Source organism: Variovorax sp. FW305-3-2-15-B-LB1 (assembly GCF_058787635.1).
On sequence record NZ_JBYSZY010000037.1, the window covers coordinates 1 to 53597 of the forward strand.

Genomic DNA, 53597 nt, shown 5'->3' on the forward strand with positions numbered 1-53597 from the left:
CGGATCAGGGCTCGCAGCTGTTTGAGCGAAGCGAGTTCTGCGAGACCCCGCGAAACGCGAGCACCGCAGGTTGCCCGCAGCGAAGCGGAGGGTCGCAGACAGTGGGGTCGCCTTTTCTTTGCTTACTTTCTTTTGGCGAAGCAAAAGAAAGTGAGTCCGCCGCCGGGCGGAACTCCCGGCCCCGGAAAGCAAACCCACGCGCCAAGTTCAACGAGCCAGCAAGGCAGGCAAAGCCGAAGCCAACATAGCAACCCCAGACAACGTCAACAAGCTCAACACGATCTTGCGAAACGCCGCTTCACTGATCCCGATGTAAAGCCGCGCCCCCAGCAATACCGGCACAGCAACAGCCGCCGCGACCAACACCAGCAACGGCAAAACCGACCGCCCGATGCTCCCGCTCGCCACATGCACCGCAAAGGCCACAGCCAGCATCGAGAGGTTGAAGTTCTGGATCACAGCACGTTGCGTGTCGCGCTGAAAGCCGCGCAGCGTGCACCACAACGTCGGCACGACGCCCGAGAAGCCGCCGATGCCCGCCATCACACCGCCGATGGCACCCGCCACGCCGTCCGCTGCGCGACCGCCAAAAGTGATCTTCGGCAAGTGCTGCGACATCAGCATCGCCGGGCACCACAGCACCAACAGCGTGCCCAGGCACACCTTGAACAGCACGATGTCCAGATGCGGCAGCAGCCAGACACCGAAGGGCACGCCGACCAGGCCGCCAAGCACGAAGGGCCAGAGGATGCGCTTGTCGAAAGACCGCCGCACCGTGAGCGCTGCGATCACCTGCCCCGTAAGCGCGCCGAACAGCGCGAGCACGGCGGCCAGTTGCGGCTCCAGCGTCCAGGCCCACACAGACATCGCGACCATGCCAAAGGCAAAGCCCGACAGGCCCTGCACGAACCCCGCCAGCACAGCGCCGACGATCACATAGACATACAAGGCTTGCATGCGGCCGATGATAGGGGGCCGCCCCCCGCGCCCAAGTGGCCTACGCCGACGCAGGCACCAGCGCCGTACGCCGCACGCGCCGCACATTGAAGGCGCTGGCGATCAGCACGCCCTGCACCAGCGCCAGCCCGACAATCACGCTCGTGTACTGGCCGTGGTCCATCAGCCGGCCGAACACCAGCGGCGCCACGGCCTGCCCGATGTCCAGGCCCGCGTACACCACGCCGTAGACGCGCCCGGTCGCGTTGGGCGGCGTCGACTTCTTCACCAGCAGGTCGCGCGACGGCCCGGCGATGCCCGAGACGAAACCCATCGCGCCGAACAGCACCGGCACCATCACCGGCGGAAACTGTGCAAAGGCCAGCACCAGCGCCAGCGCCGCCGCCACGCCGAAGCCCGCGCCCACGATGCGCTCGCAGCGCGACGGGTCGGAGGCCAGGAAGCCGCCCACCACCATGCCGGCCGCGCTCGCCACCATGTAGACCGTGAGGCACACCGCCACCAGCGCCACCGGCACCGCGTGCAGGTGGCCGGCCGCCACGGGCGCGAAGGTCTGCACCACGCTGATCACGGCGGCGTAGAAAAAGAAGAAGCCGAAGCACATCCACACGGCCGGGATGCGCAGGAAGTCGAACTCGCCGCCCACCGGCGCGGGCTCGCCCTGCCCCGTGGCCTTGTGCACGGCCGCAGCATCGAGCGCCAGCACGCTGCGGTAGAACCACAGGATCAGCAACACCACGATCGCCACCACACCGGCCGAGGCCAGCGCCACGCGCCACGAGAAGGCGATGGCGATCGGCACCACGAAGGCCGGCGCCAACGCCCAGCCCAGGCTGCCGGTGATGCCGTGCACGCTGTAGGCATGGCCCAGGCGCGTGGGCGCGACCTTGCGGTTGAACAGCGTGTAGTCGACCGGATGGAACACGCCGTTGCCGATGCCGCCGACCACGGCGCAGGCCAGCAGCATCCAGTAGCTCTGCGCCATGGCATAGCCGAAGGCCGCGAGCCCCAGCGCGCCCAGCCCGACGAACAACACCGGGCGCGGGCCCAGCTTGTCGACGATGAAGCCCGAGGCTGCCTGCACGATGCACGAGACCACGAAGAACACGGTGAGCACCGCCCCGAGCTCGACATAGCTCACCTGGAACGCGTCCTTCAGCCAGGGAAATAGCGGCGCCAGGATCAGCTGGCTGAAATGGCTCACCGCATGCGCCAGGCCGACCAGCCCGATCAGTTGGGCGTCGGTGCGCAAAGTGGTGGCGGGAACGGCTGTCGAGGAAGTGGATGACATGGATTGCTACAAAAAACCGGTGCGGGCACCGATGCTATGCGGCACCGACGCGGCAGAATGGCGATACAGCGACAACATTTGTCGAAACCATGCCAAGCGCCGTTCCCCCTCACGCTCCGCCCGCTCCCGAGCCAGCCACTCCCGCCAAGGCGCGCGGCACGCCCACCGCGCCGACCAACAGCGTGGGCCCGCTCACGCCGCACCTGTACGCCCCCGACGCGGTGCGCCCGCTGCGCGCCAAGGAACACTTCCTGAGCGCCGACACGCTGGTCGAGCTGCACGAGCACCCGTGGCCGCAGCTCACGTTCTCGACGCGCGGCGTGATCCGCCTGAGCACGCAGGACGGCAGCTACATCGTGCCGCCGTCGCGCGCGCTGTGGGTGCCAGCCAACATGCCGCACAGCATCACGTTGATCGAAGACGCCGAGCTGCGCACCGTCTATCTGCACGCCTGGATCGCGCCCACCTGGGAGAAGTGCGAGGTGCTCGAGATTAGCCCGCTGCTGCGCGCCCTCATGCTCGCGCTCGACACCACCCCCGACGGCCTGCCGCCGGCCGACCCGCATGCGCCGCAGCGCGAACGCATGATCGCGCCGCTGCTGGTCGACGAGGTCGAGCGCGCCACGCAGATCCGCATCGACGTGCCGCTGCCCTCCGACAAGCGCCTGCGCCAGCTGTGCGAGACGCTGCTGCGCAACCCGGCCGACCGCGCCACGCTGGCCGAGCGCGCCGCCGCCATCGGCGCCAGCGAGCGCACGGTGGCGCGGCTGTTCCGCGACCAGCTCGGCATGAGCTGGCAGCAATGGCGCCAGCAGGCCGTGATGGCGCACGCGCTGCCGCTGCTGGCGCGCGGCATGGCCGTGAGCCAGGTGGCGTCGGCCAGCGGCTACGCCACCGACAGCGCCTTCTGCGCCATGTTCAAGGCGGCCACCGGGCGCTCGCCCACCTCATTCCAGCACCGCAAGCGACCGGCCACCCTTTGATGCCACAGGGCATGGGCGGGGCACGCCATGGTGCTCTGGCAAGATCGGCGACCGACACCGACACCATGCACTCACCGATCCCCCTGCACATCGCGGCCGAGGCCAGGCCTGCAACGTGGACCGCCGACATCTGGCTGCGCATCCGCCGCCATTTCCTGCTGAAGGCGGTCGGCACCACGGCCTTCACCTGGCTGTTCTTCATCGGCTACTTCCACTTGCTGCGCAACCCGGCCTTCCCGGTCACGGTGATGCCGCTGACGGCGCTGGACCACCTGATTCCGTTCCAGCCCTACACGCTCGGCGCCTACCTGTCGCTGTGGGTGTACGTGGGCTTTGCGCCGGGGCTGCAGCTCACCTTTCGCGAGCTGGTGGTCTACGGGCTGTGGATCGGCGCGCTGTGCCTGAGCGGCCTGGGCCTCTTCTACTTCTGGCCGACGCAGATCCCGCCGCTGGACATCGACGTCTCGGGCTACCCCGGCTTCGCGATGCTGCAGGGCGTGGACGCGGCGGGCAACGCCTGCCCCTCGATGCACGTGGCGGTCGCCATCTTCACCGCCGTGCGCCTGGCCGACGTGCTGCGCGCGGCGCGCACGCCGTGGCTGTTGCAGGCGATCAACTGGGCCTGGTTTGCCGCCATTGCCTATTCCACGCTGGCGGTCAAGCAGCATGTGGTGCTCGACGCGGTGGCCGGCGCGCTGCTCGGGCTGGCCTTTGCGCTGCCCTCGTTGCGCTGGCGCCCCGGCCCCCGTTGATCCGGGGCCGCCCCGAGGATTTCCCTAAGGTCGAAGCGGATATCATCAATCACCATTGATCATCAACACAGGCCGAACGAGGAAGGGTCGACCCCGTGGCCCGCCACCCGCAAGGGACAGGCAGCCCATCGATCAACGGCGGCACAAGACGACAGGCATCGCAGATGAGTTCGCTGAAGGAATTGCAGGACCTGATCCACGAGAAGTACGGCATCGAACCGTCCAAGCTCGACCCCCACGCCTCGATGCGTGAAACCGGCGGACTCGATTCGCTGGCACTGGCCGAATTCCTGTTCGCCATCGAAGACCATTTCGGCATCACCATGCCCGACGAAGACGCGAGCATCGACACCCTGGCCGAGCTCGCGCAGCTGGTCGACAAGGTCCGGGCCGCCAAGACAGCGTGAGCACGCACGAAGTCGCCGTCACCGGACTGGGCGTCATGGCGCCGCATGGCGACGCGCCCGACGCACTGTTCGATGCGCTCTTGCAGGGCCGCTCGGCCATCGCCCCGGTCTTTCCCGAACTCCCCAAACCCGCCGCCGCCGCCACGGTCGCCTTCGACGAGACGCGCTGGTTCACCAAGCTGCAGCTCGCGGGCGTCGACCGCGTGAGCCAGCTGGCCGTGGCCGCCGCCGACCTCGCCCTGCGCGATGCCGGCCTGACCCTGGGCGATGCCGGCGTCGATGCCGAACGCGTCGGTGTCTACGCCGGCTGCGGCATGGGCGGCGCCGCCGCGCTCGAAGCCGCCTACCGCGGCAACGGGCGCGTCTCGCCGCTCACCATTCCCGCCTTCATGCCCAACGCGCCGGCCGCCCACGTGGCGATGCGCAACGGCGTGCTGGGCCCGGTGCTCACTTACTCGGTCGCCTGCGCCTCGTCGTCGGTGGCCATCGCCGAGGCCGCCAAGGCGGTGCAGCGCGGCGAGGTCGACATCGCCATCGCGGGCGGCAGCGAAGCGCTGATCGTCCCGGGCGTGGTGCTGGCCTGGCAGGCCATGCAGACGCTGGCCGGCTTCCAGCCCGGCGAAGCGGCCGGCGCGGTGCGCCCCTTTGCCACGGATCGCAGCGGCTTTGCGCTGGGCGAAGGTTCGGCCTTCCTCATCCTCGAATCGGCCGAGCGCGCCCGCGCGCGCGGCGCCCGCCGCTACGCCACGCTGGCCGGCTGGGGCCTGAGCAGCGATGCCACCCACCTCACCAAGCCCGACGCACCGGGCCAGGCCCGCGCCCTGCGCGCCGCGCTGCGCCAGGCCGGCCTGCAGCCGCGCGACGTGGGCTACTGCAACGCCCACGGCACGGCCACGCGCATCGGCGACGTGGTCGAGCGCAACGCGCTGGCCGAGGTCTGGGGCGCCGACTTCGACGCCCTGCGCGTCAGCTCGACCAAGGCGCTGCACGGCCACATGCTGGGCGCGGCCGGGGCCATCGAGGCGCTGATCACCGTGCTGGCGCTGCACCGGCGCGAGCTGCCACCCAACGCGAACTGCGCCGAGGTCGACCCCGACTGCCGGATGAACCTCGTCGCCCCCGGCGACAGCGCCGCCCCCGCGCTCGAGGCCGCCATCAGCAACTCCTTCGCCTTCGGCGGCACGAACTCCGTGCTGCTGTTCCGCCGAGGCTGAACTGCGTGCTCTTGCGGGCCGTGCGTCCCCTGCGGCGCTGTGCCCCGCGCGATAGAGACATTCCGGGCTCTCCGGTATGCTGGTGGGCGCTTCTCCCCCCATGTCCGTCCAAGGAGGCCACCATGCACGTTCGCTCCACATTCGTCGCCCTTGCCCTGCTCGCCGCAGGCGCTTCGGTGCAGGCCAACAACCTGCTCGACCAGCTGAAAGAACAGGCCGGCGCGGCGGTCAACTCGCAAGGCAGCAGCAACAGCAGCGGTGGCAGCTCGGCGCTCAGCGGCCTCAGCCTCGGCGGCTTCAAGATGCCCGCCATCGGCTCCAGCACCATCGGCAGCGCGGCCGGCGTGCTCGAGTACTGCGTCAAGAACAACTACCTCGGTGGCGATGCCGCCTCCGTCAAGGACAAGCTGCTGGCCAAGATCACCGGCCAGAAGAAACAGGAAAACGACTTCGCGAGCGGTGCCAAGGGCCTGCTCAAGGGCGGCGACGGCAAGTCGCTCAACCTCAAGGGGCTGTCGTCGAAGGTCAAGGAAAAGGCCTGCGACTACGTCCTGAAGAACGCGACCTCACTGATCTAGGCTCTTTCTCTCTCCCGCTCTCCGCGCGCGGCGTGTCCGCCGTGCGCGCGCCCCGCTTCATGAATCCGGCTTCTCCCTCCTCTTCCCCCGCACCGTCTCTTCGCCAGCGCCTCGCACGCCGGGTTCCCTGCCTCGGCTGGCCCCGACCGTCCGCCGCGCTGCTGCGCAACGAGGCCATGGCCGGCATCACCGTCGCGCTGATGGTGCTGCCGCAGGGCGTGGCCTATGCGGCGCTGGCCGGCATGCCGTTGGTCACGGGCGTGTACGCGGCGCTGTTCCCGGCGCTCATCGCCGTGATGTTCAGCTCGTCGCAGCGGCTGTCGGTGGGGCCGACCGCGCTCACCAGCCTGCTGGTGGGCGCGTCGCTCGCGCCGCTGGCGGTGGCGGGCAGCGACGAATGGGTGGCGATGGCGGTGTGGCTCACGCTGATGTCGGGCGCGATCCAGATCGTGCTCGGCGCGGGGCGCTTCGGCTGGCTGCTGCGGCTGGTCAATTCGCCGGTGCTGATCGGCTTCACACAGGGCGCGGCGGTGCTGATCGCGATCTCGCAGCTGCCCGCGCTGCTGGGCTTCACGGGCCGCACCATTCCGCAGGTGCTGCAGGGCGGGCCACTGCCCGACCTCACGGCCATCGCCTTCGGCCTGGGCAGTATCGCCGTGCTGTGGCTGGGCAAGCGCTGGGTGCCGCGCTTCCCGACCACGATGGCGCTGGTGGCCGGCGCAGCCGCCATCAGCTGGAGCATCAACTACGCGCTGCGCGGCGGCGCCGTGGTGGGCGCCCTGCCCTCGGGCCTGCCCTCGTTCTACTGGCCCGGCCTGTTGCCGGCGCACACCTTCAGCGCGCTGGTGCTGCCCGCGCTGATGATCACGCTGGTGAGCTTTCTGGAGACCGCCTCGAGCGCCAAGGTCGACAACGGCCGCGCCGGCACGCTGTGGAACGAAAACCAGGACCTGATCGGACAGGGCCTGGCCAAGCTGGCCTCGGGCTTCACGGGGTCGTTCCCCACCAGCTCGTCGTTCTCGCGCTCGGCCATCACGCTCTACGCGGGCGCACAGACCGGCTGGGCGACGCTGTTCAGCGTGGCGGTGGTGGCCGGCGCGCTGCTGTGGCTCATGCCGCTGCTGTACCACGTGCCGCAGGCGGTGCTGGCGGCGGTGGTGGTCACGGCCATCCTCGGGCTGGTGAAGCCGTCGAGCTTCACGGCGCTGTGGCGCATCTCGAAGCTGGAGGCCGGCATCGCCTTCGGCACCTTCGTGCTCACCATCGCCACCGCGCCGAGCATCTACTGGGGCGTGCTGGGCGGTCTGCTCGCCAGCCTGGCGCACTACATGTACCGCCACCTGCACCCGCGCATCATCGAAGTGGGCCTGCATCCCGACGGCAGCCTGCGCGACCGCCACCTCTGGAAGCTGCCGCCGCTCGCGCCGCAGCTGTATGCGGTGCGCATGGACGCCGAACTCGACTTCGCCTCCGCCTCCACGCTGGAGCGCGCGCTCACGGTCGCACTGGCCGAGCGCCCCGACCTGACCGACGTGTGCCTGTTCGCGCAGCCGATCAACCGCATCGACATCACCGGTGCCGAGGTGTTCGGCTCGATCCGCCGGATGATGGAATCCAAGGGCGTGCGCCTGCACCTGAGCGGCATGAAGCTGCCAGCCATGCAGGTGCTCGAACGCGCCGGCCTGCTCGCACCGGGGCCGATGCTCTTCAGCTACCGCACCGACGCCGAGGCGCTGGCCGCGCTGATGCCGCGCATCGACATGCCCGAAGAAGCCGAAGCCGCGGCCTGACCGCGCGCCTCTTCCCCAGCACGGGCGCCATGAAAACCACCATCGAAGAACTGGTCGCCTTCCGCGCCGTGGTGGACACCGGCTCGATCACCGCCGCGGCCGACCAGCTGGGCCAGACCGTGTCGGGCATCAGCCGCGCGTTGAGCCGGCTCGAACAGAAGCTCGGTACCACGCTGATGCGCCGCACCACGCGGCGGCTCGAACTCACCGAGGAAGGCGCCGCCTTCCTGCAGCGCACGCGCGCCATCCTCGACGCGATCGACGATGCCGAGGAGCACATGGCCGCGCGCCGCCAGCAGCCGGCCGGCCGCCTGCGCGTGAACGCGGCCTCGCCTTTCATGCTGCACGCCATCGTGCCGCTGGTGCCGGAGTTCCGCCGGCTCTATCCGCAGATCAGCCTGGAGCTGGACACCGACGACCTGCCCATCGACCTGCTGGAGCGGCGCACCGACGTGGCGATCCGCATCGGACCGCTGCGCGATTCCACGCTGCACGCGCGCCCGCTCGGCACGCACCGGCTGCGCGTGCTCGCGAGCCCCGCCTACCTCGAGGCCCACGGCAAGCCGCGCAAGGTCGACGAGCTGGCCGGCCACGCGCTGCTGGGCTTCACGCAGCCCGAGTCGCTCAACCGCTGGCCGCTGCGCGGCGTGCACGGCGACGAATGGACCATCGCGCCCACCGTGGTCGCGTCCAGCGGCGAGACGCTGCGCCAGCTCGCGCTGGCCGGCGTGGGCATCGTCTGCCTGTCGGACTTCATGACCGCCGCAGACCGCGCCAGCGGCGCGCTGGTGCAGGTGCTGCCCAAGGACACGGTCGACGTGCGCCAGCCCGTCAACGCCGTGTACTACCGCAACACGCAGCTGTCGGCGCGCATCACCTCGTTCCTCGATTTCCTGTCGCAGCGGATGGGCTGACCGGCTGAGTTCAGCCCGGCGGCATCCGCTCGAACTTCGACAGCGCCGGATCGAGGAAGTCCCAGGCGTGCCCGCGCACCGCGTACGTGACCGCCTGCGGCCGGTAGCGCCCAGGGTCGTCCAGGCTCGCGGCATGCACGGTGAAGACGCCGGGCATCGCCGCGAAGGTCATGTACACGGGCGAGCCGCAGGTCGGGCAGAACGCACGCGTCTTCATGTTGCCGCTGTCGCCCTTGAGGCTCCACAGCGTGGCCGCGCCGGTCTGCTTCACCTCGGCGCCTGCGAAGCTGAGGTACGAGCCGTGGCCCGTGCCGCTCTTGCGCTGGCAGTCGAGGCACTGGCAGTCGTTCTGGAACACGGGTTCCCCTGAAATCTCGTAGCGGATGGCGCCGCATGCGCAACCGCCGGTGTAGGCCGGGTTCATGGTTCTTGTCCTTTTCGAAGTGGTGAAGGGCAATCTAGTCGCGCGAGGGCTGGAGCGGGGAGTAACAAGATCGTCGTGAATCCGGGGCGGGCCAGAATCCGGCAGTCACGAAGACACATCCCCAAGGAAATGCCATGCACGTCGACCTGGTGTCCGAAGCCCAACACGACTCGCTCATCGAGCTGCTGACCGAACTGCACGGCTTCTACAACGAAGGCGCGCGCGTGCCGCGCGAGCTGGTGCGCGAGCACCTGCTGGGCAACCTCCTCGCACCCGGGTCGCCGCACCAGCTCGTGGTGGCGTCGACAGACGCGCGCACCGTGGTCGGGCTGGCCGCGATCACCTGGGTCTTCTCGCTGGTCGATTTCGCCCCGGAGCAACGCAGGCACTGCCAGCTCAAGGAGCTCTACGTGAAGTCGGGCCACCGCAGCGCCGGGGCGGGCCGCGCCCTCATGGCATGGGTGGCCGCGCAAGCCATCGCCAAGGGATGCCACCGCATCGACTGGCCCGTGAAGGCGACGAATGCGCGCGGCATTGCGTTCTATGAAGGGCTCGGCGCGTTCCGGGTGGCCGAGCGGCTGAGCTACCGGCTGCTGCAGCCGGCCCTGGGGGAGCTGGCGGCCTTCACGGTCCCTGCGTGACCGCCACCCGCTCCACCGCCGCCGACGCGATCTCGTAGCCGCTCACGCCCATGTCGGCCGATGCGTAGCGCGCCGCCTTGAGCGTGCCGCTCACGCGCACCGTGTCCATCGCGTGCAGCCCCTTCACGGGCGCGGGCGCGATCACGTGGACGATCTGGTTGGCGGGCGGCGGCGGGGTGTGGATGCAGGCGCCGAAGTACGGCACCAGCAGGAACTCGCGGATGCCGTCTTGCGTGGCATCGAGCGGCACCACGAAGCCCGAGAGCCTGGCGGGCTTGCCGTCGAGCGCGACGTTGACCGGCGCGTTGTCCCAGACGGCGCGCATCTCGTCGAGCATCTGGATCGCGCGCGGGTCGTTGTCGCGCAGCGCTTCGAGGCTGATGTTGCGGTAGCGCTGGGTCGGGTCCCACTCCTTGGGCACCAGCGCGTCCCAGGCCATCTCCTGCGCGGCCGGCGCGCTGGCCGCGCCCTGCCCCTGGGCCGCGTCCGGGCTGCAGGCGGACAGCAGGCTGCCCGCGACCGCCATCAGCAGCACCATTCCCGTGCGACGAACAAAAACACTCATGGCCCCGATTGTGCTTGCCGAAGGTGACACAGCGCTCGGGGCGGGCCAGAAGACCTGCCCTGAAACGAATGGGCACACATGGCAAAAAGGCGGGCGCCGCGCCAGAATACCGCACCACGACCACGAGGAGATCCGCATGGCACCCACAGGATGGCTTGGATTGACGTCACTCGGCACGGTTCACACCGCGATCAGCCTGATCGCCGTGTTCGCAGGCATCTGGGCCCTGCTGCGCTACAAGGAAATCACCCTGCGCACCGGCCTGGGCCAGGTCTTCGTCTGGACCACGGTGCTGACCTGCCTCACGGGCTTCGGCATCTTCCAGCACGGCGGCTTCGGCAAGCCGCATGCGCTGGGCATCATCACTTTGGTGGCACTGGCCGTCGGCGCACTGGCGGGGTACGGGCGGCTCGGGGCGAAGTCGCGCTACATCGAGGCGGTCGCTTATTCGGCGAGCTTTCTCTTCCACTGGATTCCGGCCTTCACCGAGACGCTGACGCGATTTCCGCTGGGCGCGCCGCTGCTGCCGAACGCCGAGGCGCCCGAGCTGAAGGCGATCACCGCGGTGCTCGGCGCGCTGTACGTGGTCGGCGTGACGCTGCAGATCAAGCGGCTGCGCGGCGACAAGCCGGTCAGTCCTGCACCCGCCCGCGCAGGCTCTTGATCTGCGAACGCTGGCTCTTGCCTTCGAGCCGGCGCTGCTTCGAACCGTAGGTGGGCTTGGTGGCGCGCCGCACGCGCGGCGGCGTGGCCACGCTGTCGATCACCGCCTGCAGCCGCGCGAGCGCGTCGGCGCGGTTCATCTCCTGCGTGCGGTGCTGCTGCGCCTTGAGCACGAACACGCCTTCCTGCGTGATGCGGCTGTCGCGCAGAGCGAGCAGCCGCTCCTTCACATCGGCCGGCAGCGAGCTGGCATGGATGTCGTAGCGCAGGTGCACCGCGCTCGACACCTTGTTGACGTTCTGCCCGCCCGCCCCCTGCGCGCGGATGGCGCTGATCTCGACCTCGTCGGGGTCGATCAGGAGTGGGGGGCGGAGCATGCCCGCGAGTGTGCCCTCAAACGCGCTCGAACACGGCGGCAATGCCTTGCCCGCCGCCGATGCACATGGTCACGAGTGCGTAGCGGCCACCCGTGCGGTGCAGCTCGGCGATCGCCTTCGTCGTGATGATCGCGCCGGTCGCGCCCACCGGGTGGCCCAGCGAAATGCCCGAGCCGTTCGGGTTCACCTTGGCCGGATCGAAGCCCAGCTCCTTGATGACGGCGCAGGCCTGCGCGGCGAAGGCTTCGTTCGACTCGATCACGTCGAAGTCGCCGACCTTCAGGCCCGTGCGCTCCAGCACCTTGCGCGTGGCCGGCACCGGGCCGATGCCCATGTACGCCGGCTCGACGCCCGCGTGCGCGTAGCCCACGAGGCGCGCCAGCGGCTTCAGGCCCAGCGCCTTCACGCGACCGCCTTCGGCCAGCACCACGGCGGCGGCGCCGTCGTTGATGCCCGAGGCGTTGCCGGCGGTCACGAGGCCGTCCTTCTTGAACGCGGGCTTCATCTTCGACAGCGTGTCGACGGTGGTGTCGGCGCGCACGTGCTCGTCGGTGTCGAACAGCACGATGCCCTTGCGCGTCTTCACCTCGACCGGAACGATCTGCTCCTTGAAGCGGCCCGCGGCAATGGCGGCGGCGGCACGCTGCTGGCTGGTCACGGCCAGTTCGTCCATCTGCTCGCGCGTGATGCCGTAGCGTGCGGCCACGTTCTCGGCCGTGATGCCCATGTGGATCTTCTCCCACGGGTCGTGCAGGATGCCCAGCATGTAGTCGACCAGCACCGCGTCGCCCATGCGAGCGCCATAACGGGCCGAGGTGTCGAAGTACGGGCCGCGGCTCATCGATTCGGAGCCGCCGCCGATGGCGATGTCGCAGTCGCCCAGCGCAATGGCCTGCGCCGCCGACACGATGGCCTGCAGGCCCGAGCCGCACAGGCGGTTCACGTTGAAGGCCGGCGTCTCGATCGGGCAGCCCGCGTCGATGGCGGCCACGCGGCTCAGGTAGGCATCCTTCACGTCGGTGGGAATCACGTTGCCCATGACCACATGGCCGATGGCGTCGGCGGCCACGCCGCTGCGCTCGATGGCGGCCTTGACGGCGGTGGTGGCCAGTTGCGTGTTGGGCACGTCCTTGAGCGCGCCGCCGAAGGTGCCGATGGCGGTGCGGGCGGTGCCGACCACGAAGATGTCGCGTGAAGTCATGGGATGGATCTCCTGGATTGAAAAAACGAAAACAGCGAATTCTTCAGCGGCCCGTGAAGGCCGCGGGCTTCTTGCCGAAAAAGGCATCAAGGCCGATGCGGAAATCGGCGGTGGCCGCGCACGACTGGAACGCGGCCGACTCGGCGTCGAGCTGGCTCGCGAGGTCGCGGTCGAGCGAGCCGCGCATCAGCCGGCGCAGGTGGCCCAGCGCCACGGTCGGGCCCTTGGCCAGCCGCTGCGCGAGCGCCATCGCCTCGGCTGCGAGCTCGGCCGCTGGCACCACGCGGTTGATGAGGCCCATGCGCTCGGCGGCGGCGGTGTCGTAGGTGTCGCCGAGCATCGCGATCTCCAGCGCGCGGCGCATGCCGACCAGGCGCGGCAGCGCCCACGAGGCGCCGACGTCGCAGCTGGTGCCGACGTTCACGTAGGCCAGATTGAAGCGCGTGCCCTCGGCCGCGAGCACGAAGTCGGCCTGCAGCATCAGGCTCAGCCCCGCACCGGCCGCCACGCCGTGCACCTGCGCGACCAGCGGCGCGTCCATGGCGTCGAGCACGGTCAGCGCCTCGTGCAGCGGGCCGATGAGGTCGGCCGCGCCCTGCTTCGGGTCGGCGCTGAGCACGCCGAGGTCGCCGCCGGCCATGAAGCCCTTGCCCGCGCCGCTCAGCAGCACGGCGCGCACGCTCCTGTCGGCAGCCAGGGTGCGCGCGGCGGCGAGGAAGGCGGTGGCCATCGGCACGTCGATGGCGTTGAGCGCGGCCGGCCGGTTGAAGCGCAGCGTGGCCACCGCGCCTTCGCGGCCCACCAGCAGGGGCGAAGAAGAAGTCTCTGAAGTCATGGGTTCGCTTTCGTCGGGGCGCGCTGCAGCACGCCGTTGAGCAGCAGCTCGATGCCCTGGTCGGCGATCTGGTCGGGCGTGAGGTCGCCGTCGGGGCGGTACCAGCGGCCGATCCAGCTCAGCGCGCCGGCCAGCATGAAGGCCGCCATCTTCGGGTCGCAGGGCGCGAGCGCGCCTTCGGCCACGCCCTCTTCGATCAGCCGGCGGAAATGCCCGTCGATGCCGGCCTTGAGGCGGCGCAACTCCTTCTTGAGCGGATCGGGCAGCGGGTCTTCGCCGATGCGGATCACGCACATGCCGAAGTCCTGCGTGACCACGCCCGAGTAGATGCGCATGCAGGCCTTGAGCTGGTCGATGGCGCTGCCGCCCGCGGCGCGCACCTCGCCGATGCCGGTCTGCATGAGGTCCAGCGCCATCTTCACGCACTCGAGCAGGATCTGGTCCTTGTTCTCGATGTAGTAGTACAGCGTGGGCTTGCTCACGTTGAGCCGCTCGGCAATGTCGTCGAGCGAGGTCGCGTGGAAGCCGCGCTCGTTGAAGAGCTGGGCGGCCGTGCGCAACACGGCCATGCGCTTGACCTCGCGCTGCTGCGCACGGCGGTCGGCAGGCGCCCACGGAGAGGTTGGCGCTGAAGCTGGAACGGCGGAGGAACGGGGCATGGGGTTTGTGCGGGCGGGGAAAGTCCCGATGCCGCGAACTGCGGCGAACACGGACATTACCGGCCAGTAGGAATTTTACGGGCCAGTAGCATTTCGCTGCTGGACACAAACCCTGACCTTGCGGCGCGCCCCTTAGCCATGCCTGACGAGACTCGACGGGATACCTCCATGTCCGCACCTTCCGCCCCGGCCCCGGTGCTGCAGGCCGAGGCGTTGACGCTGGCATTCGGCGGGGTGAAGGCCTTGACCAACGTCGGCTTCAGCGTGGCGCCCGGCTCCATCACCGCAGTGATCGGGCCCAACGGCGCGGGCAAGACTTCGCTGTTCAACACCATCTCGGGCTTCTACAAGCCCTCGCAGGGCCGCGTGCTGTTCGAGGGCGTGGACATCACCCGCCTGCCCGCCCCCAAGCGCGCCGCGCTCGGGCTGGCGCGCAGCTTCCAGAACATCGCGCTGTTCCGCGGCATGACCGTGCTCGACAACATCAAGCTCGGGCGCCATACCCACCTGAAGACCAACGTGTTCGACGCCCTCTTCTACCTGGGCCGCGCGCGCCGCGAAGAGGCCGAGCTGCGCCGCGACGTGGAAGAACGCATCATCGATTTCCTCGAGATCGACCACATCCGCCACGCCTCGGTGGCCGCCCTGCCCTACGGCCTGCAAAAGCGCGTCGAAATGGCACGCGCGCTGGCCATGCAGCCCAAGGTGCTGATGCTCGACGAACCCGTGGCCGGCATGAACCGCGAAGAGACCGAAGACATGGCGCGCTTCATCCTCGATGTGCGGCGCGAATGGGGCATCACGGTGCTGATGGTGGAGCACGACATGGGCATGGTGATGGACCTGTCGGACCACGTCGTGGTGCTCAACTTCGGCCAGGTCATTGCGCAAGGCACGCCGGCGCAGGTGCAGGCCGACCCGGAAGTGATCCGCGCCTACCTCGGCGCGGGCGACGTGGGCGAGCTGCGTCGCCGGCTGCGTGGCGAAGCTGCCGTGGGAGCCGCCTGATGGATTGGGCCTACCTCTTCGAGATCGCGCTCACCGGCATCGCCGGCGGCGGCCTGTATGCGCTGGCGGCGCTGGCCTTCGTGCTGATCTACAAGGCGACGCGCGTGGTCAACATCGCCATCGGCGAGATGCTGATGGTCGGCGCCTACCTGTTCTTCACCTTCGCCGCGAGCTTCTCGCTGCCGATCTGGATGGCGGTGCTGGGCTCGGTGATCGGCACCGGCCTGCTGGGCGCGGTGATCGAGCGCACCATGATCCGCCCGCTGCTGGGCGAACCGCCGATCTCGGTGTTCATGGTGACGGTGGGGCTGGCGTCGATCCTCGTCGGGCTGGTCGAGATCATCTGGACCGCCGACCAGCGCCGCCTGCCCGAGTTTCTGCCCAACACGCCCGTGATGATCGGCGAGGCCTTCCTGGCGCCCAAGATCGCCTACGGCGCATTGATCGCGGTGGTGCTGATCGGGTTGGTGCTGCTGCTGTTCCGCTTCTGGCGCGGCGGCGTGGCGCTGCGGGCCACAGCCTCGGACCAGGCCGCCGCCTACTCGATGGGCATCCACGTGCCGCGCGTGTTCTCGCTGGCCTGGGTGGCCTCGGCCATGATCGCGGCGGTGGCCGGCATCATCGTCGGCGCCATCGGCGGCATCTCGTCGTCGATGGGCGTGTTCGGGCTGTCGGTGCTGGTGGTGGTGATCGTCGGCGGGCTCGACAGCGTGCTCGGCGCGCTGGTGGGCGGCGTGCTCATCGGATTGATCGAGGCGCTCGCGGGTTCCTACCTCGGCGGCGAGTACAAGCTGCTCGCCACCTTCATCGTGCTGGTGTTCGTGCTGATGGTGCGGCCGTACGGGCTCTTCGGCACGCACGAGATCGAGAGGCTCTAGCCATGCGCATCGGCACCCTCAAGCAAAGCTATATCGCCGACGCGGCGCTGTTCGATTCGCGCACGCAGAAGGTGTGGCTCGCGATCGGCGCGGCGCTGCTCGTGCTGTTCCCCTTCATGGCCAGCGACTACTGGCTGTACCTCGCGTGCCTTGTCGCCATCAACGTGGCGAGCGCCACGGGGCTGAACATCCTCACCGGCTACACGGGCCTGGTGAGCCTGGGGCAGGCCGCGTTCATGGGCCTGGGCGCGTACACCGTCGCGATCATGCAGACGCGGCTGGGCACGCCCTTCCTGCTCAACATCCTCGCGGGCGGCGTGGTCGCGATGCTCGGCGGGCTGGTCGTCGGCATCCCGTCGCTGCGCGTGAAGGGCCTGTACCTGGCCATCGCGACCATCGCCGCGTCGTTCATCACGCACTTCCTGTTCGCCAACCTCAAGCTCACGGGAGGCACCACGGGCATCTCGCTGCCGCCCGCGCAACTCTTCGGCCTGCCGCTGGACACGTCGTTTCGCCTGTACTGGGTGATCGTGCCGGTGATGGTGCTCATGGTGCTCGGCGCGGCCAACCTGTTTCGCACGCGCGTGGGGCGCGCCTTCATCGCCATCCGCGACCGCGACATCTCGGCCGAGGTGCTGGGCATTCCGCTGCTGCGCTACAAGCTGCTGTCCTTCGGGCTGTCGTCGTTCTACGCAGGTGTGGCCGGTGGCCTGTGGGCCTACTTCTTCCGCGTGGTCACGCCCGAGAGCTTTCCGCTGCTGATGTCGATCTTCTTCCTGGCCGCCATCATCGTCGGCGGCATGGGCACCATCCTGGGCGGCATCTTCGGTGCCGTGTTCATGACCATGGTGCCCGAGCTGCTCAAGCTGGTGGTCGACCTGCTGCCGGGCGGCGTCGAGATGACCGTGTTCCTCTCGCCGGTGCGCACCGTCGTCTTCGGCCTGCTGATCGTCGGATTTCTGGTGTTCGAGCCGCACGGGCTCGCAGAAGTGTGGCGGCGCCTGCGCCGCTTTTTCCATCTATGGCCGTTTCGTAACTAGAACCAGGAGACACACATGCCCAAGACAACGAAGAAGCTTTCCCCCCAGCGCCGCGCCCTGCTGATCGCCGCGGGCCTGGCCGCCGCCGTGCCGTTCGCGGCGAACGCGCAAGGCAACGAGGACATCGTCATCGGCGGCTCGATCCCCATGACCGGCGTGTTCGCCTTCGCGGGCGTGGGCATCAACGCCGGCATTGCCGACTACGTGAAGATGGTCAACGACGCGGGCGGCATCAAGGGCCGCAAGCTGCGCTACGTGCCGGAAGACACGGGCTACAAGGTCGACGTGTCGGTGGCGGCCTTCAAGAAGATCACGAGCCAGAACAAGGTCAACCTCTACTACGGCGACTCCACCGGCTTCTCCAAGACCATCAACCCCGAGCTGGACCGCGGCGGCCAGATCCTGATGGCGGGTGCCTCGTTTGCGACCGAGCTCAATGACCCGGCCAAGTACCCGAACCAGTTCCTCGTGGGCCCCGACTACACCGAGCAGATCGGCATCCTGCTGCGCCACATCGCCAAGGAAAAGCCGGGCGCGAAGGTGGCCTTCGTGTACTCCGACTCCGAGTTCGGCCGCGACCCCATCGAGGCCAGCGAAGCTGCTGCCAAGAAGCTGGGCCTGAGCGTGCCGGTGAAGCTTATGACGCCCGCGGGCAGCGTCGACGTGTCGACCGAGGTCATCAAGCTGCGCCGCGCCGCGCCCGACTACACGATCTTCCACGGCTACATCCTGGCGCCCATTCCCGAGTTCGTGCAGCAGGGCAAGCAGATGGGCATGACCAGCAAGTGGATGGGCACCTTCTGGACCATGGACAGCTCCACCGTCATGAAGATGGGCGAAGGCGGCGACGGCTTCATGGGCGTCATGCCCTACCGCTACTACTACGACACCTCGGCCAAGGCGCCGATGCTCGACAAGATCCGCGCGCTGCGCCCCGAGTACCAGAGCACGGCCTACACGCAGGGCTTCCTCACGGCGATGCTGTTCACCGAGGCCGCCAAGCGCACGCTCGACGCCGGCAAGCCGCTGGACGGCAAGAACCTGAAGGCCGCGCTCAACACCATCAAGGACTTCGACACCGGTGGGATCATCGGCACGCCGATCACCATCAAGGGCAATTCGATTCCCGTGGGCCGCGTCTACAAGGCCGACATGAAGGCGCAGAAGATGGTGCCGGCCTCCGACTGGATCGCACTGAACTGACCGACACGATGGACGCGCGCGCGGCACCGCCCGACCTCGTTCTGGAGGTCAACAACATCGAGGTGGTCTACAACAAGGTCGTGCAAGTCTTGCGCGGCCTGTCGCTGGCCGTGCCGCGCGGACAGATCGTGGCGCTGCTGGGCAGCAACGGCGCGGGCAAGTCGACCACGCTGAAGGCGGTGTCGGGCCTGCTCGCGCTGGAAGACGGCGAGGTCGAGGCCGGGCGCATCGTGTTCGACGGCGCGCCGACCGAGCGGCTCGCGCCGCAGCAGCTGGTGCGGCGCGGCCTGAGCCATGTGATGGAGGGCCGGCGCGTGTTCGAAGACCTCACGGTCGAAGAGAACCTCGTCGCTGCGACCTACGCGCTGACGGGCCGTGCGGGCGCTGCGCCGGCGTCGCGCAACTTCGACGACGTCTATGCCTACTTCCCGCGCCTGCACGAACGCCGCAAGGGCCTCGCGGGCTACCTTTCGGGCGGCGAGCAGCAGATGCTCGCCATCGGCCGCGCGCTGGTCGCGCAGCCTCAATTGATCTTGCTCGACGAGCCCTCGCTGGGCCTGTCGCCCAAGCTGGTGGAAGACATCTTCACGATCATCGCGCGCATCAACGCCGAGCGCGGCACCTCGATGCTGCTGGTGGAACAGAACGCCAGCGTGGCACTGGCCATCGCCCACACGGGCTACATCATGGAAAGCGGCAAGGTCGTGATCGACGGCAGCGCCGAGCGCCTCGCGGCCGACCCCGACGTGCGCGAGTTCTACCTGGGCGTGGGCGGCAGCGGCGAATCGCGCAGCTTCCGCGAGCTGAAGCACTACAAGCGCCGCAAGCGCTGGCTGTCATGACGACCCCGACGATGAACGCGCTCCCTTCGCTCACGCTGCCGCAGATGCTGCGCGAGCAGGCACGCCTGCAGCCGCAGCGCATCGCGATCCGGCAGAAGGACTTCGGCATCTGGCATCCGCTGGACTGGGCCGGCTACCTGCAGCGCGCCAGCCGCTTCGGCCTGGGCCTGCACGCGATGGGCCTCGCGCCCGGCGGGCACCTGGGCGTGATCTCCGAGAACCGCGTCGAGTGGCTGCTCGCGCAGATGGGCGCGGGGCTCATCGGCGCCGTGACCGTGGGCGTGTACCCCACGAGCCCGAGCAACGAGGTGGCCTACGTGGTCGGCCACGCGGACATCGAGGTGATCGTCTGCGAAGACCAGGAGCAGACCGACAAGGTGCTCGATGCCCTCGACCAGCTGCCGCACCTGCGCAAGATCGTCGTGATCGAGACCAAGGGCCTCGCGAGCTACCCGCCCGAGGTGCGCGAGCGCATCGCGACCTTTGCGGAAGTCGAGCAGGCCGGCGCCGAGGTGCTGGCACGCGACGGCGCCGCGCTGATCGACGCCGCGCTGCAGCGCCAGACACTCGCCGACATCGGTTTGATGATCTACACCTCGGGCTCCACGGGCAAGCCCAAGGGCGCGATGATTTCGTACCGCAACATCCGCGGCGTCGTGCCCGGCATCGTCGATCGGCTCGGGCTCGACGGCGGCACCACGCACCTGTCGTACCTGCCGCTGTGCCACGTGGCCGAGCAGATGCTCACGGCCTTCGTGCCGCTGTACCTGGGCTCGCAGGTCAACTTCGGCGAATCGATCCGCACCGTGCAGGAAGACCTGCGCGAAGTGGCGCCCACCATGTTCCTCGGCGTGCCGCGCATCTGGGAGAAGCTGCACGCGGGCATCAGCATCAAGATGCAGGAAACCGGCAGATTGCAGCGCGCTCTGTTCCGCAAGGCCATCGAGGCCTGCGCCCCGCTGGCCGAGAAACCGCGCAGCGCCTGGACGCTGGCCGAGCGCGGCCGCTTCGCCCTCGCCTACTGGACCGTGCTGCGCGCGCTGCAGAACTTCATCGGCCTGCGCCGCGCGCGCATCGCGCTCACGGGCGCGGCGCCGATTCCCGCGGACGTGGTGCGCTTCTTTCGCACGCTGGGCGTGCCGCTGGTCGAGGTGTACGGCCTCACCGAATCGACCGGCATGGTCTCGGGCCACCGCGCCGACGCCGTGACCATCGGCACCGTCGGCCCGCCGACGCAAGGCACCGAGCACCGCGTGGGCGAAGCCGGCGAGCTGCTGGTGCGCGGCGACATGGTGTTCGAGGGCTACTACAAGAACCCCGAGGCCACGGCCTCATCGATCCGCGATGGCTGGCTGCACACGGGCGACGTGGTGCGCGAGGAAGCCGGTGGGCAGCTGCGCATCGTCGACCGGCTGAAGGACATCATGATCACCGCCGGCGGCAAGAACCTCACCCCCTCGGAGATCGAGAACACCATGAAGGGCAGCCCCTTCATCAAGGAATGCATCGTGGTGGCGGACGGCCGCAAATTCGTGGGAGCACTGCTGCAGATCGACTACGAGACGGTCGGCAAATGGGCCGAAGCGCAGCGCCTGCCCTTCACGCATTTCCGCTCGCTGGTGGAGGAACCCAAGGTGCGCGCGCTGATCGAGGCCGAAGTGGCGCGCGGCAATGGGAAGCTGGCGCAGGTGTCGCAGATCAGACGTTTTCATCTGCTCACCAAAGAGTTGGACCATGACGACGGTGAAGTCACCGCCACCATGAAGGTGCGGCGCTCCAGCATCTACAAGGCCTACGCCGACGAGATCGAGGCGCTGTACAGCGCCTGATCGAAGAAAACGGGGCTCAGTCGCCGCGCACGGGGCGGGCCCGCACGTCGGTCACATCGTCGGCCGGGCCCAGCACGACCGGGCTGCGCACCGATTCGCCGCGCGCACGGGCGCTGACCACGTCGGCCGCCGTCGGCTCGGCCGGTTGCTGTGCCGCATGGCGAAATCGGTCGAAACCCGAGCGCGGGTTGAAACGCATGACCCAGGGCGTCACGGGCTTGCCCGTGAGGCGCCCCCAGGCGTAGCGCACACCCCACACCGCCGCCAGCAGCAGGGCCGCCACAGCCAGGCTGGCCGCGAAGACCAGCCCCAGGAGCAGAAGAATGACGCGAAGAATGAAGTTCATCATCCGACTTTAGGCCGATGCAGCCGCCGTTGGTTCCCCGCCCTTGCGGAACGAGAACTGGCCCGGCGACTGGATCGGGTCGGTTTCGACCTCGATCGTGTCCTTCGGCCCGAAGCTGCCGTCCAGCAACAGCTTCGAGAGCGGGTTCTCGATGCGCTGCTGGATGGCGCGCTTGAGCGGACGCGCACCGAACACCGGGTCGAAGCCGACCTTGGCGATCTCGGCCAGCGCCGCGGGCGACACCTGCAGGCCCAGGTCCATCTTCGCCAGGCGCGCCTGCAGCACCTTGAGCTGGATCGCGGCGATCGATTCGATGTTCTTCGCGTCGAGCGCGTGGAACACGACGGTCTCGTCGATGCGGTTCAGGAACTCGGGGCGGAAGTAGTTCTTCAGCTCGTCCCACACCGCTTCCTTGATCTCCTCGCTCGGCTGGCCCACCATCGACTGGATGATCGGCGAGCCGATGTTGCTGGTCATCACGATGACGGTGTTCTTGAAGTCCACGGTGCGGCCCTGGCCGTCCGTGAGGCGGCCGTCGTCGAGCACCTGCAGCAGCACGTTGAACACGTCGGGATGGGCCTTCTCGACCTCGTCGAGCAGCACCACGCTGTAGGGCTTGCGGCGCACGGCTTCCGTGAGGTAGCCGCCCTCTTCATAGCCCACGTAGCCCGGCGGCGCGCCGATGAGGCGGGCGACCGAATGCTTCTCCATGAACTCGCTCATGTCGATGCGGATCAGGTGGTCTTCGCTGTCGAACAGGAAGCCCGCGAGCGCCTTGCACAGCTCGGTCTTGCCCACGCCCGTGGGGCCGAGGAACAGGAACGAACCCGTGGGGCGGTTCGGATCGCTCAGGCCCGAGCGCGAGCGGCGGATCGCGTTGGCGACCGCACCGATGGCCTCGTCCTGGCCGACCACGCGCTCGTGCAGCTTGTCTTCCATGACGAGCAGCTTGTCGCGCTCGCCCTGCATCAGCTTGGCGACCGGGATGCCCGTGGCGCGCGCCACGACCTCGGCGATTTCTTCCGAACCGACCTGCGTGCGCAGCAGCGTGGGCGCGCTGGACTTGCCCTTGCTCGCCTCGCTCTCTTCAGCTTCCTTCAGGCGCTTCTCGAGCGCGGGCAGCTGGCCGTATTGCAGCTCGGCGACCTTGTTGAAGTCGCCCTTGCGCTTCCACTCTTCGATCTGGAACTTGATCTTGTCGATGTCTTCGCGCACGTGGGCGCTGCCCTGGGCCTGGGCCTTCTCGGCCTGCCAGATCTCGTCGTAGTCGGCGATTTCCTTTTGCAGCTTGGTGATCTCGTCCTCGATGAGGCCGAAGCGCTTCTGCGAGGCCTCGTCCTTTTCGCGGCGCACGGCTTCACGCTCGATCTGCAGCTGGATCAGGCGGCGGTCCAGGCGGTCCATGACCTCGGGCTTGGAGTCCATCTCGATCTTGATCTTGGCCGCGGCCTCGTCGATGAGGTCGATGGCCTTGTCGGGCAGGAAGCGGTCGGTGATGTAGCGATCAGACAACTCGGCCGCGGCCACGATGGCCGGGTCGGTGATCTGCACGCCATGGTGCACTTCGTACTTCTCCTGCAGGCCGCGCAGGATGGCGATGGTGGCCTCGACGCTGGGCTCGCCCACGATGATCTTCTGGAAGCGGCGCTCCAGCGCGGCGTCCTTCTCGATGTACTTGCGGTACTCGTCCAGCGTGGTGGCGCCCACGCAATGCAGCTCGCCGCGCGCGAGCGCGGGCTTGAGCATGTTGCCCGCGTCCATGGCGCCTTCGGCCTTGCCGGCACCGACCATGGTGTGCAGCTCGTCGATGAAGACGATGGTCTGGCCTTCGTCCTTCGCGAGTTCATTGAGCACGGTCTTCAGGCGCTCTTCGAATTCGCCGCGGAACTTGGCACCAGCCAGCAGCGCGGCCATGTCGAGCGACAACACCCTTTTGCCCTTGAGCGACTCGGGCACTTCGCCCGCGACGATGCGCTGCGCGAGGCCTTCGACGATGGCGGTCTTGCCCACACCGGGTTCGCCGATGAGCACAGGGTTGTTCTTGGTGCGGCGTTGCAGCACCTGGATGGCGCGGCGGATTTCCTCGTCGCGGCCGATGACCGGGTCGAGCTTGCCCAGGCGGGCGCGCTCGGTGAGGTCCAGGCAGTATTTCTTGAGGGCTTCGCGCTGGCCTTCGGCGTCGGCGCTGTTCACGCCCTGCCCGCCGCGCACGGCCTCGATGGCGGCCTCGAGCGACTTGCGGCTCAGGCCGTTGTCCTTGGCGATCTTGCCGATGTCGGCCTTGCTGTCGGCCACGGCGAGCAGAAAGAGTTCGCCCGCAATGAACTGGTCATTGCGCTTGATGGCCTCCTTCTCGGTCGCCTGCAGCAGCTTGCCCAGCTCGGGGCCGACCTGCACGATGTCGTGGCCCTGCACCTGGGGCAGTTTCTTGATGGCGCCTTCGGCGGCCTGCAGCAGCCCGGGCACGTTGACGCCGGCACGCTCCAGCAGGGCGCGCGGGCCGTCGTCCTGGCGCAGCATCGCGACCAGCAGGTGGGCCGGTTCGATGTAGGCGTTGTCGCTGCCAAGGGCGAGCGACTGGGCGTCGCTCAGTGCTTCCTGAAATTTGGTGGTGAGTTTGTCTTGTCGCATGGTGGTATTCCTGCATCCAAAATAGGGCTGTTCGGGCACGATTCAAGGTTGCGAATCGGATTTGCACCCTGGGCACGGGTATTGCACCGGGCCCCGCACCGTCCTGCCGTAGGCATTTCTCTCTTTCTTCGAATGGAGTCGATCATGGTTTTTTCAATGCAGCGCGTCCAACCGATGCGCCGCGCGTTCAGCGTGGGTCTCTTGGCTGCGGCCATGGGCATGGCCGGCCTGGCGCAGGCCCAGAGCGGCACGCCGGTGCGCCTGCTGGTGGGCTTTCCCGCCGGCGCGGGCACCGACGCCATTGCACGCACCCTGGGCGAAAAGCTCAAGGACGTGCTGGGCGTGCCCGTGGTGGTCGAGAACCGCGCGGGCGCGGGCGGCCAGATTGCGGCGCAGGCGCTGAAGGCCGCGCCGGCCGACGGCCACACGCTGTTCCTGTCGCATGACCACTCCATCTCCATCCTGCCGCAGGTGGTGAAGAACCCGGGCTTCAACCCCGCCACCGACTTCGTGCCCGTGGCCGGCTTTGCCACCTTCGCCAACGTGCTGGCGGTGTCGGGCGGCACGCCGGCCAAGAGCATCGACGAGTACGTGAAATGGATCCGCACGCAAAAGGGCGGCAAGGAAACCATCGGCGTGCCGGCACCGGCGTCGATCCCCGAGTTCCTGGTGAAGATGATCTCGGACAAGTACAAGATCGACGTGCAGCCCGCGCCCTACCGCGGCAGCGCGCCCATGACGGCCGACATGCTGGGCAACCAGATCACCGCAGGCATCGCCTCGGTGCCCGACTTCATCGAGAACCACCGCGCGGGCAAGGTGCGCATCGTGGCCTCCATCGGCGCCAAGCGCCAGGCGCTGCTGCCGAACGTGCCGACCTTCACCGAGCTGGGCTTTGCGAACCTCGAAGACCTGCCCTACTACGGCATCTTCGCGCCGGTCGGCACGCCGCAGGCCGTCATCGACAAGTACGGCGATGCGCTGCAGAAGGTGCTGGCCATGCCCGACGTGAAGCAGAAGCTCACCACCATGGGCCTGACGGTCGGCTACGAGCCCCAGGGCCAGTTCGCGGGCCGCGTGCGCAGCTACACGCAGACCTGGGAAAAGATCATCCAGGCGAGCGGCTTCAAGCCCTGAGCTGCGCGGCCTGAGACGGCCGTCACATGAGTGATCTTCGGCCCGGTGGGGCCCCTCTACGATGGGACCTCACCTTCCAACAACAAAGCCGGAGACACATCCCTCATGCGATTCACGACCCTCGCCGCCTCGCTGGCGGCCGCGCTGCTGCTCGGCGCCTGCGGCAGCACCGCGCCGATCTCCCCCGCCGAAGTCGGCGAATTGCGTCCCGGCTCGGGCTACCTGAAGGGCTACCTGCCCGCTGCCGAGCTGCCCGACAGCCTCGCCCTGCTGCCGGCGCCCCCGGCCGAGGGCTCGGCCGCGCTGGCGGCCGATGGCGCCACCTTCCGCGCGCTCACGGCCCTGCAGGGCACGCCGCGCGGCGCGCTCGCAGTGCAGGACGCCAACCTCAAGTTTCCGAAGGCCGCCGAGGTGTTCTCGTGCGCGCTGGGCATGCCCATCTCCGAGCAAGCCACGCCGAACCTGAACATGCTGCTGCGCCGCACGCTCGCCGATGCCGGCTCGGCCACCTACAAGGCCAAGAACACCTACAACCGCACGCGCCCCTTCGTGGCGTTCAAGACCGGCAGTTGCACGCCTGCCGAAGAGGCCTCGCTGGCCAAGGACGGCTCGTACCCTTCGGGCCATTCGGCCGTCGGCTGGGCCTGGGCGCTGGTGCTGACGGAACTCGCACCCGAACGCGCCGATGCGCTGCTGCAGCGCGGCCGCGCCTTCTCGCAGAGCCGCGCGATCTGCGGCGTGCACTGGCAAAGCGACATCGAGAACGGCCGGCTGGTCGGCGCGGCGACCGTGGCGAAGCTGCACACGAACCCGGTGTTCCAGGCGCAGATGACGAGCGCCCGATCGGAGATTGCGAAGGCACGCGCGGCGGGTGCCGTGCCCACTCAGGATTGCGGCGCGGAAGCCAAGGCGCTGGCGACCTCGGCGCTGATCGCACCGTAAGTCTCGACCGCGCCGCTCAGGTGGCGCTGTTCGAGGCCGCGATGCCCCAGCGCGCCAGCGCCTCGTCGTCGGTGACGCGGGCATCGACCCAGCGCGCGCCCTCGGGCGTCTGCTCCTTCTTCCAGAACGGGGCCTGGGTCTTCAGGTAGTCCATCAGGAACTCGCAGGCCTGGAAGCTCTGGCCGCGGTGGGCGGACACCACCGCCACCATCATGATCTGGTCCAGCGGCTGCAGCAGCCCCACGCGGTGGATCACGCGCGCGCCGAGGATGTCGAAGCGCTTGTGGGCCGCGTCGATCATGGCCTCGATGGCCTTCTCGGTCATGCCGGGGTAGTGCTCCAGCTCCATCGAGGCGATGGTGCTGCCGTCATTGCGGTCTCTGACCGTGCCGATGAAGCTGCAGACAGCGCCGACGCGCGCGTCGGCCGCGCGCAGGGCGGCGATCTCGGCACCGGCGTCGAAGTCGGCCGTCTGGATGGAAACGCGAGGGAGCGAGGACATGCCCAAATTGTGGCACTGCCGCCCTACACTGCGCCGATGCCGGCCCCCACGTCGCTGCCCCTGACACCCGACGATGTCGAGATGCTGCGGCGCGTCGACCTTGCCGCGCGCACCCCGACCGCCGGCCTGGCGGTGCTGGCCGTGCTGCTGGCGGGCTGCGCCCTCGTCTTCGTGGTGATCGGGCGGCTGCCCGGCGCCCCGGTGGGCCTGGCCCTGGCGATGAACGCGGCGGCACTGGTCACCTTGCTGCTGGGCGTGTGGCTGTTCACCCATCGGACGCGGATCGACCGGCGCCGGGCCCAGGCCACCCGCGAGGCCCTGGCGAAGAACAGCAAGTTCACCGTGGCCGGTACCGTGGACCACGTGGCCGCCCTGCCCGGCGGCGCGCTGCGCTACACGGTCGACGGCCAGTTCCACGTCGACGTCGTGCCGGTGCTGGGCCTGGACGCGCCTCGCAGCCACGCCACGGGCCGACCGCTGACGGCGGTGCGGCACCTGGCGCAGGCGCCCGTCGAGATCGAGTGCGTGGCGCGCGACAACACCGTGCATCTGCTGCTGCGCACGCGTTATCCGATGGCGCGCCAGGCCACGCGCACCGAGCGGCCGGCCACCTCGCGCGACCGTCGGCGCGCCGGGCGCTCGGACCGCCGCTTCATGGGCGTCGTGCTGGCGGGCGGCGCGGTCCTGGCGATCGGGACGGCGTGGGCCGACGGTTTTCGCCCGGGCTTCGGCCTGTTCATGGCGGGGTACGCGGCCGCCATCTGTGCGCTGGTGTTCGCGATCGGCGTGCTGCCGCCGCTGCTGCGCGCACGCCGGTTCACGCACCTGCACACGGTGAGCGGGCCGGTCACCGAAATCCTCACGGCCCAGGTGCCGCAGGGCAAGCACACGGCCGAGGTGCGCTGGTTCCGGGTCGACGGCCAGCTGTTCGGCGCACTCGACCTCAAGACCGACGCGCAGCTGGGCAATCAGGTCACCGTCGAGTTCCTGGGCAATGCCCGCGCCGCCGATGGCGGCCGTGTCGTGAGCCTGCAACGCAGCGCCACCGCACCGCCGGCCTAGGCGCGACAATGCAGCCCATGCCTTCGCGCCGCACGCCCACCCGCCTCTCGCCTTCGTTCGAAGGTCAGGCACGTGCGCGCCAGGGCAACAAAGCCAAAAAACCAAAGCTCGTCTGACCGGAGCCGAGGTTCCGTCGTCGGATGAGCGACGGAACCTGCCAAGGCTTTGGCCCCTCTTGGGTTGCGCGCGCATCGGACGGTGGTTCTTTCCATCGGTCGATTCCTGAAAGGAAGCCTGCGTGCCACATCAACAACCAACCGCCGACACCACCACCGATTTCTCGGGCCTGTGGGTCGCCCTCGTCACCCCGTTCCGCGATGGCGCCGTCGACCACACCGCCCTGGCGGCGCTCGTGCGCCGGCTCGCCGACGACGGCGTGACCGGCTTCGTGCCCTGCGGCTCCACCGGCGAGGCCGCCGCGCTCGACGAGGCCGAGCAGCTGGCCGTGCTCGACACCGTGCTGACCGCCGCGGGTGGCCTGCCGGTCGTGATGGGCGTATCGGGCTACCACCTGGGCAAGGCCACGGCCTGGGCCCGCAAGCTCTCGGAACGCCCGCTGGCGGGCCTGCTGGTGGCCGCGCCGCACTACATCCGCCCGTCGCAGGCCGGCGTGCTCGAGTGGTTCCACGCCATCGCCGATGCCAGCACGGTGCCCGTGCTGGTCTACGACATTCCCTACCGCACGGGCGTGACCATCGCGCGCGAGACGATGCTGGCGCTGGCCGAGCACCCGCGCATCCGCGGCATCAAGGACTGCGGCGGCGACATGGCCAAGACGCGCGCGGTGATCGCCGACGGCCGGCTGCAGGTGCTCACGGGTGAAGACCACCAGATCTTCGCCACCATGGCCGAAGGCGGCGTGGGCGCCATCGCGGCCAGCGGCCATGTGCAGACGAAGCGCCTCGTGCGGCTGGTGCGCCTGCTCGCCGAGAACCGGCTGGCCGAGGCGCGCGCCGAATGGCAGCCGCTGCTGCCGCTGCTGGAGATGCTGTTTGCCGAACCGAACCCGGGCCCGCTGAAGGCCTTGCTGGCGCATGCGGGCGAACTGCGTGACGAACTGCGCTCGCCGATGACGCGCGCGTCGGACGGCCTGCGCGAGCGCCTCGTGGCGCTGGACGCGCGGCTCAGCCGCCCGTGACGGGCGGGAAGAACGCGACTTCGCAGTCGTCGTTCAGCGCGGCGGCTTCGTCGCTCATGGCCTGGTCGAGCGCCATGCGCACGGCCTTGCCGCGCGCGAGCGCGCTGGCGTAGGCGCCGCCGCGGGCGATGAGCTCGTCGCGCAGGGCGGCCAGCGTGCCGGCGGCCGTGTCGACGGTTTCACCGCTGCTGGACAGCGACTCGCGCACGGAGGCGAAATAACGGATGCGGACCTTCATGGGGTGGTTCAGCCGAGCAGCGATGCGAGGGGAATGAAGTTCACGGTGTCGCCGGCCTGGATGGTCCGGCCCGCCGGGTTGTCGACCAGGCCATCGCCCCAGACCATCGAGGTGAGCACGCCCGAACTCTGGTTGGCGAACAGGTCGAGCCCGCCCGCTGCGTTGCGCCGCACGCGCAGGAACTCGCGGCGCTTGTCGGCGCGCGGCCAGTCGAAATCGGCGCGCAGCGGCACGGCCGCCGGCGCCACGCGCGGGGCGCCCTGCAGCGCGAGCAGGAAGGGCCGCACCAGCATCAGGAAGGTCAGGAAGCTCGACACCGGGTTGCCGGGCAGCCCCGTGACATGGCAGGCGCCCTGCCCGTTCCTGCGCGCGATCGAGCCGTAGGCAAAGGGCTTGCCGGGCTTCATCGACAGCGACCACAGCTGCAGCTCGCCCAGCGATTGCAGCGCGGCGCGGATGTGGTCTTCTTCGCCGACCGAGACGCCGCCGGTGGTGATGATCAGGTCGTTCGCCTCGGCCGCCTCGCGCAGCGCGGCGATGGTGGCTTCGCGGTTGTCGGGCACGATGCCCAGGTCGTTCACCTCGCAGCCCAGGCGGTGCAGCAGCGCGCGCATGAAGAAGCGGTTCGAGTTGTAGATCGCGCCGGGCTTCATCGCGTCGGGCGCGACCTCGCCGGGCATCACCAGCTCGTCGCCGGTGGAGAGCATGGCCACGCGCGGCTTGCGCGCGACCTGCAGGCGGTCGAAGCCGACGCTGGCGGCCAGGCCGAGCGCGGCGGGCGTGAGGCGTTCACCACGCTGGAGCACCACGTCGCCCGAGGCCACGTCCTCGCCTGCGCGGCGCACCCACTGGCCGGCCACGGGCGCGATGGCGATGCGCACCGACCCCAGGCCGCCCTCTTGCGGCGTGGCGGCCGTGTCTTCCTGCATGACGACCGCGTCGGCGCCTTCGGGAATCTGCGCCCCCGTGAAGATGCGCGCCGCCGTGCCGGCCGCGATCGGCGTGCCGACGGTACCGGCGGGAATGCGCTGCGTCACGGCCAGCTCGGTGCCGGGCGTGGCGCAATCCGCCGCGCGCACGGCGTAGCCGTCCATCGCGCTGTTGTCGCGCGGCGGCACGGTGAGGCCCGAGACGAGGTCCTGCGCCAGCACGCGTCCGTCGGCGTCGAAGGTGCCGACGCTTTCGGCCGGCAGCAGCGGCCGGGCCTTGGCGAGCAGCACCGCGATCGCCTCATCGAGCGGCATCAACGGTGGGCGCGAGGACGAGGCGGCGAAGGGAACGGGAGAGGAATCAGCCATGGTGTCCGGGGTTGTAGTCGAAGCGCTCGCCGCTGTCGATCAACCACGTGGCAATGGCCTCGGCGTCGTTGAGGTCGAGCACCGGGCGCGCGGTGGCCTCGGGCAGGCCGGCCGGCACATCGGTGGCGATGGCGGTGACAAAGGGGTCGTCGATGTACAGCGCGGGGCGCGGCGCCTCGCCGTCGCCGCTCGGTCGCCAGACCTCGATCTTGAGCACGTCGCTGTGCCGGAAGCCCTCGACCAGTGCCCAATCGACCGCCGGATGCAACTCGGCGAGCAGCTGGTGCACCGTGAGCTCGACCGGCACCTCGAATTCGCGCATCAGCGCCAGCCGCTGGTCGGACGCGACGACCACCTCGAAGGCCCCGGCCTGCCGGTGGCGCCAAGTGTCCTTGCCGACGTGGTCGATGTCGAAGCGATGGTGCGCATGCTTGACCACCGACACGCGCAGCCCGCGCTGCTTGAGCACGGGGATCAGGCGCTCCACCAGCGTGGTCTTGCCAGCGCCGGAATACCCGGCGAAGCCGACGACCTTCATGCCGCGGGCGCCCCGGTCAGTCGCAGTGCTGGGCGATGTAGGCCTTGACGGCCTCGGCATCGGCCGGCAGCTGGACCACGCGCTTGGGCAAGGCTTCGATGCCTTCGAACTTCTTCGGGCGCGCGGGCTCCTCGCCCAGCGCCTCGACCACCGTGGCCGCGAACTTGATCGGCAGCGCGGTCTCGAGCACCACCATCGGCACGCCGGGCGTGAGCTGCTCGCGCGCGGCCTTGAGGCCGTCGGCGGTGTGCGGGTCGATCAGCGTGGCGAAGCGCTTCTCGGTGTCGCGGATCATCGCGAGCCGGTCGGCGTGCGTGCTGCGGCCGCTGCGAAAGCCGAAGCGCTCGGCAGCCTGCTTGAACGCCGGATCGGCGCTCAGGTCGAAGCTCCCCGTCAGGCCCAGGTCGTCCACGAACAGCTGGCGCAGACGGGCGGGATCGCGGCCGACCAGGTCGAACACGAAGCGCTCGAAGTTGCTGGCCTTGCTGATGTCCATCGACGGGCTGGAGGTTTCGTGCGTGTCGACCGCCGCGCGCACGCGGTACACGCCGGTGCGGAAGAACTCGTCGAGCACGTCGTTCTCGTTGGTGGCGACCACCAGCGTCTGGATCGGCAGGCCCATCATGCGCGCCACATGGCCCGCGCAGACATTGCCGAAGTTGCCCGAGGGCACGGTGAAGCTCACGGGCTTGTCGTTGCTCGCCGTGGCCTGGAAGTAGCCTGCGAAGTAATAGACGACCTGCGCCAGCAGGCGCGCCCAGTTGATCGAGTTGACCGTGCCGATGCGGTACTTGCGCTTGAAGGCCAGGTCGTTCGACACCGCCTTGACGATGTCCTGGCAGTCGTCGAACACGCCGGTGATGGCGATGTTGTGGATATTGGCGTCCTGCAGGCTGAACATCTGCGCCTGCTGGAACGGGCTCATGCGCCCGTCTGGCGAGGTCATGAAGACGCGCACGCCCTTCTTGCCGCGCATGGCGTACTCGGCCGCGCTGCCGGTGTCGCCGCTGGTGGCGCCCAGGATGTTGAGCTCGGCGCCGCGGCGGGCCAGTTCGTACTCGAACAGGTTGCCCAACAGCTGCATCGCCATGTCCTTGAAGGCCAGCGTGGGACCGTTGGACAGGGCTTCGAGGTACACGCCGTCTTCGAGCTCGCGCAGCGGCACGATCTCGTCGGTGCCGAACACCTCGGCCGTGTAGGTCTTCGCGCAGATCGCCTTCAGGTCGGCCGCGGGAATGTCATCGATGTACAGCGAGAGGATTTCGAAGGCCAGCTCGGCGTAGGGCAGCGTGCGCCATTTTGCGAGCGTGGCGGTGTCGACCTGCGGGTACGTCTCGGGCAGGTACAGGCCGCCATCGGGCGCGAGGCCTTCGAGGAGGATTTCGCAGAAGCGCTTGCGGTCGGCATGGCCGCGGATGCTCAGGTAGTTCACTTCAACTCTTCCTTGCGGATGCGCACGATGGGCTCGAGCACGGTCGGCAGCGCCTGCAGCTCGGCCATGACGTCGTTGACGGTGCCTTCGCGCGCGTCGTGCGTGAGGATGATGAGGTCGGTCTGCGTCGAGCCTTCGCCGCCCACTTCGTCGGCTTCGCGCTGCAGCACGGCGTCGATGCTGATGCCGGCGGTGGCCAGCAGGCCCGTCACCTTGGCGAGCACGCCGGCCTGGTCGGCCACGCGCAGGCGCAGGTAGTAGCTGGTGACGACCTCGGCCATCGGCAGCACCTTCAGGTCGCTCATGGCGTCGGGATGGAACGCCAGGTGCGGCACGCGGTGTGCGGCGTCGGCGGTGTGCAGGCGGGTGATGTCGACGAGGTCGGCGATCACGGCGCTGGCGGTCGGCTCGCTGCCGGCGCCCTTGCCGTAGTACAGCGTGGTGCCCACGGCGTCGCCGTGCACGACCACGGCGTTCATGGCGCCCTCGACGTTCGCCAGCAGGCGCTTGGACGGCACGAGCGACGGGTGCACGCGCAGCTCGATGCCCTGGGCGGTGCGCTTGGTCACGCCCAGCAGCTTGATGCGGTAGCCGAGCTGCTCGGCGTACTTGATGTCCTGCGCGGCGAGCTTGGTGATGCCTTCGACGTGGGCCTTGTCGAACTGCACGGGAATGCCGAAGGCGATGGCGCTCATCAGCGTGACCTTGTGCGCGGCGTCGACGCCTTCGATGTCGAAGGTGGGGTCGGCTTCGGCGTAGCCCAGGCGCTGGGCTTCCTTCAGCACGGTGGCGAAGTCCAGGCCCTTGTCGCGCATCTCGGACAGAATGAAGTTGGTCGTGCCGTTGATGATGCCGGCCAGCCACTGGATGCTGTTGGCCGTGAGGCCTTCGCGCAGCGCCTTGATGATCGGAATGCCGCCAGCCACCGCGGCCTCGAAGGCCACCATCACGCCCTTGGCATGCGCGGCCGCGAAGATCTCGGTGCCGTGCACGGCGAGCAGCGCCTTGTTGGCCGTGACCACGTGCTTGCCGGCCGCGATGGCTTCGAGCACCAGTTGCTTGGCGATGCCGTAGCCGCCGATGAGTTCGATGACGATGTCGATGTCGGGGTTGGCGATGACTTCGCGCGCATCGGCGACCACCTTCACGCCTTCGCCGGCCACTTCGCGGGCGCGGGCGGTGTCGAGGTCGGCCACCATGGTGATCTCGATGCCGCGGCCGGCGCGGCGCTTGATTTCTTCCTGGTTGCGCTGGAGCACCTTGAAGGTGCCGCTGCCGACCGTGCCTGCGCCGAGCAGGCCTACTTGGATGGATTTCATGGGAGGGGTCGCGTTCATGGTTTGGATGGGGTGAGGGACGGTGCTGCGGCGTCCACGAGGCGGCTGACGTAGCGCGGCAGGCTCCAGGCGCCGCCCGCGAAGCCGCGGCACATGCCGTCGCCGTTCGCACCGGTGCGCACGAAGGTCGTGCCGTTGAAGTGCCAGGTTTCGCTCGACCAGCAATCGCCGATGCCGCGGCCCTTCATGGAAGAGGTGACGCTGGCGTCCTTGTCGTCGAACTCGCCGCTCGCCTCGAGCGACACGGGCGCATAGGGCGGCTTGTCGTTGGCGGTCCAGAGCAGCGTGGTGTAGTTGTACGCGCCCACGCCGCAGCCCAGCGCCAGGAGCACCTTGCGGTCGCTCAGGCGGTGAACCTCCACCGACTTGGCGTTGACCTGGTCCTGGTTGTTGCACCGCTCGCGCGCGTCTTTCAGGTCGAGCGACGAAAAGATGCGCGCGGCCAGCGCGTCGTCGCCTGGCCGCGCCTTCGGCGGCTTGACCACATGGACGACGGGCATGGGCACCGGTGGCAGTACGGAAGACTCGGGCTTGGCGCCCTTGCGCACCAGCGCACCCGGGGTGCCGATGCGGCCCTGCGTTTCGTCCATTTTCAGCAGCACGGCGTTGAGGCCGGCGAGCGACAGCGTCCACTTCTTGCCGCCGTTGGCCGCGACGGTGGCGTCATCGTTCTTGAGCAGCTCGGGCAGCACAGCGCGGATCTGGCCCTGGTCGAAGCTGGCGGTTCCCGCGTCGAGACCGGACAGCGCGGCCTTGCCGACCTTGAAGCGCAGCGGCCCCTTGGCACTGCCGTCATCGCCGATCTGCAGTTGAATATCGAGGGCCGTGTTCGGCCCGGCCACGCGGGTGATCAGCATCGACACCTGCTGGTGCTCCCCGCTGTCCGCCTGGTAGCCGGCGGCGCGGCAGGTCAGCGTGTTGTCGCAGACCAGTTCCCAGTCGTTGTGCGAGAACGAAACGGGCTCATTCTTCCCGGCCGCGCCGACAGACAGTGCGCCCAGCAACAGCGCGACAGCGACGCAGGCGGATTTCATGGTCCCGTCTTGCGACGCAACCGGTACTGCTCCAGGAACTTGGCGATGCGGTTGATGGCCTCGCGCAAGTCGTCTTCATGGGGCAGGAACACGATGCGGAAGTGGTCCGGCGTGGCCCAGTTGAAGCCGGTGCCCTGCACCAGCATCACGCGGGTTTCCTTCAGCAGCTCGAGGAAGAACTGGCGGTCGTCCGCGATCGGATAGACCTCGGGATCGAGCTTGGGAAACATGTAGAGCGCGGCGCTGGGCTTGACGCAGCTCACGCCCGGGATGGCGGTGATCAGCTCGTAGGCCAAGTCGCGCTGGCGGCGCAGGCGCCCACCCTCGCACACGAGGTCGTTGATGCTCTGGTAGCCGCCGAGCGCCGTCTGGATGGCCCATTGGCCCGGCACGTTGGCGCACAGGCGCATGTTCGAGAGCATGTTCAGGCCCTCGATGTAGTCGCGTGCGCTGCGCTTGTCGCCCGACACCACGAGCCAGCCGGCGCGGTAGCCGCACGAGCGGTAGCTCTTGGACAGCGAATTGAAGGTCAGCGTGAGCACGTCGGTCGACAGGCTGGCGATGGCCGTGTGCTTGACGCCGTCGTACAGCACCTTGTCGTAGACCTCGTCGGCGAAGATCACGAGGCCGTGCTCGCGGGCGATCTCGACGAGGCTCTTGAGCAGCTCGTCGGAATACAGCGCACCGGTCGGGTTGTTCGGGTTGATGACCACGATGCCCTTGGTGCGCGGCGTGATCTTGGCGCGGATGTCGGCCAGGTTCGGCATCCAGCCGTTGTCCTCGTCGCACAGGTAGTGCACCGGCGTGCCGCCCGACAGGCTCGTGGAAGCGGTCCACAGCGGGTAGTCGGGGGCCGGCAGCAGCAGCTCGTCGCCGTCGTTGAGCAGCGCGTTGGTGGACATGGCGATCAGCTCGCTGGCGCCGTTGCCCAGGTAGATGTCGTCGAGCGTGACGCCCGCGATGCCCTGCTTCTGGGTCTCGTGCATCACGGCCTTGCGCGCCGCGAAAACGCCCTTGCTGTCCGAGTAACCCGCCGAGGTCGGCAGGTTGCGGATCATGTCCTGCTGGATCTCCTCGGGCGCATCGAAGCCGAACACGGCCAGGTTGCCGATGTTGAGCTTGATGATCTTCTGGCCTTCTTCCTCCATCTGCTTGGCCGCGTCCATGATGGGACCGCGGATGTCATAGAGGACGTTGGCCAGCTTGGCCGATTTCTTGAGCTGCTTCAAAGGGGCCCTCCCGGGCGGGTTTACTCGAAGGTCAAAGGCCCCTGCGGGCCTCGTGTCACTAGGGAAAACCTATAATTTGACCACAGTTCCCAGTGCCCCGATGAAGCTCCAGCCCGACAAATCCGACGTCCAGACCCTCACCGCACACGGCCCCGGCTGGGTCGCGATCAACAACGAAAAGGTGGAGGGCAGCGTGGTCGTGGGTTCGCGTGGCGAACGCTTTGCCTGGGATTGCACGCGTTTCGACCAGCTGGGCCCCGAACAATTCGCGCAATTGGCGTCGTTGGGCGCCGAATTGGTCATTTTCGGCAGCGGCAACCGCATCCGATTTCCCCAGCCGGCCTGGCTGCAGCCCCTGATGGCGCAACGCACCGGCGTGGAGACCATGGACACCCCGGCGGCCTGCCGCACCTACAACATCCTGGCCGGCGAAGGCCGGCACGTCATCGCCGCCCTGCTCGTCGAGAGCCCGGCGGGTGGCTGAGAGAGGGGTTTTCGAGGTAAAATACCGGGTTGCGAACCGGCCAGCTACCCCAAGTTAGCAACGACCAATCCTCCGTTCATCGAGCAAGCCCGAAAAAGGCTGAGAGGGCTCGGAGAACGGAATCTAACGGAGAAAACAAGTTTCATGGCGATCGTTGTCAACAAACCCATTCCTGAATTCGACGCCAACGCCACGGGCGGCATCAAGGTTTCGAACACCTCGCACCTCGGCCACGTCATGGTCATGTATTTTTACCCGAAAGATAACACTCCGGGTTGCACGACCGAAGCGATGCAGTTCCGCGACCACTACAAAGACTTCGAAAAAGCCGGTGCCACGGTCTTCGGCGTGTCGCGCGACAACATGAAGTCGCACGACGAATTCAAGGCCAAGCTCGAACTCCCCTTCGAACTGATTGCCGACACCGAAGAAAAAATGTGCCACATGTTCGGCGTGGTCAAGAACAAGATCATGTACGGCAAGAAGGTCAAGGGCATCGAGCGCAGCACCTTCCTGATCGGCGCCGACGGCATCCTGAAGGCCGAATGGCGCGGGCTCAAGGTTCCAGGCCATGTCGAAGACGTCCTCAAGGCCGTCAAGGCACTCAAGAAGGCCGCCTGATCGCGCCGCAAGGCACCGGACGTGCGCTTTTGCATCAAGTCGTGGGAATTGCCCCACGCGGCGTGCAAAGAGCCTCTGGTGCGTCTTTTGCGGTGTGCATAATGGCCTCATGCCGTTGAGCTCCACGACCGCATCCTCCGAACGAAGCCGCCTGGGTCTACAGGCGGCTTTTTCGTTTTCCGGCCCTCCTCTTTCTTCCTTGCGAGCGACCTGACCCATGCCATTGCCTCCCGCCCCCACGAAACGCGCCGCATTGCTCTCGCCGGACGCGATCGACGCACCCGCCCGTCCCTCGCACAGAAACTCGCGCCGTTCCGGCGATTCGCGCGACGACGCCCCCGCCAAGAGCGGACCGCAGCCGCTGGAGCTGTTCGACAACCTCGGCACGGAAGGCGGCGGCGATGCGCCCACTGCACGCCCAGCGCGTCCGGCACGCCGCTCGAAAACCAAGGCTGCACCCGCCCCGGCGCCCACGTCGGCACCGGTGAGCGCACCGCAGCAGCAACAACCCGCGATGGTGCAGGTCGAGACGCGCGTGCCCACGCCCGCCCCGGCAGCCGCCACGCCCGTCGCGGCGCCCCAGCAGGCGCCGGCACGCCCCAAGCGCAAGTCCACCGGCCCCGCCAAGCTGTTCGTGCTCGACACGAACGTGCTGCTGCACGACCCGATGTGCCTGTTCCGCTTCGAGGAACACGACATCTTCCTGCCGATGATCGTGCTGGAAGAGCTCGACGGCCACAAGAAGGGCACGACCGAAGTCGCGCGCAACGGCCGCCAGACCAGCCGCACGCTCGACGCGCTGGCCGCCGCGCAGGACGCCGACATCGACAAGGGCCTGAAACTCGACACCACCGGCCACCGTGAAGCCGGCGGGCGCCTCTTCTTCCAGACCGCCCCGCTCGATTACTCGCTGCCGATCAGCCTGCCCCAGGGCAAGGCCGACAACCAGATCCTCGGCGTCGTGCACGCGCTGCGCGACGAGTACGCCAAGGACCGCCCGGGCAAGCCGAAGCAGGAGGTGGTGCTGGTGTCCAAGGACATCAACATGCGCGTCAAGGCGCGCGCGCTGGGCCTGGCTGCCGACGACTACCAGAACGACAAGACGCTGGAAGACGGCGACCTGCTCTACGCCGGCTCGCTCGCGCTCCCGCCCGATTTCTGGACCCGCCAGAGCAAGACGGTCGAAAGCTGGCAAAGCGGCAGCAACACCTTCTACCGGATCAGCGGTCCGCTGGTGCCCAACCTCTACATCAACCAGTTCGTCTTCTTCGAGGCGCCCGGCGAGCCGAGCATGTACGCGCGCGTCACCGAGATCCGCGACAAGACCGCGGTGCTCAAGACGCTCAAGGACTACAGCTCGGGCAAGAACGCGGTCTGGGGCGTGAACACGCGCAACCGCGAGCAGAACTTCGCGATGAACCTGCTGATGGACCCCGAGATCGACTTCGTCACGCTGACCGGCACGGCCGGCACCGGCAAGACGCTGATGGCGCTGGCCTCCGGCCTCACGCAGGTGCTCGACGACCGCCGCTACACCGAGATCATCATGACCCGCGCCACCGTGAGCGTGGGTGAAGACATCGGCTTCCTGCCCGGCACCGAGGAAGAAAAGATGGGCCCCTGGATGGGCGCACTCGACGACAACCTCGAGTTCCTGGCCAAGGGCGACGGCGGCGGTGCCGGCGAGTGGGGCCGCGCGGCCACCAACGAGCTGATCCGCAGCCGCATCAAGGTCAAGAGCATGAACTTCATGCGCGGCCGGACCTTCCTGAACAAGTACGTGATCATCGACGAGGCGCAGAACCTCACGCCCAAGCAGATGAAGACGCTGATCACCCGCGCCGGCCCCGGTACGAAGATCATCTGCATGGGCAACCTCGCGCAGATCGACACGCCCTACCTCACCGAAGGCTCGTCGGGCCTGACCTTCGCGGTCGACAAGTTCAAGGGCTGGCCGCATGGCGGGCACATCACGCTGGCGCGTGGCGAACGCTCGCGACTGGCCGACTTCGCAAGCGACGTGCTCTAAATTCGTCGGCTCTGACCGACACCGGCCCGCGCATGCTCCCGGAGCATCGCGGGCTTTTTTTCGCCCGCCATGACAGGCTACTGACAAGACGTTGTCAGGAGGCGGCTCGCACCATCCAGGCTCCTTCCAACGCAACGAACGAAAGAGAGCACTTCATGACCACCCATGCCATCACCTGGTTCGAGATTCCGGTCGCCAACCTGGACCGCGCCCAGGCCTTCTACGAAACCGTGCTCGCGCGCAAGCTGCGCCGCGAAGACTTCGGCGGCAACCCCCTGGCCGTGTTTCCCTACGACGACCCCGCCACCGGCGGCGCGCTGAAGCCCGGCGCCAACACCAGTGCGCAGGCCGGCAGCGGCATCCGCGTCTACCTCGACTGCATGCCCAGCATCGATGCTGTGCTCTCGCGCGTCGAAGCGGCCGGCGGGCAGATCGTGGCGCCCAAGTCCGCGCTGCCGCCGGGCATGGGCTTCATCGCCCACCTGCGCGACACCGAAGGCAACGAAGTCGGCCTGCACGCCCCGGCCTGAGACACCATGGCACAACGCAACTGGATTGCGGTCGCCAGCGCCGAGCACGCCCGGCGCGGCCGGGACCACCGGCCGCTCGGGTTCATGCAGGTGGGCCACGGCAAGCTCGCGCCACTCAAGCGCGTGGCGGCGGGCGACCGCGTGGCTTACTACGCACCGGCCACGGTGTTCGGCGGCACGGACAAGCTGCAAAGCTTCGTGGCGCTGGGCATCGTCCAGCCTGGCGACCCCTACGAGTTCGACATGGGCAACGGCTTCGTCCCGTGGCGCCGCGACGTGGCCTATGTCGCCGCGCACGAGGCGCCCATCGCCCCGCTGATCGAACGCCTTGCCTTCATCGAAACCCCGAAGCAATGGGGCTACAAGTTCCGCTTCGGCCTGTTCGACATCACCGACATCGACATGAAACTGATCGCGCAGACGATGAAGGCCGAACCGAAGGCGCTCCTGTTTTGAGCGCTTTCGCCCTCCTCATCCGCCACTTCCGGAGAAACAACGCATGGACCCCATCCGCCAACCCCACGACGCCTTCCGCGTCGCCGGCCTCACGGTACGCACCACCAACCGCGAAGAGATCGACCCCGCCACCGCACGCATCGGCGCGCTGTGGAACCGCTTCTTCGGCGAACAGACCTACGAGTCGACGCCGCACCGCACCAGCGACACGCGCATCTTCAGCGTCTACTCCGCCTACGAATCGGACGCGCACGGCGCCTTCGACATGACGGCCGGCGTGGCCGTCTCGGATGGCGCCAACAGCGTCGCCATCGAAGCCGGCGACTACCTCGTGTTCACCGGCCGCGGCGAGATGCCGCAGATGGTGATCGCCACCTGGCAGCGCATCTGGCAGTATTTCGAGGCGCACCCGGAAATCGTTCGCCGCTACCGCAGCGATTTCGAAGCCTACGAGGGGCCGGACGCAGTGGCGATCCACATCGGAGTCTCATGAGCACACGCAAGGGCTGGCGCGACAGGCTGGCCGGCTACCCGAACCTGCCGAACGTGAAGGCCATTCCCCCGGCCATGCGCGCGCGGCATGGCGAGGGCACCATCGCCACGCCCTCGCCCGCTGAAGTCGAGGAGGCCATGCGCGGCGTGCCCGAAGGCCGGCTCGCGACCGTGCTCGGTATCGGCGAAGACATCGCGGCGCGCCACCAGGCCACCATCGGCTGCACCGTGACCACGGCCATCTTCGCCCACATGGTGGCCCACGCCACCGAGGAAGCCATGACGACCGGCGCCGGCCGCGCGCCAGGCACGCCGTACTGGCGCACGCTCAAGATCGGCGGCGAGCTCAACCCGAAGTACCCGGGTGGCATCGAGGCCCAGATGTCGCGCCTCGAGGCCGAAGGCCACACGGTGGTCCAGCGCGGCAAGCGCTACTTTGTCGAGGACTTCGCCAGGAAGCTCGTCGGAACGCGTTGATGCGCCGCGCCGACCGCCTCTTCCAACTCGTGCAGCTCATCCGCGGCCGCCGGCTCACCACGGCCGCCTTCCTGGCGCAGCGCCTGGAGGTGTCCGAGCGCACGGTGTACCGCGACGTGGCCGACCTGCAGCACCAGGGCGTGCCGATCGAGGGCGAGGCCGGCGTCGGCTATCGGCTCGGCGCGGGCTTCGAGCTGCCGCCGCTGATGTTCACGCAGGACGAGGCATCGGCACTCGTGGCCGCCGCACGCATGACCCAGAGCTGGGTCGATCCCGCGATGGCGCGCAACATCGAGACGGGCCTGGGAAAGATCCTGTCGGTGCTGCCACCGGCGGCGCGCGTGTCGGCCGAAGCGCTGGCGCTGTATGCACCCGCGCTCGGCCTCGACGACGCCCTGCGCACCCGGCTGCAGACGCTGCGCGAGGCCGTGCAGGCGCACCAGAAGCTGCGGCTGCACTACCGCGACGTCTCGGGCGACGCCAGCGAGCGCACGGTGCGGCCGCTGGGCTGCTTCTATTGGGGCAAGGTCTGGACGCTCTCGACGTGGTGCGAGTTGCGCAACGATTTCCGCGGCTTCCGGGTCGACCGCATGGAGGCGGTGGAGGTGCTCACCACGCGCTTCCAGGACGAGCCAGGCAAGACGCTGGCCGACCTGCTGCGGCAGGTGAAGGCCGAGGCACAGCGCCACAAGGTGTGGGAGCAGAAGCCGCCGGCCTCGACGTCCGAGCCCGGCGGCGATGCCGGCTGACGAGTTGCCCTGCGGTCAGTACTCGTCGTTGTTGCTGTAGCCGACGAGGTTCTCGAACTTGGTGATCGGCTTCAGGAAGGCCAGCTTCACCGTGCCGGTCGGGCCGTTCCGGTGCTTGCTGATGATCACCTCGGCCACGCCCGGCTCCTTCGACTCCTTGTTGTAGTAGTCGTCGCGGTAGATGAACATGATGATGTCCGCGTCCTGCTCGATGGCGCCGGATTCGCGCAAGTCGCTCATCATGGGGCGCTTGTCGGTACGCGCTTCCACGCCGCGGCTGAGCTGCGACAGCGCGATCACCGGGCACTTCAGTTCCTTGGCCAGCATCTTTAGGCCGCGCGAGATTTCGCCCACGGCCGTGGCGCGGTTCTCGTCGCCCGAGCTGCTGGTGGACATGAGCTGCAGGTAGTCGACCACGATCAGCCCCAGGCGCCCGTACTGGCGCGCCAGCCGGCGCGCATTGGCGCGCAGTTCGCTGGACGAAAGGCCCGGCGTCTCGTCGATGTGCAGCGACACCGTGCGCAGCTTCTCGATGGCCTCGGTCAGGCGCGGCCACTCCTCGTCGCTGAGCTTGCCGGTGCGCAGGTGGCCCTGGTCGATGCGGCCGATGGAGCCCACGATACGCACCGCCAGCTGGGCAGCGCCCATTTCCATCGAGAACACCGCCACCGGCAGCCCCTCTTCGAGCGCCACGTGCTCGGCGATGTTGATCGCCAGCGAGGTCTTGCCCATCGATGGACGCGCGGCCAGCACGATCATGTCGCCCGGCTGCAAGCCCGAGGTCATCTTGTCGAAGTCGTTGAAGCCGGTGCGCACGCCCGTGATGTCGTTCGGGTTCTCGGCCATCTCGGTCACGCGGTCGAGCAGTTCGACCACCAGGGAATCCATGCTCTGGAAGCCCTGCTTCATCCGCGTGCCTTCTTCGCCGATGTTGAAGATCTTCTGTTCGGCTTCGTCCAGGATCTTGTCGACCGGCTTGCCCTGCGGATTGAAGGCGTTGGTCGCGATCTCGTCGGCGGCGGTCACGAGCTTGCGCAGGATGGAGCGCTCGCGCACGATCTCGGCGTAGCGCCGGATGTTGCTCGCGCTCGGCACGTACTGCGCGAGCGAGTTCAGGTAGACCAGCCCGCCGATGTCGTCGGCCTTGCCGAGGTTCTGCAGCTGCTCGAAGACCGTGATCACGTCGGCCGGCTTGCTGGCATTGATCAGCCCGCCGATGGCCGCGTAGATCAGCTTGTGCTCATGGCGGTAGAAGTCGCCGTCGACCAGCAGGTCGCCCATGCGGTCCCAGGCGCCGTTGTCCAGCAGCAAGCCCCCCAGCACGCTGGATTCGGCCTCGATGGAGTGAGGCGGAATGCGCAGTTGCGCGATCTGGCGGTCGGCCGACGAATCATTGTCGGCATAGGAGAAAACGGCGGACATGGACTTCCCTTGCAACCCTGCATGCTAAGCCGCGCAGGGCACGGCGTGTGTGGACAAGGTTGTTAATAAACAGTGAACTTCCGGTGCGGCGAGGTGGACAACTCGCGCGCAGAAAAGAAAAAGCCGCCCGAAGGCGGCTTTCTTGCGTCAGCGCACCGGGCGCTGTGAACGATCAGGCGGTTTCGCCGTAGACCGTGACGGTGATCTCGACGACCACGTCGGTGTGCAGCGAGACGCTCACGGTGTTGTCGCCAACGACCTTGATCGGGCCGTTCGGCAGACGCACTTGCGACTTGGCAACCTTGTAGCCCTGCTTGTTCAGCTCTTCGGCGATGTCGCCGTTGGTGACCGAACCGAACAGACGGCCGTCCACGCCAGCCTTTTGGGTCAGCTTGACGGTCGAGCCAGCGAGCTTCTCGCCCTGGGCTTGCGACTCGGCCAGCTTGGCGGCCGCAGCCTTTTCGAGTTCGACGCGCTTGGCTTCGAATTCGGCCTTGTTGGCAGCGGTGGCGCGACGAGCGCGGCCCGAGGGGATCAGGAAGTTGCGTGCGTAGCCGTCCTTGACCTTGACGATGTCGCCCAGGCCGCCGACGTTCAGAACCTTGTCCAGAAGAATGATTTGCATGGTGTGTGCTCCTTCTTAGACGCGGTGCTGGTCGCTGTACGGCACCATGGCCAGGAAGCGCGCGCGCTTGATGGCGGTGTTCAGCTGACGCTGGTAGATCGCGCGCGTGCCGGTCAGGCGTGCGGGGATGATCTTGCCGTTTTCGCTGATGAAGTCACGCAGCGTGTCGATGTCCTTGTAGTCGATTTCTTCGACGCCAGCGACGGTGAAACGGCAGAAGCGCTTGCGCTTGAACAGCAGCGACTGGGTGTTGCGCTTCGGGCGCTTGTCTTTGTTGAATTTCTTGAACGTGGCCATTGGGGGACCTCTTGTCGAAAATTAATCTTGCTGAAAATCCTGGATGTGCAGGACCGGATGCTTGCCGTTGCCCGGTGTCGCGAGAAACCCCTGGAATCGCCAGAGACTTCCCATCGACTGCGCTGCGAGCCGCTCGGCGATGGCGCCGAACGCAACGGCCTTGAGGGCCGTCTTCACCTGCCGGGGCTTTCCCGCCTCCTGGAGCGTCGACTCATGGTCGAGCTTCAGATCGAGGGCGGGCAGGCCGGCTGGCGTGTATCGCAGGGTTCCGAGTTCGGCGACAGAGGCGGTCAGCAGAAGCTGGTTGACCCCGGTCGCCGCAGCGGCAGCCGTCACGCCATCAGTTGTTGTTGGCGGCGTATTCGGCCTGCTGGGCCTTGCGGGCCTCTTCGCGCTCGACCGTCTTCATCATCGACGAAGGACCGGTGTCGGCCTTCTTCTTCTGAACGGTCAGGTGACGCAGCACGGCATCGTTGAACTTGAACGCGTGTTCCAGTTCGCCCATCACGGCTTGTTCAGCTTCGATGTTGACGCACAGGTAGTGGGCCTTGTTGAGCTTGTTGATCTGGTAAGCCAGCTGACGGCGGCCCCAGTCTTCAACGCGGTGGACCTTGCCGCCGCCGGCCGTGATCAGGCCCTTGTAACGCTCCAGCATGGCCGGAACTTGTTCGCTCTGATCCGGGTGGATGAGCAAGATGATTTCGTAGTGACGCATGGCACTCCTTGTGGATTCTTCCGTGGAAGAGGAAAAGCCACCCGCAGCGTCGGGCGCGGTATGGCAAGGCAAAGCCGGCGATTATAGCCCTGTGTTGCGCAATCCGGCAAGACACCTCAGTCGTTGAGGGCCTTGTCGAGGGCAGCCGCCTTCTCCGCGCCAACGGCGGCGCGGATCTTGGGCGCAAGTGCCAGGAGGTCTTCGTAGCTGGTCGTGCCTTCGACCTGGAGGTTGAGCCGGAAGCCCATCAGGCCCAGGCCGCCGGTCAGCTGGGTGGCAATCGGATACGCGTCCTTGTAGCGCTGCTGCCGGCTGCGGCCGGAAGGTGCAGCAGGCGCCGGGGCCGCCGAAACCGCGGGCGCCACGGCTGGCGGCTGGCCGGCCAGAGGCGCCAGCAGGCCCAGCGCGACCATCTGATCGACCTCCTCGCGCCCGATGCCCAGGCCCGAGGCCAGCACGTCGTCGATTGAGCGCTTGCCGTCGAACTGGATGAAGGCCGAGCGCTGGCGCGGCGTCAACGGCACCGAGCGGTCCTTGAGGACCTGCTGTCCGGCTTCCGTCTTGACAAGAATCATGGGGGTCTCCGGCGAAGTGCTGACACAGGCCCTGACGGGCCCGCATCACCTCAGGCAGGCAGCCGGATTGCGCCGCCTGCGAATGTCACGAGTCTGACACCGGAAACGCACTTTGTTTCATTTGCACGGGCAGGCACGGGGGGAATCCCCCATGGGGATTTCCGCCATTCGCCGCGTTGCGTCACGCGGCGGTGCATGCCCGCCGCGCGCGGACTCAGCCTCTTTGGGCCAGTTGCTGCCAGGTGTCGATCACGCTGTCCGGGTTCAGCGAGATCGATTCGATGCCCTGCTCCGCCAGCCACAGCGCGAAGTCGGGGTGGTCGCTGGGGCCCTGGCCGCAGATGCCGACGTACTTGCCTTCGGCCTTGCAGGCCTTGATGACGCGGCTCAGCAGCGCCTTGATGGCCGGGTCGCGCTCGTCGAAGTCGGCCGCCAGCAGCTCGAGGCCGGAGTCGCGGTCCAGGCCCAGCGTGAGCTGGGTCAGGTCGTTCGAACCGATCGAGAAGCCGTCGAAGAACTTCAGGAACTCTTCCGGCAGCACCGCATTGCTCGGCACTTCGCACATCATGATCAGCTTGAGCGCGTTCTCGCCGCGCTTGAGGCCGTGCTCGCCCAGCAGCGTGGTCACGCGCTCGGCCTGGCCCAGCGTGCGCACGAAGGGCACCATGATCTGCACGTTGGTCAGGCCCATGTCGTTGCGCACGCGCTTGAGCGCCTCGCACTCCATGGCAAAGGCCTCGCCGAAGTCGGCGCTCAGGTAGCGCGCGGCACCGCGGAAGCCCAGCATCGGGTTTTCTTCTTCGGGCTCGTAGCGGCTGCCGCCGATCAGCTTGCGGTACTCGTTCGACTTGAAGTCCGAGAGACGCACGATGACGGGCTTGGGCCAGAACGCGGCGGCGATGGTCGCCACGCCCTCGGTCACCTTGTCGACGTAGAACGCGCGCGGCGAGGCATGCCCGCGGGCCACCGACTCGACAGCCTTCTTCAGGTCGTTGTCGACGTTCGGGTAGTCGAGGATCGCCTTCGGGTGCACGCCGATGTTGTTGTTGATGATGAACTCCAGGCGCGCCAGGCCCACGCCGTGGTTCGGCAGCTGCGCGAAGTCGAAGGCGAGCTGGGGGTTGCCCACGTTCATCATGATCTTCAGATCGATCTCGGGCATCACGCCGCGCTGCACTTCGGTCACTTCGGTCTCGAGCAGGCCGTCGTAGATGAAGCCGGTGTCGCCCTCGGCGCAGCTCACGGTGACGAGCGTGCCGTCCTTGAGCAGGTCGGTGGCGTCGCCGCAGCCGACCACGGCCGGAATGCCGAGTTCGCGCGCGATGATGGCCGCGTGGCAGGTGCGACCGCCGCGGTTGGTGACGATGGCGGCGGCGCGCTTCATCACCGGTTCCCAGTTGGGGTCGGTCATGTCGGTGACGAGCACGTCGCCGGCCTGCACCTGGTCCATCTCGCTGATGTTGTGCACGATGCGCACGGCACCGGTGCCGATCTTCTGGCCGATGGCACGGCCTTCGGCCAGCACGGCGCCCTTGCCCAGCAGCTTGTAGCGCTGCTCGGCCTTGCCCTGCTGCTGGCTCTTCACCGTTTCGGGACGCGCCTGCAGGATGTAGAGGTGGCCGTCGGTGCCGTCCTTGCCCCACTCGATGTCCATCGGGCGGCCGTAGTGCTCTTCGATCACCAGCGCGTAGCGGGCCAGCTGCTCCACGTCGGCGTCGCTGAGCGAGTAGCGGTTGCGCTGCTCGGCCTTGACGTCGGTGGTCTTGACCAGCTTGCCGCTCGCCTTCTTTTCTTCGGGCGTGGCGAACTCCATCTGGATCAGCTTGGAGCCGAGGTTGCGGCGGATGACGGCCTTCTTGCCGGCCTTGAGGGTCGGCTTGTGCACGTAGAACTCGTCGGGATTCACCGAGCCCTGCACCACCGTCTCGCCCAGGCCATAGCTCGAAGTGATGAACACGACCTGGTCGAAGCCCGACTCGGTGTCGATGGTGAACATCACGCCGGCGGCGCCGAGGTCGGAGCGCACCATGCGCTGCACGCCGGCCGACAGCGCGACCACGTCGTGCTCGAAGCCCTTGTGCACGCGGTAGCTGATGGCGCGGTCGTTGTACAGGGAGGCGAACACCTCCTTCATCTTGTGCAGCACGTCGTCGATGCCGACCACGTTCAGGAAGGTTTCCTGCTGGCCGGCGAACGAGGCGTCGGGCAGGTCTTCGGCGGTGGCCGAGGAGCGCACGGCGAACGAGGCGGCAGGGTTGCCGGCGCTCAGCGTGGCAAAGGCCTCGCCGATGGCTTTTTGCAGATCGGCCGGGAACGGCTGGGCCTCGACCATGGCACGGATTTCGGCGCCGGCCGCGGCCAGGGCGCGCACGTCTTCGGTGTCCAGCGCGGCCAGGCGCTTGCTGATCTTGTCGGCCAGGCCGTCGTGCGCCAGGAACTGGCGGAACGCGTGGGCCGTGGTCGCAAAACCGGTCGGCACGCGCACGCCCTGTGGCAGCTGCGAGATCATTTCGCCGAGGCTGGCGTTCTTGCCGCCAACCGACTCGACGTCGGTCATCCTCAGGTTTTCAAATGGCACGACCAGTGCGGTCGCCTCGAAAAGTGCAGACATGGGGAAGCTCCAGAAGTTGAAACCGGCGCTGCATGCAGACGGCGCAGCACGATCGTTGTCGTTGCTTTGGGTGCGGTCGCGGTGTGCATGGAAAGAATTCGAGGGGGTTGGGAAAGCGGATTCCCGATAATGGCCCGGATTGTAGGCGTGGCAGGTCGCGCGCGCCGCAGGACTCCGCCGCAAAAGCAACACCATGCATACACGCACCGTTTTCTTCGTCTCCGACGGCACCGGCATCACCGCCGAAACCTTCGGCAATGCCGTTCTGGCCCAGTTCGAGATGAAGCCGCGCCACGTGCGGCTGCCGTTCACCGACACGGTCGACAAGGCGCACCAGGCGGTGCGGCAGATCAACCACACGGCCGAGGTCGAGGGCGTTCGGCCCATCGTCTTCACCACACTGGCCAACATGGACGTGCTGGGCGTGATCGAAACCGGCTGCAAGGGCATGCTGCTGGACATGTTCGGCACCTTCGTGCGGCCGCTGGAAATCGAGCTGGCCATGAAGTCGAACCACCGCATCGGCCGCTTCAGCGACGTCAGCAAGAGCAAGGCCTACAACGACCGCATCGCGGCCATCGACTTCAGCCTGCAGCACGACGACGGCCAGAGCCACCGAGACCTGGAAGGCGCCGACGTGATCCTGGTCGGCGTGAGCCGCAGCGGCAAGACGCCCACTTCGCTCTACCTGGCGATGCAGCACGGCCTGAAGGCGGCCAATTACCCGCTGATTCCCGAAGACTTCGACCGCCGCCAGCTCCCGCCGGCGCTGAGCCCGCACCGCAAGAAGATCTTCGGCCTGACGATCCAGCCCGAGCGGCTGAGCGAGATCCGCAACGAACGCCGGCCCAACTCGCGCTACGCCAGCCTCGAGAACTGCCGCCACGAAATCAGCGAGGCCGAGGCCATGATGCGGCGCGCCGGCATCCGCTGGCTTTCGACGACCACCAAGTCGATCGAGGAAATCGCCACCACGATCCTGCAGGAGCTGCGGCCGGAGCGGTTGGTCTACTGATTTGCTATCTTTTCAGTAGCAATCACCGCCCGCCCGACGGACTATCCGAACAGATACTGCGTGACGCCGTCCGCGCCGGTCACCGGCTGGCAGGGCATGCGCCAGACGGCCTCGATCAGCGCGGGCCGTAGCACCTCGGCGGTCGCCCCCTGGCGCAAGCCGCCGGGCGCGCCCAGCACCACCACTTCGTCGGCATAGCGCCGCGCCAGGTTCAGGTCGTGCAGCACGGCCACCACACCCACGCCCCGCGCCGCCCAGGCGCGCAGCAGGCGCATCGCCGAATGCTGGTGCGCAAGGTCGAGCGCGGCGGTCGGCTCGTCGAGCAGCAGCCAGCGACTCGCGCCATCGGGGCGCGGATGCCAGAGCTGGGCCAGCGCCCGCGCCAGGTGGACCCGCGCCTTCTCGCCGCCCGACAGCGTGTTGAGGATGCGCGGCGCCAGCGCCGTGACGTCGGTCAGGGCCATCGCCTCGGCCATGATCGCGTCCTCGTCGCGGGTCGGCGCGCGGCGGTGCGGGTAGCGGCCGAGCGCGACGATGTCCTGCGCCGTGAAGTCGAAGGCGACCGCGCTTTCCTGCGGCATCAGGGCCCGGCGCAATGCCAGCGTGGGCATGCCGTGGTCTGACAGCGGCCGGCCGTCGAGCGTCGCCCTGCCCTGCGTCGGCTCGCGCTGGCCGGCCAGCACCGACAGCAGCGTCGACTTGCCCGCGCCGTTCGGGCCGAGGATCGCGGTCACGCGGCCCGGCGCCAGTTCGACCGATGCATTCGCCAGCAACGTCTTGGCGCCGATGCGCACCTCGACGCTGGCGCACGCCAGCGCCCCGTGTCCCCTCGCCGTCGTCATATGCGCCCCCTGAAATGCCGCAGCATCAAGAGGAACATCGGCACGCCGATGAAGGCCGTGAGCACGCCCAGCGGCAGCTCGGCCGGCGCCATCACGGTGCGCGCCACCGTGTCGGCCGCGAGCACCAGCGCCGCGCCCAGCAGCGCCGAGGCCGGCAGCACGACGCGGTGGTCGGGCCCGGCCACCATGCGCACCCAATGCGGCGCGATCAGGCCGATGAAACCGATGATCCCAGTCGTGGCCGTCACCGCGCCCACCGCCACCGCGGTGATGACCACGGCACGTCGCTTGGTGCGTTCCACGTCCACGCCGAGCAGCGCCGCCTGCGCCTCGCCGAGCGCGATGGCGTTCAGGGGCGAAGCGAGCGACGCCGCAGCCCAGCACGAGAGCAACACCGCCACGCCCACCAGGATGACCGCGCTCCAGCGCGCGCCGCCCAGACTGCCCAGCAGCCAGAACTGCAGGCTGCGCAGCTGCTCGTCGGTCGCCATCACGCTCAGCAGGCCGAGGCCGGCGCCGGCCAGCGCGTTGATCGCGATGCCCGCCAGCAGCATCAGCGCCATGCGCGTGCCGCCTTCGCTGCGCGACAGGCCGTAGATCAGCAAGGTCACGACGAAGCCACCGCCGAAAGCCATGAGCACCAGCGTCCAGCTGCCGAGCGTGCGCGGCAGCATCGGCCAGAACGAGGCGCCCAGCACGATGGTGATGCCGGCCGCCAGCGCCGCGCCGCTGCTGATGCCGATCAGCCCCGGGTCGGCCAGCGGATTGCGGAACAGCCCCTGCATCAGCGTGCCCGCCATGCCGAGCCCCGCACCCGCCGCCACGCCGAGAACCAGGCGCGGCAAGCGGATGTTGAGGAACACGAGGTGCTCGGGCGACTGGCCGCTTGCACCCTGCCCCAGCGAGGTCAACACATTCCAGAGCTGCGAAAGACTGATGGCGTAGGCACCCGACACGGCGCCCACCGCGAGGGCCGCGACGAGCAGCACCGCGCTGCCGCAAAGCACGGCACGCGCCCCGAAGCGCTGGCTCATGCGAGCGCGGCCCGGAACTTGTCGTGCAACTCGCCGATGGCGGCCGGCAGGCGCGGGCCGAAGCCCAGCAGCAGCAAGGCGTCCTGCGTGATCAGCGCACGCTTCTTGTACGCCGGCGTGAGCGCCAGCTCGGGCCGCTGCCAGAACCGCTCGACGCCGCCGTGCGCCTCGATGCTCTGCGTGCTCGTGAGGATGATGTCGGGCGCCGCACTGGCCATGGCCTCGGCCGTCATCGGCCGGTAGCCGTTGAAACCGCCCAGCGCATTCACGCCGCCCGCAAAGCCGATCACCGCATGCGCCGCGGTCTTCTCGCCGGACACCTGCGGGCTCGCGCTGTGCGACAGCACGAACAGCACCTTCGGCTTGCGCCCCTTCGCGCCGCCGATGCGCTGCAGCACCTGCGCCCATTCGGCATCGAGCCGGGCCTGCAGTTCGCGCGCCTGCGCCTCCTTCGCAGCGGCGCGGCCCACGGCCTGCACCTTGCGCTGCACTTCGGCCCAGGTGTGATCGGCCTCGATGATCTCGACCTTCACGCCGGCCGTGCGAATCTGGTCGAGCACGACGGTCGGGCCCGATTCGTTGGTCGCGATGATCGCGTCGGGCTTCAGCGAGAGCAGGCCCTCGGCCGACAGCTGACGCATGTAGCCCACCTTGGGCGTGGCACGCGCCGCAGCGGGAAACAGGCTGGTCGTGTCGGTGCCGACCAGCTGGCCTTCGGCGCCGAGCGCATAGACCACCTCGGTGATCGCACCGCTGACCGTGACCAGCCGCGGCAGGCGCTTGCCGTCTTGTGCGAACGCCGGCCATGCGCTCGCACCGAGCGCTGCAGCAGACAGCAGGCGCAGCGCATCACGGCGACGCGGCACGGAAGAAGAAAGAAAAGAGAGATCTCGTTGTTCAGTCATGGGATCACGGACAGCGAAAGGGAAAGACGCGCGTCAGCCGCGCCGGGGAATGTTGTGCGCGATGCGCCAGAGCACGCCGCTCGGGTCGGTCAGCGTGAAATCGACCATGCCCCACGGACGCTCGGCCGGCGGCGTGGCCTGCACCACGTAGCGTTCGGTCAGCCGCTGCGCCTGCACGCGGTCCCACCAGGCCAGCGCGTCATCGACGAGCAGATGCATCATGAAATTCTCTGCATGGGTCTGGACGTAGAAGTCCTGCAGCAGGAAGCTGCTCTCGCCACAGAAGAAGTACGCAATGCCGTCCTCGTTCGAGGCCAGCGTGAAGCCCAGGTCCTGGTAGAAGGCGATGGAGAGCGCGAAGTCCTTCGCCGGCACGAAGGCCTTGATCTCGACCACGCCCGGAATGGTCTCGACGCTCATCGCGCTTGCACCTCAGAAGTGGCCAGGCGCGAGAGCTTGGCCACGATCTGGCGCCACTCCGCGCGCTCAGGCACGCCGGGCTTGCGCGCACCGAAGAACATCGCCATCAGCTCGCCCTCGCCATCGAAAGCCTCCACCGAGGTCACGATGCCGTCGCTGGTCGGCTTCTGGACGATCCACACGCTCGCGATGCGGTCTTCGCGCAGGTGCAGGTTGAAGCCGGGGTCGAGCACGTTGAGCCACTGCATGCCGTGCATCTCCATCGGCTCGATGCGCACGACCGGCCCGGAGTGGATCTGGATGCAGCCGGGGCTGCCGACGAACACCATGATCGGCGTGCCGTCGAACGAAGCCTCGACCAGCAGCTCGCGCACCGCGCCCGTTTCGGCCCGCTGCGTGAACTCGCCTTCGGTGAGGCGAAAGCTCTGCTGGCGCTCCACGTCGAACTTGTTGAGCAGGCCGAAGAATTCGTGCGTGTCCTGCATGCCGCGCCAGGCGTCGGCCAGCGCGATCGCATCGATGGCGCTGTCGTCGCGCGGCGCCGCCTTCTTCTCGGCGGGCGCGAACTGCACGGGTTCGTCGGGCGCGGCGGTGTAGGTGTCGATGACCGACTGGAACGCATCGCGATCGGTCGCGTCGCGCACGAAGATCTTGTGCACCGCCACGCCCTGCGGGTTGAAGAACTGCAGGCTCAGCGACGGCGGCACGCCGGCATTGGCCGCCGCCTCGCTGACCGCGAAGCCCGCAAGCCAGCGGCTGAAGAACAGGCGCAGGTCGATGACCTCGCCCAGCGCGAGCCCCATCGCGTCGCTGCCGGACACCTTCTCGTAGACGCCGGTCTTCTCGTGCACCGTGGTCTCGTTGCGCGTGAGCGCCAGCACGGGGCCGCACAGCTCCAAGGCTTGCAGCAGCTCGACCCACGAGCCCTTCAGCCGCGTGGCGCGCAGCGCCTTGTCGTGCGCGCCCGTGTGTGCCGCAATGGCGGCGCCTTCGCTCAGGCCCATGGCCGCGGCCGCGTCCTTGTGGCGCATGCCCTTGGCGCGCTGTTCGGCGAAACGGGTGCGGATGTCTTCGGCATTCATCGGGTGTCCTTTTGTTTGGAGAGAAGTGGCGGTGCGGCTCAGAAGTCCGCCACGAGCGAGACGTTGAAGCTGCGGCCCGGCTGGGTGTAGGCGTCGCGGATGGCCGAGGTGGTCGTCACGCCGCGCACATCGCTCCACATCCAGTAGCGCTTGTTGGTGAGGTTGGTCACCGACGCGTTCAGGCGCAGGTCCTTGCGGATGCGCCACTGCGCGCTGATGTCCAGCGTGGTGGCCGCCGGCGTGCGGAACTGCAGGCCCGTGGTCACTTCGCTGCGATCGACGTCTTCCCACTCCTTGGCGC

General features: G+C 68.1%; 59 protein-coding genes (1 of these 59 running past the window's edge). 28 read left to right on the forward strand and 31 right to left on the reverse strand.

Going from position 1 to position 53597, the window contains the following annotated elements:
- Positions 1-207: 207 nt before the first annotated feature.
- The gene (locus AC3WQR_RS21080; protein WP_095950752.1) at positions 208-957 is read right to left on the reverse strand and encodes a sulfite exporter TauE/SafE family protein; all 750 of its coding nucleotides are present in this window, start codon (positions 955-957) and stop codon (positions 208-210) included.
- Between the two features lie 40 nt (positions 958-997).
- On the reverse strand, positions 998-2248 hold the full coding sequence (locus tag AC3WQR_RS21085) for an MFS transporter (RefSeq protein ID WP_492743412.1): 1251 nt from the start codon (positions 2246-2248) through the stop codon (positions 998-1000).
- A gap of 89 nt (positions 2249-2337) precedes the next feature.
- Here AC3WQR_RS21085 and AC3WQR_RS21090 point away from each other — a divergent pair, with 89 nt between their 5' ends.
- The 7 genes from AC3WQR_RS21090 to AC3WQR_RS21120 all read left to right on the forward strand — a co-directional run bounded on the left by AC3WQR_RS21090 (position 2338) and on the right by AC3WQR_RS21120 (position 8886).
- On the forward strand, positions 2338-3231 hold the full coding sequence (locus tag AC3WQR_RS21090; RefSeq protein WP_235926665.1) for an AraC family transcriptional regulator: 894 nt from the start codon (positions 2338-2340) through the stop codon (positions 3229-3231).
- 65 nt (positions 3232-3296) lie between these two features.
- Positions 3297-3983 (forward strand): phosphatase PAP2 family protein, encoded by a 687-nt coding sequence (locus AC3WQR_RS21095; RefSeq protein ID WP_062473052.1) that lies wholly within the window; start codon positions 3297-3299, stop codon positions 3981-3983.
- Positions 3984-4147: 164 nt separating this feature from the next.
- Positions 4148-4390 (forward strand): acyl carrier protein, encoded by a 243-nt coding sequence (locus tag AC3WQR_RS21100; protein ID WP_070059577.1) that lies wholly within the window; start codon positions 4148-4150, stop codon positions 4388-4390.
- Positions 4387-5604 carry a beta-ketoacyl-[acyl-carrier-protein] synthase family protein gene (locus tag AC3WQR_RS21105; protein ID WP_492743415.1) on the forward strand — a complete coding sequence of 406 codons (1218 nt, stop codon included), beginning with the start codon at positions 4387-4389 and terminating at the stop codon, positions 5602-5604. The genes AC3WQR_RS21100 and AC3WQR_RS21105 overlap by 4 nt, the downstream gene beginning before the upstream one ends.
- A 122-nt stretch (positions 5605-5726) precedes the next feature.
- Positions 5727-6182 carry a DUF2501 domain-containing protein gene (locus AC3WQR_RS21110; protein WP_487849215.1) on the forward strand — a complete coding sequence of 152 codons (456 nt, stop codon included), beginning with the start codon at positions 5727-5729 and terminating at the stop codon, positions 6180-6182.
- Positions 6183-6241: 59 nt separating this feature from the next.
- Complete coding sequence (locus AC3WQR_RS21115; protein WP_492743417.1) at positions 6242-7972, forward strand: SulP family inorganic anion transporter; 1731 nt, start codon at positions 6242-6244, stop codon at positions 7970-7972.
- Between the two features lie 29 nt (positions 7973-8001).
- Complete coding sequence (locus tag AC3WQR_RS21120) at positions 8002-8886, forward strand: LysR family transcriptional regulator (protein WP_070059579.1); 885 nt, start codon at positions 8002-8004, stop codon at positions 8884-8886.
- A gap of 10 nt (positions 8887-8896) precedes the next feature.
- Here the strand turns inward: AC3WQR_RS21120 and AC3WQR_RS21125 are convergent, their stop codons facing one another.
- Positions 8897-9310 (reverse strand): GFA family protein, encoded by a 414-nt coding sequence (locus AC3WQR_RS21125; RefSeq protein WP_492743419.1) that lies wholly within the window; start codon positions 9308-9310, stop codon positions 8897-8899.
- A gap of 134 nt (positions 9311-9444) precedes the next feature.
- Between AC3WQR_RS21125 and AC3WQR_RS21130 the strand changes: the two genes are divergently transcribed.
- Entirely contained in the window at positions 9445-9951 is a 507-nt protein-coding gene (locus AC3WQR_RS21130) for a GNAT family N-acetyltransferase (protein ID WP_492743421.1), read from the forward strand.
- Here AC3WQR_RS21130 and AC3WQR_RS21135 read toward each other — a convergent pair.
- Complete coding sequence (locus AC3WQR_RS21135; protein ID WP_139706795.1) at positions 9935-10516, reverse strand: DUF3299 domain-containing protein; 582 nt, start codon at positions 10514-10516, stop codon at positions 9935-9937. The two genes, AC3WQR_RS21130 and AC3WQR_RS21135, sit on opposite strands and share 17 nt — an antisense overlap.
- A 136-nt stretch (positions 10517-10652) precedes the next feature.
- On the opposite strand from AC3WQR_RS21135, the gene AC3WQR_RS21140 reads away from it, so the two are divergent.
- Positions 10653-11180, forward strand: coding sequence for a DUF2306 domain-containing protein (locus AC3WQR_RS21140; RefSeq protein WP_492743423.1), 528 nt, complete (start codon positions 10653-10655; stop codon positions 11178-11180).
- Here the strand turns inward: AC3WQR_RS21140 and arfB are convergent.
- Genes arfB through AC3WQR_RS21160 form a run of 4 tightly spaced genes read right to left on the reverse strand, consistent with a single transcriptional unit; the run spans position 11149 to position 14251 of the window.
- On the reverse strand, positions 11149-11556 hold the full coding sequence (gene arfB / locus AC3WQR_RS21145; RefSeq protein WP_062472954.1) for an alternative ribosome rescue aminoacyl-tRNA hydrolase ArfB: 408 nt from the start codon (positions 11554-11556) through the stop codon (positions 11149-11151). The two genes, AC3WQR_RS21140 and arfB, sit on opposite strands and share 32 nt — an antisense overlap.
- 16 nt (positions 11557-11572) lie before the next feature.
- Complete coding sequence (locus tag AC3WQR_RS21150) at positions 11573-12757, reverse strand: acetyl-CoA C-acyltransferase family protein (protein WP_492743425.1); 1185 nt, start codon at positions 12755-12757, stop codon at positions 11573-11575.
- Between the two features lie 43 nt (positions 12758-12800).
- Positions 12801-13592: an enoyl-CoA hydratase/isomerase family protein gene (locus AC3WQR_RS21155; protein ID WP_492743427.1), complete on the reverse strand. Its 792-nt coding sequence runs from the start codon at positions 13590-13592 to the stop codon at positions 12801-12803.
- On the reverse strand, positions 13589-14251 hold the full coding sequence (locus tag AC3WQR_RS21160; RefSeq protein ID WP_492743429.1) for a TetR/AcrR family transcriptional regulator: 663 nt from the start codon (positions 14249-14251) through the stop codon (positions 13589-13591). The genes AC3WQR_RS21155 and AC3WQR_RS21160 overlap by 4 nt, the downstream gene beginning before the upstream one ends.
- A gap of 168 nt (positions 14252-14419) precedes the next feature.
- On the opposite strand from AC3WQR_RS21160, the gene AC3WQR_RS21165 reads away from it, so the two are divergent.
- Genes AC3WQR_RS21165 through AC3WQR_RS21190 form a run of 6 tightly spaced genes read left to right on the forward strand, consistent with a single transcriptional unit; the run spans position 14420 to position 21051 of the window.
- Positions 14420-15259 carry an ABC transporter ATP-binding protein gene (locus AC3WQR_RS21165; protein ID WP_492743431.1) on the forward strand — a complete coding sequence of 280 codons (840 nt, stop codon included), beginning with the start codon at positions 14420-14422 and terminating at the stop codon, positions 15257-15259.
- A complete protein-coding gene (locus tag AC3WQR_RS21170; RefSeq protein ID WP_492743435.1) occupies positions 15259-16137 on the forward strand; it encodes a branched-chain amino acid ABC transporter permease in 879 nt (292 codons plus the stop codon). Before AC3WQR_RS21165 ends, AC3WQR_RS21170 begins: the two co-directional genes overlap by 1 nt.
- Before the next feature lie 2 nt (positions 16138-16139).
- Entirely contained in the window at positions 16140-17177 is a 1038-nt protein-coding gene (locus tag AC3WQR_RS21175) for a branched-chain amino acid ABC transporter permease (protein WP_070059585.1), read from the forward strand.
- A gap of 15 nt (positions 17178-17192) precedes the next feature.
- Positions 17193-18380 (forward strand): ABC transporter substrate-binding protein, encoded by a 1188-nt coding sequence (locus AC3WQR_RS21180; RefSeq protein WP_307586122.1) that lies wholly within the window; start codon positions 17193-17195, stop codon positions 18378-18380.
- Positions 18381-18388: 8 nt separating this feature from the next.
- Positions 18389-19222 carry an ABC transporter ATP-binding protein gene (locus tag AC3WQR_RS21185; RefSeq protein ID WP_099796242.1) on the forward strand — a complete coding sequence of 278 codons (834 nt, stop codon included), beginning with the start codon at positions 18389-18391 and terminating at the stop codon, positions 19220-19222.
- A gap of 11 nt (positions 19223-19233) precedes the next feature.
- The gene (locus AC3WQR_RS21190; protein WP_492743475.1) at positions 19234-21051 is read left to right on the forward strand and encodes an AMP-dependent synthetase/ligase; all 1818 of its coding nucleotides are present in this window, start codon (positions 19234-19236) and stop codon (positions 21049-21051) included.
- Positions 21052-21067: 16 nt separating this feature from the next.
- On the opposite strand, the gene AC3WQR_RS21195 is transcribed toward AC3WQR_RS21190, so the two are convergent.
- Positions 21068-21397: a hypothetical protein gene (locus AC3WQR_RS21195; RefSeq protein WP_223301262.1), complete on the reverse strand. Its 330-nt coding sequence runs from the start codon at positions 21395-21397 to the stop codon at positions 21068-21070.
- A 9-nt stretch (positions 21398-21406) separates the two neighbouring features.
- Positions 21407-24028 carry an ATP-dependent chaperone ClpB gene (gene clpB / locus AC3WQR_RS21200; protein WP_139706121.1) on the reverse strand — a complete coding sequence of 874 codons (2622 nt, stop codon included), beginning with the start codon at positions 24026-24028 and terminating at the stop codon, positions 21407-21409.
- Between the two features lie 156 nt (positions 24029-24184).
- Here clpB and AC3WQR_RS21205 point away from each other — a divergent pair, with 156 nt between their 5' ends.
- Positions 24185-25165, forward strand: coding sequence for a Bug family tripartite tricarboxylate transporter substrate binding protein (locus AC3WQR_RS21205; protein ID WP_492743440.1), 981 nt, complete (start codon positions 24185-24187; stop codon positions 25163-25165).
- Between the two features lie 105 nt (positions 25166-25270).
- Positions 25271-26107, forward strand: coding sequence for an acid phosphatase (locus AC3WQR_RS21210; protein ID WP_492743442.1), 837 nt, complete (start codon positions 25271-25273; stop codon positions 26105-26107).
- 16 nt (positions 26108-26123) lie between these two features.
- Here the strand turns inward: AC3WQR_RS21210 and AC3WQR_RS21215 are convergent, their stop codons facing one another.
- Positions 26124-26609 carry a molybdenum cofactor biosynthesis protein MoaE gene (locus AC3WQR_RS21215; RefSeq protein WP_159272528.1) on the reverse strand — a complete coding sequence of 162 codons (486 nt, stop codon included), beginning with the start codon at positions 26607-26609 and terminating at the stop codon, positions 26124-26126.
- A 36-nt stretch (positions 26610-26645) separates the two neighbouring features.
- Between AC3WQR_RS21215 and AC3WQR_RS21220 the strand changes: the two genes are divergently transcribed.
- Together AC3WQR_RS21220 and dapA are read left to right on the forward strand one after the other, a co-directional pair.
- On the forward strand, positions 26646-27671 hold the full coding sequence (locus AC3WQR_RS21220) for a hypothetical protein (RefSeq protein ID WP_492743444.1): 1026 nt from the start codon (positions 26646-26648) through the stop codon (positions 27669-27671).
- A 238-nt stretch (positions 27672-27909) separates the two neighbouring features.
- Positions 27910-28809: a 4-hydroxy-tetrahydrodipicolinate synthase gene (dapA, locus tag AC3WQR_RS21225; RefSeq protein WP_492743446.1), complete on the forward strand. Its 900-nt coding sequence runs from the start codon at positions 27910-27912 to the stop codon at positions 28807-28809.
- Here the strand turns inward: dapA and AC3WQR_RS21230 are convergent.
- The 7 genes from AC3WQR_RS21230 to AC3WQR_RS21260 are packed head-to-tail and all read right to left on the reverse strand — an operon-like array spanning position 28796 to position 35915.
- Complete coding sequence (locus AC3WQR_RS21230; protein ID WP_492695254.1) at positions 28796-29047, reverse strand: MoaD/ThiS family protein; 252 nt, start codon at positions 29045-29047, stop codon at positions 28796-28798. The genes dapA and AC3WQR_RS21230 overlap by 14 nt on opposite strands.
- Positions 29048-29055: 8 nt before the next feature.
- The gene (locus AC3WQR_RS21235) at positions 29056-30345 is read right to left on the reverse strand and encodes a molybdopterin molybdotransferase MoeA (protein ID WP_492743448.1); all 1290 of its coding nucleotides are present in this window, start codon (positions 30343-30345) and stop codon (positions 29056-29058) included.
- Positions 30338-30883, reverse strand: coding sequence for a molybdopterin-guanine dinucleotide biosynthesis protein B (mobB, locus tag AC3WQR_RS21240; protein ID WP_492743450.1), 546 nt, complete (start codon positions 30881-30883; stop codon positions 30338-30340). Before mobB ends, AC3WQR_RS21235 begins: the two co-directional genes overlap by 8 nt.
- Positions 30884-30899: 16 nt before the next feature.
- Positions 30900-32315 (reverse strand): threonine synthase, encoded by a 1416-nt coding sequence (gene thrC / locus AC3WQR_RS21245; RefSeq protein ID WP_492743452.1) that lies wholly within the window; start codon positions 32313-32315, stop codon positions 30900-30902.
- Positions 32312-33634, reverse strand: a complete 1323-nt coding sequence (locus tag AC3WQR_RS21250; protein WP_062472989.1) for a homoserine dehydrogenase — start codon at positions 33632-33634, stop codon at positions 32312-32314. Before AC3WQR_RS21250 ends, thrC begins: the two co-directional genes overlap by 4 nt.
- A 14-nt stretch (positions 33635-33648) precedes the next feature.
- Positions 33649-34686: a DUF1176 domain-containing protein gene (locus tag AC3WQR_RS21255; RefSeq protein ID WP_492743453.1), complete on the reverse strand. Its 1038-nt coding sequence runs from the start codon at positions 34684-34686 to the stop codon at positions 33649-33651.
- Positions 34683-35915: a pyridoxal phosphate-dependent aminotransferase gene (locus AC3WQR_RS21260; RefSeq protein ID WP_095950778.1), complete on the reverse strand. Its 1233-nt coding sequence runs from the start codon at positions 35913-35915 to the stop codon at positions 34683-34685. Before AC3WQR_RS21260 ends, AC3WQR_RS21255 begins: the two co-directional genes overlap by 4 nt.
- 100 nt (positions 35916-36015) lie before the next feature.
- On the opposite strand from AC3WQR_RS21260, the gene AC3WQR_RS21265 reads away from it, so the two are divergent.
- From AC3WQR_RS21265 to AC3WQR_RS21300, 8 genes are all read left to right on the forward strand, one after another.
- Complete coding sequence (locus AC3WQR_RS21265; RefSeq protein ID WP_062472996.1) at positions 36016-36399, forward strand: Mth938-like domain-containing protein; 384 nt, start codon at positions 36016-36018, stop codon at positions 36397-36399.
- A 144-nt stretch (positions 36400-36543) separates the two neighbouring features.
- Positions 36544-37020, forward strand: a complete 477-nt coding sequence (locus tag AC3WQR_RS21270) for a peroxiredoxin (protein ID WP_062472998.1) — start codon at positions 36544-36546, stop codon at positions 37018-37020.
- A gap of 217 nt (positions 37021-37237) precedes the next feature.
- Positions 37238-39049, forward strand: coding sequence for a PhoH family protein (locus AC3WQR_RS21275; RefSeq protein ID WP_492743455.1), 1812 nt, complete (start codon positions 37238-37240; stop codon positions 39047-39049).
- A gap of 155 nt (positions 39050-39204) precedes the next feature.
- Positions 39205-39579 (forward strand): VOC family protein, encoded by a 375-nt coding sequence (locus tag AC3WQR_RS21280; protein ID WP_062473002.1) that lies wholly within the window; start codon positions 39205-39207, stop codon positions 39577-39579.
- A gap of 6 nt (positions 39580-39585) precedes the next feature.
- Positions 39586-40035 (forward strand): EVE domain-containing protein, encoded by a 450-nt coding sequence (locus AC3WQR_RS21285; RefSeq protein WP_070059600.1) that lies wholly within the window; start codon positions 39586-39588, stop codon positions 40033-40035.
- A 43-nt stretch (positions 40036-40078) separates the two neighbouring features.
- The gene (locus AC3WQR_RS21290; RefSeq protein WP_159272547.1) at positions 40079-40528 is read left to right on the forward strand and encodes a GyrI-like domain-containing protein; all 450 of its coding nucleotides are present in this window, start codon (positions 40079-40081) and stop codon (positions 40526-40528) included.
- On the forward strand, positions 40525-41004 hold the full coding sequence (locus tag AC3WQR_RS21295; protein ID WP_139706141.1) for an MGMT family protein: 480 nt from the start codon (positions 40525-40527) through the stop codon (positions 41002-41004). Before AC3WQR_RS21290 ends, AC3WQR_RS21295 begins: the two co-directional genes overlap by 4 nt.
- Positions 41004-41753 carry a helix-turn-helix transcriptional regulator gene (locus AC3WQR_RS21300; protein WP_492743459.1) on the forward strand — a complete coding sequence of 250 codons (750 nt, stop codon included), beginning with the start codon at positions 41004-41006 and terminating at the stop codon, positions 41751-41753. Before AC3WQR_RS21295 ends, AC3WQR_RS21300 begins: the two co-directional genes overlap by 1 nt.
- A gap of 15 nt (positions 41754-41768) precedes the next feature.
- Here AC3WQR_RS21300 and dnaB read toward each other — a convergent pair whose 3' ends face one another.
- From dnaB to ppsA, 7 genes are all read right to left on the reverse strand, one after another.
- Positions 41769-43175, reverse strand: coding sequence for a replicative DNA helicase (gene dnaB / locus AC3WQR_RS21305; protein ID WP_062473012.1), 1407 nt, complete (start codon positions 43173-43175; stop codon positions 41769-41771).
- A 172-nt stretch (positions 43176-43347) separates the two neighbouring features.
- Complete coding sequence (rplI, locus tag AC3WQR_RS21310) at positions 43348-43800, reverse strand: 50S ribosomal protein L9 (protein WP_056583114.1); 453 nt, start codon at positions 43798-43800, stop codon at positions 43348-43350.
- Between the two features lie 15 nt (positions 43801-43815).
- On the reverse strand, positions 43816-44097 hold the full coding sequence (gene rpsR, locus AC3WQR_RS21315) for a 30S ribosomal protein S18 (RefSeq protein WP_007830781.1): 282 nt from the start codon (positions 44095-44097) through the stop codon (positions 43816-43818).
- A 21-nt stretch (positions 44098-44118) separates the two neighbouring features.
- Positions 44119-44433, reverse strand: a complete 315-nt coding sequence (gene priB / locus AC3WQR_RS21320; RefSeq protein ID WP_062473014.1) for a primosomal replication protein N — start codon at positions 44431-44433, stop codon at positions 44119-44121.
- 4 nt (positions 44434-44437) lie between these two features.
- On the reverse strand, positions 44438-44812 hold the full coding sequence (gene rpsF, locus AC3WQR_RS21325; RefSeq protein ID WP_062473016.1) for a 30S ribosomal protein S6: 375 nt from the start codon (positions 44810-44812) through the stop codon (positions 44438-44440).
- A 116-nt stretch (positions 44813-44928) separates the two neighbouring features.
- On the reverse strand, positions 44929-45387 hold the full coding sequence (locus tag AC3WQR_RS21330) for a hypothetical protein (protein WP_369647648.1): 459 nt from the start codon (positions 45385-45387) through the stop codon (positions 44929-44931).
- 214 nt (positions 45388-45601) lie between these two features.
- Positions 45602-47998 (reverse strand): phosphoenolpyruvate synthase, encoded by a 2397-nt coding sequence (gene ppsA / locus AC3WQR_RS21335; protein WP_062473021.1) that lies wholly within the window; start codon positions 47996-47998, stop codon positions 45602-45604.
- A gap of 193 nt (positions 47999-48191) precedes the next feature.
- On the opposite strand from ppsA, the gene ppsR reads away from it, so the two are divergent.
- Entirely contained in the window at positions 48192-49013 is an 822-nt protein-coding gene (ppsR, locus tag AC3WQR_RS21340) for a posphoenolpyruvate synthetase regulatory kinase/phosphorylase PpsR (RefSeq protein WP_062473023.1), read from the forward strand.
- Positions 49014-49054: 41 nt separating this feature from the next.
- On the opposite strand, the gene AC3WQR_RS21345 is transcribed toward ppsR, so the two are convergent.
- The 6 genes in view from AC3WQR_RS21345 to AC3WQR_RS21370 are tightly spaced (at most 38 nt apart) and all read right to left on the reverse strand, a layout consistent with a single transcriptional unit that may run on beyond the window.
- Positions 49055-49855 (reverse strand): heme ABC transporter ATP-binding protein, encoded by an 801-nt coding sequence (locus AC3WQR_RS21345; RefSeq protein WP_492743461.1) that lies wholly within the window; start codon positions 49853-49855, stop codon positions 49055-49057.
- Complete coding sequence (locus AC3WQR_RS21350; RefSeq protein ID WP_492743463.1) at positions 49852-50889, reverse strand: FecCD family ABC transporter permease; 1038 nt, start codon at positions 50887-50889, stop codon at positions 49852-49854. Before AC3WQR_RS21350 ends, AC3WQR_RS21345 begins: the two co-directional genes overlap by 4 nt.
- On the reverse strand, positions 50886-51794 hold the full coding sequence (locus tag AC3WQR_RS21355) for a heme/hemin ABC transporter substrate-binding protein (protein ID WP_492743465.1): 909 nt from the start codon (positions 51792-51794) through the stop codon (positions 50886-50888). The genes AC3WQR_RS21350 and AC3WQR_RS21355 overlap by 4 nt, the downstream gene beginning before the upstream one ends.
- A 33-nt stretch (positions 51795-51827) precedes the next feature.
- Complete coding sequence (locus AC3WQR_RS21360) at positions 51828-52214, reverse strand: VOC family protein (protein WP_492743467.1); 387 nt, start codon at positions 52212-52214, stop codon at positions 51828-51830.
- Entirely contained in the window at positions 52211-53296 is a 1086-nt protein-coding gene (locus tag AC3WQR_RS21365) for a hemin-degrading factor (RefSeq protein ID WP_492743469.1), read from the reverse strand. Before AC3WQR_RS21365 ends, AC3WQR_RS21360 begins: the two co-directional genes overlap by 4 nt.
- A 38-nt stretch (positions 53297-53334) precedes the next feature.
- Positions 53335-53597, reverse strand: partial view of a TonB-dependent hemoglobin/transferrin/lactoferrin family receptor gene (locus AC3WQR_RS21370; protein ID WP_492743471.1) — the 3' end only. It continues 1954 nt past the right edge of the window; the window shows 263 of its 2217 coding nt (coding positions 1955-2217); the start codon falls outside the window, past its right edge; the stop codon is at positions 53335-53337.

What these genes read in the sequence shown, in the direction of transcription:
- AC3WQR_RS21080 (WP_095950752.1), bottom strand. Translation starts at nt 957, where the DNA reads ATGCAAGCCTTGTATGTCTATGTGATCGTCGGCGCTGTGCTGGCGGGG.
- AC3WQR_RS21085 (WP_492743412.1), bottom strand. Translation starts at nt 2,248, where the DNA reads ATGTCATCCACTTCCTCGACAGCCGTTCCCGCCACCACTTTGCGCACC.
- AC3WQR_RS21090 (WP_235926665.1), top strand. Translation starts at nt 2,338, where the DNA reads ATGCCAAGCGCCGTTCCCCCTCACGCTCCGCCCGCTCCCGAGCCAGCC.
- AC3WQR_RS21095 (WP_062473052.1), top strand. Translation starts at nt 3,297, where the DNA reads ATGCACTCACCGATCCCCCTGCACATCGCGGCCGAGGCCAGGCCTGCA.
- AC3WQR_RS21100 (WP_070059577.1), top strand. Translation starts at nt 4,148, where the DNA reads ATGAGTTCGCTGAAGGAATTGCAGGACCTGATCCACGAGAAGTACGGC.
- AC3WQR_RS21110 (WP_487849215.1), top strand. Translation starts at nt 5,727, where the DNA reads ATGCACGTTCGCTCCACATTCGTCGCCCTTGCCCTGCTCGCCGCAGGC.
- AC3WQR_RS21115 (WP_492743417.1), top strand. Translation starts at nt 6,242, where the DNA reads ATGAATCCGGCTTCTCCCTCCTCTTCCCCCGCACCGTCTCTTCGCCAG.
- AC3WQR_RS21120 (WP_070059579.1), top strand. Translation starts at nt 8,002, where the DNA reads ATGAAAACCACCATCGAAGAACTGGTCGCCTTCCGCGCCGTGGTGGAC.
- AC3WQR_RS21125 (WP_492743419.1), bottom strand. Translation starts at nt 9,310, where the DNA reads ATGAACCCGGCCTACACCGGCGGTTGCGCATGCGGCGCCATCCGCTAC.
- AC3WQR_RS21130 (WP_492743421.1), top strand. Translation starts at nt 9,445, where the DNA reads ATGCACGTCGACCTGGTGTCCGAAGCCCAACACGACTCGCTCATCGAG.
- AC3WQR_RS21135 (WP_139706795.1), bottom strand. Translation starts at nt 10,516, where the DNA reads ATGAGTGTTTTTGTTCGTCGCACGGGAATGGTGCTGCTGATGGCGGTC.
- AC3WQR_RS21140 (WP_492743423.1), top strand. Translation starts at nt 10,653, where the DNA reads ATGGCACCCACAGGATGGCTTGGATTGACGTCACTCGGCACGGTTCAC.
- arfB (WP_062472954.1), bottom strand. Translation starts at nt 11,556, where the DNA reads ATGCTCCGCCCCCCACTCCTGATCGACCCCGACGAGGTCGAGATCAGC.
- AC3WQR_RS21150 (WP_492743425.1), bottom strand. Translation starts at nt 12,757, where the DNA reads ATGACTTCACGCGACATCTTCGTGGTCGGCACCGCCCGCACCGCCATC.
- AC3WQR_RS21155 (WP_492743427.1), bottom strand. Translation starts at nt 13,592, where the DNA reads ATGACTTCAGAGACTTCTTCTTCGCCCCTGCTGGTGGGCCGCGAAGGC.
- AC3WQR_RS21160 (WP_492743429.1), bottom strand. Translation starts at nt 14,251, where the DNA reads ATGCCCCGTTCCTCCGCCGTTCCAGCTTCAGCGCCAACCTCTCCGTGG.
- AC3WQR_RS21165 (WP_492743431.1), top strand. Translation starts at nt 14,420, where the DNA reads ATGTCCGCACCTTCCGCCCCGGCCCCGGTGCTGCAGGCCGAGGCGTTG.
- AC3WQR_RS21170 (WP_492743435.1), top strand. Translation starts at nt 15,259, where the DNA reads ATGGATTGGGCCTACCTCTTCGAGATCGCGCTCACCGGCATCGCCGGC.
- AC3WQR_RS21175 (WP_070059585.1), top strand. Translation starts at nt 16,140, where the DNA reads ATGCGCATCGGCACCCTCAAGCAAAGCTATATCGCCGACGCGGCGCTG.
- AC3WQR_RS21180 (WP_307586122.1), top strand. Translation starts at nt 17,193, where the DNA reads ATGCCCAAGACAACGAAGAAGCTTTCCCCCCAGCGCCGCGCCCTGCTG.
- AC3WQR_RS21185 (WP_099796242.1), top strand. Translation starts at nt 18,389, where the DNA reads ATGGACGCGCGCGCGGCACCGCCCGACCTCGTTCTGGAGGTCAACAAC.
- AC3WQR_RS21190 (WP_492743475.1), top strand. Translation starts at nt 19,234, where the DNA reads ATGAACGCGCTCCCTTCGCTCACGCTGCCGCAGATGCTGCGCGAGCAG.
- AC3WQR_RS21195 (WP_223301262.1), bottom strand. Translation starts at nt 21,397, where the DNA reads ATGAACTTCATTCTTCGCGTCATTCTTCTGCTCCTGGGGCTGGTCTTC.
- clpB (WP_139706121.1), bottom strand. Translation starts at nt 24,028, where the DNA reads ATGCGACAAGACAAACTCACCACCAAATTTCAGGAAGCACTGAGCGAC.
- AC3WQR_RS21205 (WP_492743440.1), top strand. Translation starts at nt 24,185, where the DNA reads ATGCAGCGCGTCCAACCGATGCGCCGCGCGTTCAGCGTGGGTCTCTTG.
- AC3WQR_RS21210 (WP_492743442.1), top strand. Translation starts at nt 25,271, where the DNA reads ATGCGATTCACGACCCTCGCCGCCTCGCTGGCGGCCGCGCTGCTGCTC.
- AC3WQR_RS21215 (WP_159272528.1), bottom strand. Translation starts at nt 26,609, where the DNA reads ATGTCCTCGCTCCCTCGCGTTTCCATCCAGACGGCCGACTTCGACGCC.
- AC3WQR_RS21220 (WP_492743444.1), top strand. Translation starts at nt 26,646, where the DNA reads ATGCCGGCCCCCACGTCGCTGCCCCTGACACCCGACGATGTCGAGATG.
- AC3WQR_RS21230 (WP_492695254.1), bottom strand. Translation starts at nt 29,047, where the DNA reads ATGAAGGTCCGCATCCGTTATTTCGCCTCCGTGCGCGAGTCGCTGTCC.
- AC3WQR_RS21235 (WP_492743448.1), bottom strand. Translation starts at nt 30,345, where the DNA reads ATGGCTGATTCCTCTCCCGTTCCCTTCGCCGCCTCGTCCTCGCGCCCA.
- mobB (WP_492743450.1), bottom strand. Translation starts at nt 30,883, where the DNA reads ATGAAGGTCGTCGGCTTCGCCGGGTATTCCGGCGCTGGCAAGACCACG.
- AC3WQR_RS21250 (WP_062472989.1), bottom strand. Translation starts at nt 33,634, where the DNA reads ATGAAATCCATCCAAGTAGGCCTGCTCGGCGCAGGCACGGTCGGCAGC.
- AC3WQR_RS21255 (WP_492743453.1), bottom strand. Translation starts at nt 34,686, where the DNA reads ATGAAATCCGCCTGCGTCGCTGTCGCGCTGTTGCTGGGCGCACTGTCT.
- AC3WQR_RS21265 (WP_062472996.1), top strand. Translation starts at nt 36,016, where the DNA reads ATGAAGCTCCAGCCCGACAAATCCGACGTCCAGACCCTCACCGCACAC.
- AC3WQR_RS21270 (WP_062472998.1), top strand. Translation starts at nt 36,544, where the DNA reads ATGGCGATCGTTGTCAACAAACCCATTCCTGAATTCGACGCCAACGCC.
- AC3WQR_RS21275 (WP_492743455.1), top strand. Translation starts at nt 37,238, where the DNA reads ATGCCATTGCCTCCCGCCCCCACGAAACGCGCCGCATTGCTCTCGCCG.
- AC3WQR_RS21280 (WP_062473002.1), top strand. Translation starts at nt 39,205, where the DNA reads ATGACCACCCATGCCATCACCTGGTTCGAGATTCCGGTCGCCAACCTG.
- AC3WQR_RS21285 (WP_070059600.1), top strand. Translation starts at nt 39,586, where the DNA reads ATGGCACAACGCAACTGGATTGCGGTCGCCAGCGCCGAGCACGCCCGG.
- AC3WQR_RS21290 (WP_159272547.1), top strand. Translation starts at nt 40,079, where the DNA reads ATGGACCCCATCCGCCAACCCCACGACGCCTTCCGCGTCGCCGGCCTC.
- AC3WQR_RS21295 (WP_139706141.1), top strand. Translation starts at nt 40,525, where the DNA reads ATGAGCACACGCAAGGGCTGGCGCGACAGGCTGGCCGGCTACCCGAAC.
- AC3WQR_RS21300 (WP_492743459.1), top strand. Translation starts at nt 41,004, where the DNA reads ATGCGCCGCGCCGACCGCCTCTTCCAACTCGTGCAGCTCATCCGCGGC.
- dnaB (WP_062473012.1), bottom strand. Translation starts at nt 43,175, where the DNA reads ATGTCCGCCGTTTTCTCCTATGCCGACAATGATTCGTCGGCCGACCGC.
- rplI (WP_056583114.1), bottom strand. Translation starts at nt 43,800, where the DNA reads ATGCAAATCATTCTTCTGGACAAGGTTCTGAACGTCGGCGGCCTGGGC.
- rpsR (WP_007830781.1), bottom strand. Translation starts at nt 44,097, where the DNA reads ATGGCCACGTTCAAGAAATTCAACAAAGACAAGCGCCCGAAGCGCAAC.
- rpsF (WP_062473016.1), bottom strand. Translation starts at nt 44,812, where the DNA reads ATGCGTCACTACGAAATCATCTTGCTCATCCACCCGGATCAGAGCGAA.
- AC3WQR_RS21330 (WP_369647648.1), bottom strand. Translation starts at nt 45,387, where the DNA reads ATGATTCTTGTCAAGACGGAAGCCGGACAGCAGGTCCTCAAGGACCGC.
- ppsA (WP_062473021.1), bottom strand. Translation starts at nt 47,998, where the DNA reads ATGTCTGCACTTTTCGAGGCGACCGCACTGGTCGTGCCATTTGAAAAC.
- ppsR (WP_062473023.1), top strand. Translation starts at nt 48,192, where the DNA reads ATGCATACACGCACCGTTTTCTTCGTCTCCGACGGCACCGGCATCACC.
- AC3WQR_RS21345 (WP_492743461.1), bottom strand. Translation starts at nt 49,855, where the DNA reads ATGACGACGGCGAGGGGACACGGGGCGCTGGCGTGCGCCAGCGTCGAG.
- AC3WQR_RS21350 (WP_492743463.1), bottom strand. Translation starts at nt 50,889, where the DNA reads ATGAGCCAGCGCTTCGGGGCGCGTGCCGTGCTTTGCGGCAGCGCGGTG.
- AC3WQR_RS21355 (WP_492743465.1), bottom strand. Translation starts at nt 51,794, where the DNA reads ATGACTGAACAACGAGATCTCTCTTTTCTTTCTTCTTCCGTGCCGCGT.
- AC3WQR_RS21360 (WP_492743467.1), bottom strand. Translation starts at nt 52,214, where the DNA reads ATGAGCGTCGAGACCATTCCGGGCGTGGTCGAGATCAAGGCCTTCGTG.
- AC3WQR_RS21365 (WP_492743469.1), bottom strand. Translation starts at nt 53,296, where the DNA reads ATGAATGCCGAAGACATCCGCACCCGTTTCGCCGAACAGCGCGCCAAG.